The organism is Escherichia sp. E1130, from assembly GCF_005781065.1.
Classification (GTDB): domain Bacteria; phylum Pseudomonadota; class Gammaproteobacteria; order Enterobacterales; family Enterobacteriaceae; genus Escherichia.
The window spans coordinates 1-57,671 of sequence record NZ_VATL01000017.1; the positions used below are offsets into that span (position 1 = coordinate 1).

At 49.5% G+C, this 57,671-nt stretch carries 55 protein-coding genes, 1 other RNA gene, 1 pseudogene and 1 other annotated feature (1 of these 58 running past the window's edge); of the genes and pseudogenes, 37 read left to right on the forward strand and 20 right to left on the reverse strand.

The genetic code is table 11. The annotated features are described in order from the left end of the window. The first annotated feature begins 49 nt into the window (after positions 1-49). From FEK66_RS17000 to selO, 15 genes are all read left to right on the forward strand, one after another. Positions 50-343 carry a hypothetical protein gene (locus FEK66_RS17000; protein WP_135493955.1) on the forward strand — a complete coding sequence of 98 codons (294 nt, stop codon included), beginning with the start codon at positions 50-52 and terminating at the stop codon, positions 341-343. A gap of 585 nt (positions 344-928) precedes the next feature. Next, complete coding sequence (gene thrS / locus FEK66_RS17005; RefSeq protein ID WP_130208286.1) at positions 929-2,857, forward strand: threonine--tRNA ligase; 1,929 nt, start codon at positions 929-931, stop codon at positions 2,855-2,857. A 3-nt stretch (positions 2,858-2,860) separates the two neighbouring features. Beyond that, a complete protein-coding gene (infC, locus tag FEK66_RS17010) occupies positions 2,861-3,403 on the forward strand; it encodes a translation initiation factor IF-3 (RefSeq protein WP_001700733.1) in 543 nt (180 codons plus the stop codon). Between the two features lie 92 nt (positions 3,404-3,495). Beyond that, on the forward strand, positions 3,496-3,693 hold the full coding sequence (gene rpmI / locus FEK66_RS17015; protein WP_001124225.1) for a 50S ribosomal protein L35: 198 nt from the start codon (positions 3,496-3,498) through the stop codon (positions 3,691-3,693). 53 nt (positions 3,694-3,746) lie between these two features. Beyond that, on the forward strand, positions 3,747-4,103 hold the full coding sequence (rplT, locus tag FEK66_RS17020) for a 50S ribosomal protein L20 (RefSeq protein WP_000124850.1): 357 nt from the start codon (positions 3,747-3,749) through the stop codon (positions 4,101-4,103). 116 nt (positions 4,104-4,219) lie between these two features. Beyond that, positions 4,220-4,344, forward strand: a sequence feature (Phe leader region). Then, complete coding sequence (gene pheM / locus FEK66_RS25715) at positions 4,226-4,270, forward strand: pheST operon leader peptide PheM (RefSeq protein WP_001386830.1); 45 nt, start codon at positions 4,226-4,228, stop codon at positions 4,268-4,270. It overlaps the preceding feature by 45 nt. A 209-nt stretch (positions 4,345-4,553) precedes the next feature. Further along, complete coding sequence (gene pheS, locus FEK66_RS17030; RefSeq protein ID WP_000018588.1) at positions 4,554-5,537, forward strand: phenylalanine--tRNA ligase subunit alpha; 984 nt, start codon at positions 4,554-4,556, stop codon at positions 5,535-5,537. Positions 5,538-5,551: 14 nt separating this feature from the next. Beyond that, positions 5,552-7,939 (forward strand): phenylalanine--tRNA ligase subunit beta, encoded by a 2,388-nt coding sequence (gene pheT, locus FEK66_RS17035; protein ID WP_135493953.1) that lies wholly within the window; start codon positions 5,552-5,554, stop codon positions 7,937-7,939. Positions 7,940-7,943: 4 nt separating this feature from the next. Next, positions 7,944-8,243 carry an integration host factor subunit alpha gene (gene ihfA, locus FEK66_RS17040; RefSeq protein ID WP_002440155.1) on the forward strand — a complete coding sequence of 100 codons (300 nt, stop codon included), beginning with the start codon at positions 7,944-7,946 and terminating at the stop codon, positions 8,241-8,243. Between the two features lie 100 nt (positions 8,244-8,343). Next, a complete protein-coding gene (gene btuC / locus FEK66_RS17045) occupies positions 8,344-9,324 on the forward strand; it encodes a vitamin B12 ABC transporter permease BtuC (RefSeq protein WP_135493951.1) in 981 nt (326 codons plus the stop codon). Between the two features lie 63 nt (positions 9,325-9,387). Beyond that, positions 9,388-9,939, forward strand: coding sequence for a bifunctional thioredoxin/glutathione peroxidase (gene btuE / locus FEK66_RS17050; RefSeq protein ID WP_130208280.1), 552 nt, complete (start codon positions 9,388-9,390; stop codon positions 9,937-9,939). Then, a complete protein-coding gene (gene btuD / locus FEK66_RS17055) occupies positions 9,939-10,688 on the forward strand; it encodes a vitamin B12 ABC transporter ATP-binding protein BtuD (RefSeq protein WP_130208278.1) in 750 nt (249 codons plus the stop codon). Before btuE ends, btuD begins: the two co-directional genes overlap by 1 nt. Positions 10,689-10,765: 77 nt before the next feature. After that, complete coding sequence (locus tag FEK66_RS17060) at positions 10,766-11,230, forward strand: NlpC/P60 family protein (RefSeq protein ID WP_130208276.1); 465 nt, start codon at positions 10,766-10,768, stop codon at positions 11,228-11,230. Positions 11,231-11,476: 246 nt separating this feature from the next. Next, positions 11,477-12,190, forward strand: coding sequence for an EAL domain-containing protein (locus FEK66_RS17065; RefSeq protein ID WP_130224663.1), 714 nt, complete (start codon positions 11,477-11,479; stop codon positions 12,188-12,190). A 62-nt stretch (positions 12,191-12,252) separates the two neighbouring features. Beyond that, the gene (selO, locus tag FEK66_RS17070; RefSeq protein ID WP_135406845.1) at positions 12,253-13,689 is read left to right on the forward strand and encodes a protein adenylyltransferase SelO; all 1,437 of its coding nucleotides are present in this window, start codon (positions 12,253-12,255) and stop codon (positions 13,687-13,689) included. A 3-nt stretch (positions 13,690-13,692) separates the two neighbouring features. On the opposite strand, the gene hemP is transcribed toward selO, so the two are convergent. The 3 genes from hemP to ppsR all read right to left on the reverse strand — a co-directional run bounded on the left by hemP (position 13,693) and on the right by ppsR (position 16,051). Then, positions 13,693-13,884, reverse strand: coding sequence for a hemin uptake protein HemP (hemP, locus tag FEK66_RS17075; protein ID WP_130208717.1), 192 nt, complete (start codon positions 13,882-13,884; stop codon positions 13,693-13,695). 131 nt (positions 13,885-14,015) lie between these two features. Then, the gene (gene aroH, locus FEK66_RS17080; protein ID WP_138211507.1) at positions 14,016-15,062 is read right to left on the reverse strand and encodes a 3-deoxy-7-phosphoheptulonate synthase AroH; all 1,047 of its coding nucleotides are present in this window, start codon (positions 15,060-15,062) and stop codon (positions 14,016-14,018) included. Positions 15,063-15,217: 155 nt separating this feature from the next. Then, a complete protein-coding gene (gene ppsR, locus FEK66_RS17085) occupies positions 15,218-16,051 on the reverse strand; it encodes a posphoenolpyruvate synthetase regulatory kinase/phosphorylase PpsR (protein ID WP_000368046.1) in 834 nt (277 codons plus the stop codon). Between the two features lie 332 nt (positions 16,052-16,383). Here ppsR and ppsA point away from each other — a divergent pair, with 332 nt between their 5' ends. The 5 genes from ppsA (at position 16,384) to FEK66_RS17110 (ending at position 22,893) form a co-directional block, all read left to right on the forward strand. After that, the gene (gene ppsA, locus FEK66_RS17090) at positions 16,384-18,762 is read left to right on the forward strand and encodes a phosphoenolpyruvate synthase (protein WP_130208268.1); all 2,379 of its coding nucleotides are present in this window, start codon (positions 16,384-16,386) and stop codon (positions 18,760-18,762) included. Positions 18,763-19,251: 489 nt separating this feature from the next. Beyond that, positions 19,252-20,652, forward strand: coding sequence for an anion permease (locus tag FEK66_RS17095; RefSeq protein ID WP_138211508.1), 1,401 nt, complete (start codon positions 19,252-19,254; stop codon positions 20,650-20,652). Positions 20,653-20,687: 35 nt separating this feature from the next. Beyond that, complete coding sequence (locus FEK66_RS17100; protein ID WP_138211509.1) at positions 20,688-21,647, forward strand: 2-hydroxyacid dehydrogenase; 960 nt, start codon at positions 20,688-20,690, stop codon at positions 21,645-21,647. 10 nt (positions 21,648-21,657) lie between these two features. Further along, a complete protein-coding gene (locus FEK66_RS17105) occupies positions 21,658-22,137 on the forward strand; it encodes a YhcH/YjgK/YiaL family protein (RefSeq protein ID WP_130218911.1) in 480 nt (159 codons plus the stop codon). A 12-nt stretch (positions 22,138-22,149) separates the two neighbouring features. Further along, complete coding sequence (locus tag FEK66_RS17110) at positions 22,150-22,893, forward strand: SDR family oxidoreductase (protein ID WP_135493949.1); 744 nt, start codon at positions 22,150-22,152, stop codon at positions 22,891-22,893. A 50-nt stretch (positions 22,894-22,943) separates the two neighbouring features. On the opposite strand, the gene fadK is transcribed toward FEK66_RS17110, so the two are convergent. The 5 genes from fadK to FEK66_RS17135 are packed head-to-tail and all read right to left on the reverse strand — an operon-like array spanning position 22,944 to position 27,997. Beyond that, positions 22,944-24,584 (reverse strand): medium-chain fatty-acid--CoA ligase, encoded by a 1,641-nt coding sequence (gene fadK / locus FEK66_RS17115; RefSeq protein WP_138211510.1) that lies wholly within the window; start codon positions 24,582-24,584, stop codon positions 22,944-22,946. 56 nt (positions 24,585-24,640) lie between these two features. Then, positions 24,641-24,934, reverse strand: coding sequence for a ferredoxin family protein (locus tag FEK66_RS17120; protein ID WP_000081086.1), 294 nt, complete (start codon positions 24,932-24,934; stop codon positions 24,641-24,643). Then, positions 24,931-26,220 (reverse strand): FAD-dependent oxidoreductase, encoded by a 1,290-nt coding sequence (locus FEK66_RS17125; RefSeq protein WP_135491403.1) that lies wholly within the window; start codon positions 26,218-26,220, stop codon positions 24,931-24,933. Before FEK66_RS17125 ends, FEK66_RS17120 begins: the two co-directional genes overlap by 4 nt. A gap of 54 nt (positions 26,221-26,274) precedes the next feature. Then, on the reverse strand, positions 26,275-27,213 hold the full coding sequence (locus FEK66_RS17130; RefSeq protein WP_135493947.1) for an electron transfer flavoprotein subunit alpha: 939 nt from the start codon (positions 27,211-27,213) through the stop codon (positions 26,275-26,277). A gap of 19 nt (positions 27,214-27,232) precedes the next feature. Next, entirely contained in the window at positions 27,233-27,997 is a 765-nt protein-coding gene (locus FEK66_RS17135; protein WP_135493945.1) for an electron transfer flavoprotein, read from the reverse strand. A 315-nt stretch (positions 27,998-28,312) separates the two neighbouring features. On the opposite strand from FEK66_RS17135, the gene FEK66_RS17140 reads away from it, so the two are divergent. Continuing rightward, on the forward strand, positions 28,313-29,224 hold the full coding sequence (locus tag FEK66_RS17140; RefSeq protein WP_130208252.1) for an AraC family transcriptional regulator: 912 nt from the start codon (positions 28,313-28,315) through the stop codon (positions 29,222-29,224). Between the two features lie 43 nt (positions 29,225-29,267). Here FEK66_RS17140 and FEK66_RS17145 read toward each other — a convergent pair whose 3' ends face one another. The 9 genes and pseudogenes from FEK66_RS17145 to ydiK all read right to left on the reverse strand — a co-directional run bounded on the left by FEK66_RS17145 (position 29,268) and on the right by ydiK (position 38,542). Then, complete coding sequence (locus tag FEK66_RS17145; RefSeq protein WP_000347861.1) at positions 29,268-30,419, reverse strand: acyl-CoA dehydrogenase; 1,152 nt, start codon at positions 30,417-30,419, stop codon at positions 29,268-29,270. Between the two features lie 13 nt (positions 30,420-30,432). Continuing rightward, the gene (locus FEK66_RS17150) at positions 30,433-32,028 is read right to left on the reverse strand and encodes an acyl CoA:acetate/3-ketoacid CoA transferase (protein WP_135493943.1); all 1,596 of its coding nucleotides are present in this window, start codon (positions 32,026-32,028) and stop codon (positions 30,433-30,435) included. A 145-nt stretch (positions 32,029-32,173) separates the two neighbouring features. Further along, a complete protein-coding gene (gene aroD, locus FEK66_RS17155) occupies positions 32,174-32,932 on the reverse strand; it encodes a type I 3-dehydroquinate dehydratase (RefSeq protein ID WP_130218927.1) in 759 nt (252 codons plus the stop codon). A 30-nt stretch (positions 32,933-32,962) separates the two neighbouring features. Continuing rightward, complete coding sequence (ydiB, locus tag FEK66_RS17160; protein ID WP_130208246.1) at positions 32,963-33,829, reverse strand: quinate/shikimate dehydrogenase; 867 nt, start codon at positions 33,827-33,829, stop codon at positions 32,963-32,965. Positions 33,830-33,840: 11 nt separating this feature from the next. Continuing rightward, positions 33,841-35,107, reverse strand: a pseudogene (locus FEK66_RS17165) (MFS transporter). Between the two features lie 226 nt (positions 35,108-35,333). After that, on the reverse strand, positions 35,334-36,548 hold the full coding sequence (locus FEK66_RS17170) for an MFS transporter (protein ID WP_130208242.1): 1,215 nt from the start codon (positions 36,546-36,548) through the stop codon (positions 35,334-35,336). A 97-nt stretch (positions 36,549-36,645) separates the two neighbouring features. Further along, a complete protein-coding gene (locus tag FEK66_RS17175; protein ID WP_130208240.1) occupies positions 36,646-37,002 on the reverse strand; it encodes a YdiL family protein in 357 nt (118 codons plus the stop codon). Positions 37,003-37,135: 133 nt separating this feature from the next. Beyond that, positions 37,136-37,243, reverse strand: an RNA gene (rprA, locus tag FEK66_RS17180) — antisense sRNA RprA. A gap of 186 nt (positions 37,244-37,429) precedes the next feature. Continuing rightward, positions 37,430-38,542, reverse strand: a complete 1,113-nt coding sequence (gene ydiK, locus FEK66_RS17185; RefSeq protein WP_000248636.1) for an AI-2E family transporter YdiK — start codon at positions 38,540-38,542, stop codon at positions 37,430-37,432. A 388-nt stretch (positions 38,543-38,930) separates the two neighbouring features. Between ydiK and FEK66_RS17190 the strand changes: the two genes are divergently transcribed. The 10 genes from FEK66_RS17190 (at position 38,931) to ldtE (ending at position 49,900) form a co-directional block, all read left to right on the forward strand. Next, a complete protein-coding gene (locus FEK66_RS17190) occupies positions 38,931-41,987 on the forward strand; it encodes an FAD-binding and (Fe-S)-binding domain-containing protein (RefSeq protein WP_135493941.1) in 3,057 nt (1,018 codons plus the stop codon). Beyond that, on the forward strand, positions 41,984-42,394 hold the full coding sequence (gene menI / locus FEK66_RS17195) for a 1,4-dihydroxy-2-naphthoyl-CoA hydrolase (protein WP_130208236.1): 411 nt from the start codon (positions 41,984-41,986) through the stop codon (positions 42,392-42,394). Before FEK66_RS17190 ends, menI begins: the two co-directional genes overlap by 4 nt. 98 nt (positions 42,395-42,492) lie before the next feature. Further along, a complete protein-coding gene (locus FEK66_RS17200) occupies positions 42,493-42,681 on the forward strand; it encodes a YdiH family protein (protein ID WP_088376204.1) in 189 nt (62 codons plus the stop codon). Between the two features lie 553 nt (positions 42,682-43,234). After that, the gene (gene sufA / locus FEK66_RS17205) at positions 43,235-43,603 is read left to right on the forward strand and encodes a Fe-S cluster assembly scaffold SufA (RefSeq protein WP_135493938.1); all 369 of its coding nucleotides are present in this window, start codon (positions 43,235-43,237) and stop codon (positions 43,601-43,603) included. A gap of 8 nt (positions 43,604-43,611) precedes the next feature. Continuing rightward, entirely contained in the window at positions 43,612-45,099 is a 1,488-nt protein-coding gene (sufB, locus tag FEK66_RS17210; RefSeq protein ID WP_000089364.1) for a Fe-S cluster assembly protein SufB, read from the forward strand. A 9-nt stretch (positions 45,100-45,108) separates the two neighbouring features. Then, entirely contained in the window at positions 45,109-45,855 is a 747-nt protein-coding gene (sufC, locus tag FEK66_RS17215; protein ID WP_000948890.1) for a Fe-S cluster assembly ATPase SufC, read from the forward strand. Further along, positions 45,830-47,101: a Fe-S cluster assembly protein SufD gene (gene sufD, locus FEK66_RS17220; RefSeq protein WP_135493936.1), complete on the forward strand. Its 1,272-nt coding sequence runs from the start codon at positions 45,830-45,832 to the stop codon at positions 47,099-47,101. Before sufC ends, sufD begins: the two co-directional genes overlap by 26 nt. Continuing rightward, positions 47,098-48,318 carry a cysteine desulfurase SufS gene (gene sufS / locus FEK66_RS17225; RefSeq protein ID WP_135493934.1) on the forward strand — a complete coding sequence of 407 codons (1,221 nt, stop codon included), beginning with the start codon at positions 47,098-47,100 and terminating at the stop codon, positions 48,316-48,318. Before sufD ends, sufS begins: the two co-directional genes overlap by 4 nt. 12 nt (positions 48,319-48,330) lie before the next feature. Beyond that, entirely contained in the window at positions 48,331-48,747 is a 417-nt protein-coding gene (sufE, locus tag FEK66_RS17230) for a cysteine desulfuration protein SufE (RefSeq protein ID WP_130208228.1), read from the forward strand. A 148-nt stretch (positions 48,748-48,895) separates the two neighbouring features. Then, positions 48,896-49,900: a L,D-transpeptidase LdtE gene (gene ldtE, locus FEK66_RS17235; protein ID WP_130208226.1), complete on the forward strand. Its 1,005-nt coding sequence runs from the start codon at positions 48,896-48,898 to the stop codon at positions 49,898-49,900. Between the two features lie 63 nt (positions 49,901-49,963). Here ldtE and lpp read toward each other — a convergent pair whose 3' ends face one another. The 3 genes from lpp to FEK66_RS26245 all read right to left on the reverse strand — a co-directional run bounded on the left by lpp (position 49,964) and on the right by FEK66_RS26245 (position 52,125). After that, complete coding sequence (gene lpp, locus FEK66_RS17240) at positions 49,964-50,200, reverse strand: murein lipoprotein Lpp (protein ID WP_000648420.1); 237 nt, start codon at positions 50,198-50,200, stop codon at positions 49,964-49,966. Between the two features lie 310 nt (positions 50,201-50,510). Continuing rightward, positions 50,511-51,923 (reverse strand): pyruvate kinase PykF, encoded by a 1,413-nt coding sequence (gene pykF / locus FEK66_RS17245; RefSeq protein ID WP_064530058.1) that lies wholly within the window; start codon positions 51,921-51,923, stop codon positions 50,511-50,513. A gap of 7 nt (positions 51,924-51,930) precedes the next feature. After that, on the reverse strand, positions 51,931-52,125 hold the full coding sequence (locus FEK66_RS26245) for a hypothetical protein (RefSeq protein WP_242664678.1): 195 nt from the start codon (positions 52,123-52,125) through the stop codon (positions 51,931-51,933). Positions 52,126-52,475: 350 nt separating this feature from the next. Between FEK66_RS26245 and fumD the strand changes: the two genes are divergently transcribed. The 6 genes from fumD to phsC all read left to right on the forward strand — a co-directional run. Further along, the gene (fumD, locus tag FEK66_RS17250) at positions 52,476-52,685 is read left to right on the forward strand and encodes a fumarate hydratase FumD (protein ID WP_000528337.1); all 210 of its coding nucleotides are present in this window, start codon (positions 52,476-52,478) and stop codon (positions 52,683-52,685) included. Between the two features lie 459 nt (positions 52,686-53,144). Beyond that, the gene (locus tag FEK66_RS17255) at positions 53,145-53,771 is read left to right on the forward strand and encodes a ferredoxin-like protein (RefSeq protein WP_130208224.1); all 627 of its coding nucleotides are present in this window, start codon (positions 53,145-53,147) and stop codon (positions 53,769-53,771) included. A gap of 20 nt (positions 53,772-53,791) precedes the next feature. Beyond that, a complete protein-coding gene (locus FEK66_RS17260) occupies positions 53,792-55,894 on the forward strand; it encodes an aldehyde ferredoxin oxidoreductase (RefSeq protein WP_130224705.1) in 2,103 nt (700 codons plus the stop codon). A 12-nt stretch (positions 55,895-55,906) separates the two neighbouring features. Then, positions 55,907-56,557 (forward strand): YdhW family putative oxidoreductase system protein, encoded by a 651-nt coding sequence (locus FEK66_RS17265; RefSeq protein ID WP_131161190.1) that lies wholly within the window; start codon positions 55,907-55,909, stop codon positions 56,555-56,557. 63 nt (positions 56,558-56,620) lie between these two features. After that, on the forward strand, positions 56,621-57,289 hold the full coding sequence (locus FEK66_RS17270) for a 4Fe-4S dicluster domain-containing protein (RefSeq protein WP_131161191.1): 669 nt from the start codon (positions 56,621-56,623) through the stop codon (positions 57,287-57,289). After that, positions 57,286-57,671, forward strand: the beginning of a protein-coding gene (phsC, locus tag FEK66_RS17275; RefSeq protein WP_135493932.1) for a thiosulfate reductase cytochrome B subunit. 400 nt of this gene lie beyond the right edge of the window; 386 of the gene's 786 nt are visible here — the first part of the coding sequence; the start codon lies at positions 57,286-57,288; its stop codon lies off the right edge, out of view. The genes FEK66_RS17270 and phsC overlap by 4 nt, the downstream gene beginning before the upstream one ends.

The window sequence follows — 57,671 nt, forward strand, 5'->3', positions numbered from 1 at the left end:
TTAAAGTTGTTATCAACTTCCCGAAGCGATATCGGATAAAGGAGGAGTAATGGATATAACACCTTTCCTTCATGCGCTTTGTGCTGTGGCTGCGCAGTTACTGATTGGTCTTTTTACCGGAAACTGGGCTTACGGTGCTATAGCCGGTTGTACGTTCTTCATTGCGCGTGAACACACCCAGGCAGAATATCGCTGGATTGAAATGTTCGGGCATGGCAAGCGTATGAATATGCCGTGGTGGGGCGGTTTTGATCCGCGCGCTTGGGATGTGGCAAGCCTGATGGATTTTGCTGTGCCGGTGGTGGCATGTCTGCTGGTCTGGCGGTTAGTTAATTGTGGGTGAAAAAGCACGTTGCCGATATTGTATCATCGGCAACTATCACCTCAGCCTCTTTTCTCCATCATCTGACCTCATACCCTGGTGAGCTTTATATGCCGACAGTGCTAGTAGTCGCTAGTCGTGAGAATTAACTAGATCATTGTCAGGTGCTGGCGGCACTATCAGGAAACCTTCCGCTTATCTTTCTTTAGGTTCGGATGGTGTGCATCTGTATTAATTTGTGGTTACCATTAATTCGATGAATAAATAGTGTTATTTTTTGTCTCATTCCTTTTCCGTTTGTACCAACAATCAGCGATATAAAGTCACAATTATCAACTAAAACAGCCTGGTTAGACGATGTACTTCATTGAAGCGATGACAATGTTAGTCAATGTCAAACAGAGATAGTGCAATCACTACTTTTTTAGTGTTACCATGATTTTACTGGGTGAAAAACTTGCTGTGTCGATTTTTCATTTGTGTACCAAATTGTGTACCAATTTAGCGACTGTTGGCTAGATGGATGCGCAATGAATTGAAAACAAACAAATTTTCTCTTTGTATGTGATCTTTCGTGTGGGTCACCACTGCAAATAAGGATATAACATGCCTGTTATTACTCTTCCTGATGGCAGCCAACGCCATTACGACCACGCTGTAAGCCCCATGGATGTTGCGCTGGACATTGGTCCAGGTCTGGCGAAAGCCTGTATCGCAGGGCGCGTTAATGGCGAACTGGTAGATGCGTGCGATTTGATTGAAAACGACGCTAAACTGGCGATCATTACCGCTAAAGACGAAGAAGGTCTGGAGATCATTCGTCACTCCTGTGCGCACCTGTTAGGGCACGCAATTAAACAACTTTGGCCGCATACCAAAATGGCAATCGGCCCGGTTATTGACAACGGTTTCTATTACGACGTTGATCTTGACCGCACGTTAACCCAGGAAGATGTCGAAGCACTCGAGAAGCGGATGCATGAGCTTGCTGAGAAAAACTACGACGTCATTAAGAAGAAAGTCAGCTGGCACGAAGCGCGTGAAACGTTCGTTAAACGCGGCGAGAGCTATAAAGTCTCCATCCTGGACGAAAACATCGCCCATGATGACCAGCCTGGCCTCTATTTCCACGAAGAATATGTCGATATGTGCCGCGGTCCGCACGTACCGAATATGCGTTTCTGCCACCATTTCAAACTGATGAAAACGGCAGGGGCCTACTGGCGCGGCGACAGCAACAACAAAATGTTGCAACGTATTTATGGTACTGCGTGGGCAGATAAAAAAGCCCTCAACGCGTATCTGCAGCGTCTGGAAGAAGCCGCTAAACGCGACCACCGTAAAATCGGTAAACAGCTCGACCTGTACCATATGCAGGAAGAAGCGCCGGGTATGGTGTTCTGGCATAATGACGGCTGGACCATCTTCCGTGAACTGGAAGTGTTCGTTCGCTCTAAACTGAAAGAGTACCAGTATCAGGAAGTTAAAGGCCCGTTTATGATGGACCGCGTCCTGTGGGAAAAAACCGGTCACTGGGAAAACTATAAAGATGCAATGTTCACCACCTCTTCTGAGAACCGTGAATACTGCATTAAGCCGATGAACTGTCCGGGTCACGTACAAATCTTTAACCAGGGGCTGAAGTCGTATCGCGATCTGCCGCTGCGTATGGCCGAGTTCGGTAGCTGCCACCGTAACGAGCCGTCAGGATCCCTGCACGGCCTGATGCGCGTGCGTGGTTTTACCCAGGATGACGCGCATATCTTCTGTACTGAAGAACAAATTCGCGATGAAGTTAACGGATGTATCCGTTTAGTCTATGATATGTACAGCACTTTTGGCTTCGAGAAGATCGTGGTCAAGCTTTCCACTCGTCCTGAAAAACGTATTGGCAGTGACGAAATGTGGGATCGTGCTGAGGCGGACCTGGCAGTTGCGCTGGAAGAAAACAACATCCCGTTTGAGTATCAACTGGGTGAAGGCGCGTTCTACGGTCCGAAAATTGAATTTACCCTGTATGACTGCCTCGATCGTGCATGGCAGTGCGGTACAGTACAGCTGGACTTCTCCTTACCGTCTCGTCTGAGCGCTTCCTATGTAGGCGAAGACAACGAGCGTAAGGTTCCGGTAATGATTCACCGTGCAATTCTTGGGTCGATGGAACGTTTCATCGGTATCCTGACCGAAGAGTTCGCTGGTTTCTTCCCGACCTGGCTTGCGCCGGTTCAGGTTGTTATCATGAACATTACGGATTCACAGTCTGAATACGTTAACGAATTGACGCAAAAACTATCAAATGCGGGCATTCGTGTTAAAGCAGACTTGAGAAATGAGAAGATTGGCTTTAAAATCCGCGAGCACACTTTGCGTCGCGTCCCATATATGCTGGTCTGTGGTGATAAAGAGGTGGAATCTGGCAAAGTTGCCGTTCGCACCCGCCGTGGTAAAGACCTGGGAAGCATGGACGTAAATGAAGTGATCGAGAAGCTGCAACAAGAGATTCGCAGCCGCAGTCTTAAACAATTGGAGGAATAAGGTATTAAAGGCGGAAAACGAGTTCAAACGGCGCGTCCTAACCGTATCAATGGCGAAATTCGCGCCCAGGAAGTTCGCTTAACAGGTTTGGAAGGCGAGCAGCTTGGTATTGTGAGTCTGAGAGAAGCTCTGGAGAAAGCTGAAGAAGCCGGAGTAGACTTAGTCGAGATCAGCCCTAACGCCGAGCCGCCGGTTTGTCGTATAATGGATTACGGCAAATTCCTCTATGAAAAGAGCAAGTCTTCTAAGGAACAGAAGAAAAAGCAAAAAGTTATCCAGGTTAAGGAAATTAAATTCCGTCCTGGTACAGATGAAGGCGACTATCAGGTAAAACTCCGCAGCCTGATTCGCTTTCTCGAAGAGGGTGATAAAGCCAAAATCACGCTGCGTTTCCGCGGTCGTGAGATGGCGCACCAGCAAATCGGTATGGAAGTGCTTAATCGCGTGAAAGACGATTTGCAAGAACTGGCAGTGGTCGAATCCTTCCCAACGAAGATCGAAGGCCGCCAGATGATCATGGTGCTCGCTCCTAAGAAGAAACAGTAAGGCCATCAAGTAATCATTCCTGTGGGCCTCGGCTCACAGGGTGATTCGCCTTTGTTTCTGTTTATCAACAATGCGAAGTGGAAGTTATTAAAATGCCAAAAATTAAGACCGTACGCGGTGCTGCTAAGCGCTTCAAAAAAACCGGTAAAGGTGGTTTTAAGCACAAGCACGCTAACCTGCGTCACATTCTGACCAAAAAAGCGACCAAACGTAAACGTCACCTGCGTCCGAAAGCCATGGTTTCCAAAGGCGATCTGGGCCTGGTAATCGCGTGCCTGCCGTACGCATAAGCCGTTAACGTTTTTTAACTTTTTAATTAGAATATAGATACAGGAGAGCACATATGGCTCGCGTAAAACGTGGTGTTATTGCACGCGCACGTCACAAGAAAATTTTGAAACAAGCTAAAGGCTACTACGGTGCGCGTTCTCGCGTATACCGCGTTGCCTTCCAGGCTGTTATCAAAGCTGGTCAGTATGCTTACCGTGACCGTCGTCAACGTAAGCGTCAGTTCCGTCAACTGTGGATTGCGCGTATCAACGCAGCAGCACGTCAGAACGGTATTTCTTACAGCAAATTCATCAATGGCCTGAAAAAAGCCTCTGTTGAAATCGACCGTAAGATCCTGGCTGATATCGCAGTATTCGACAAAGTAGCGTTCACCGCTCTGGTTGAAAAAGCGAAAGCAGCTCTGGCATAAGCCAGTTGAAAGAGGGAGCTAGTCTCCCTCTTTTCGTTTCAACACCATCAAAACATTGACTTTTATCGCCGTAGCCTTTTCAATAAAGGTCTTTTGAAAAGTACCAAAAGGTAACGCAAGCAATGAATGCTGCTATTTTCCGCTTCTTTTTTTACTTTAGCACCTGACTCCAGGAGGCTAGCGCGTGAGAAGAGAAACGGAAAACAGCGCCTGAAAGCCTCCCAGTGGAGGCTTTTTTTGTATGCGCGTTTTGAAAAATAAAAAGCCTGTCTCATCAGGCGTAATTGTCGCAGCCAGTCTGGACACGGCCAGCGCGGAGAAACCGGAGCGTACTTAAGTACGTGAGGATTTCGAGCACTGCCCGGGACCAAAATGGCAAGTAAAATAGCCTGATGGGATAGGCTCTAAGTCCAACGAACCAGTGTCACCACTGACACAATGAGGAAAACCATGTCACATCTCGCAGAACTGGTTGCCAGTGCGAAGGCGGCCATTAGCCAGGCGTCAGATGTTGCCGCGTTAGACAATGTGCGCGTCGAATATTTGGGTAAAAAAGGGCACTTAACCCTTCAGATGACGACCCTGCGTGAGCTGCCGCCAGAAGAGCGTCCGGCAGCTGGTGCGGTTATCAACGAAGCGAAAGAGCAAGTTCAGCAGGCGCTGAATGCGCGTAAAGCTGAACTGGAAAGCGCAGCGCTGAATGCGCGTCTGGCTGCGGAAACTATCGATGTTTCCCTCCCTGGTCGTCGTATCGAAAACGGTGGCCTGCACCCGGTTACCCGCACTATCGACCGTATCGAAAGTTTCTTCGGTGAGCTTGGCTTTACCGTGGCAACCGGGCCGGAAATCGAAGACGATTATCATAACTTCGATGCTCTGAACATTCCTGGTCACCACCCGGCGCGCGCTGACCACGACACTTTCTGGTTTGACGCTACCCGCCTGCTGCGTACCCAGACCTCTGGCGTACAGATCCGCACCATGAAAGCCCAGCAGCCGCCGATTCGTATTATCGCGCCTGGCCGCGTTTACCGTAACGACTACGACCAGACTCACACGCCGATGTTCCATCAGATGGAAGGTCTGATTGTTGATACCAACATCAGCTTTACCAACCTGAAAGGCACGCTGCACGACTTCCTGCGTAACTTCTTTGAAGAAGATTTGCAGATTCGCTTCCGTCCTTCCTACTTCCCGTTCACCGAACCTTCTGCAGAAGTGGACGTCATGGGTAAAAACGGTAAATGGCTGGAAGTACTGGGCTGCGGGATGGTGCATCCGAACGTGCTGCGTAATGTTGGCATCGATCCGGAAGTTTACTCCGGTTTCGCCTTCGGTATGGGGATGGAGCGTCTGACTATGTTGCGTTACGGCGTCACCGACCTGCGTTCATTCTTCGAAAACGATCTGCGTTTCCTCAAACAGTTTAAATAAGGCAGGAATAGATTATGAAATTCAGTGAACTGTGGTTACGCGAATGGGTGAACCCGGCGATCGATAGTGATGCGCTGGCGAATCAAATCACGATGGCGGGCCTGGAAGTTGACGGTGTAGAACCGGTTGCCGGTAGCTTCCACGGCGTGGTTGTTGGTGAAGTGGTTGAATGTGCGCAGCATCCGAATGCTGACAAACTGCGAGTGACCAAAGTCAATGTCGGTGGCGATCGCCTGCTGGACATCGTCTGCGGCGCGCCAAACTGTCGTCAGGGCCTGCGTGTGGCGGTAGCAACTATTGGTGCTGTACTGCCGGGCGATTTCAAAATTAAAGCCGCGAAACTGCGCGGTGAACCGTCTGAAGGGATGCTGTGCTCCTTCTCTGAGCTGGGTATTTCTGACGATCATAACGGTATTATCGAACTGCCTGCGGATGCGCCAATTGGCACCGACATCCGTGAATACCTGAAACTTGATGACAACACCATCGAAATCAGTGTGACGCCAAACCGTGCAGACTGCTTAGGCATTATCGGCGTAGCGCGTGATGTTGCCGTGCTGAACCAGCTTCCGCTGGTTGAACCGGAAATTGTCCCGGTCGGTGCAACCATCGATGACACGCTGCCGATTGCGGTAGAAGCGCCGGAAGCCTGCCCGCGTTATCTTGGCCGCGTAGTAAAAGGCATTAACGTTAAAGCGCCAACTCCGCTGTGGATGAAAGAAAAATTGCGTCGTTGCGGGATTCGTTCTATCGATGCAGTGGTTGACGTCACCAACTACGTGCTGCTCGAACTGGGTCAGCCGATGCACGCTTTCGACAAAGATCGCATTGAAGGCGGCATTGTGGTGCGGATGGCGAAAGAGGGCGAAACGCTGGTACTGCTCGACGGTACCGAAGCGAAGCTGAACGCTGACACCCTGGTCATCGCCGACCACAACAAGGCGCTGGCGATGGGCGGTATCTTCGGTGGCGAACACTCTGGAGTGAATGACGAAACGCAAAACGTCCTGCTGGAATGCGCGTTCTTCAGCCCGCTGTCTATCACCGGTCGTGCTCGTCGTCATGGCCTGCATACTGATGCTTCTCACCGTTATGAGCGTGGTGTTGATCCGGCACTGCAGCACAAAGCAATGGAACGTGCGACCCGTCTGCTGATCGATATCTGCGGCGGTGAAGCTGGCCCGGTTATCGATATCACTAACGAAGCAACGCTGCCGAAGCGTGCGACCATCACTCTGCGTCGTAGCAAACTGGATCGTCTGATCGGCCATCATATTGCCGATGAGCAGGTCACTGACATTCTGCGTCGTCTCGGCTGTGAAGTTACCGAAGGCAAGGACGAGTGGCAGGCTGTTGCACCGAGCTGGCGTTTCGACATGGAGATTGAAGAAGATCTGGTCGAAGAAGTCGCGCGTATTTACGGCTACAACAACATCCCGGATGAGCCGGTACAGGCAAGCCTGATTATGGGCACTCACCGTGAAGCTGACCTGTCTCTCAAGCGCGTGAAAACGCTGCTCAACGACAAAGGCTATCAGGAAGTGATCACCTATAGCTTCGTTGATCCGAAAGTGCAGCAGATGATCCACCCGGGCGTTGAAGCCTTACTGCTGCCAAGCCCGATTTCCGTTGAAATGTCGGCAATGCGTCTTTCTCTGTGGACCGGTCTGCTGGCAACTGTAGTGTACAACCAGAACCGTCAGCAAAACCGTGTGCGCATTTTTGAAAGCGGTCTGCGCTTCGTGCCAGATACGCAGGCGCCATTGGGCATTCGTCAGGATCTGATGTTAGCCGGTGTGATTTGCGGTAACCGTTACGAAGAGCACTGGAACCTGGCAAAAGAGACTGTTGATTTCTATGATTTGAAAGGCGATCTTGAATCCGTTCTCGACCTGACCGGTAAACTGGCTGATGTTGAGTTCCGTGCAGAAGCGAATCCGGCACTGCATCCGGGACAATCCGCAGCGATTTATCTGAAAGGTGAACGTATTGGTTTTGTTGGGGTTGTTCATCCTGAACTGGAACGTAAACTGGATCTTAACGGTCGCACTCTGGTGTTTGAACTGGAGTGGAACAAGCTCGCAGACCGCGTGGTGCCTCAAGCGCGCGAGATTTCGCGCTTCCCGGCGAACCGTCGTGACATCGCGGTTGTGGTTGCAGAAAACGTTCCCGCAGCGGATATTTTATCCGAATGTAAGAAAGTTGGCGTAAATCAGGTAGTTGGCGTAAACTTGTTTGACGTGTACCGCGGTAAGGGTGTTGCGGAGGGGTATAAGAGCCTCGCCATAAGCCTGATCCTGCAAGATACCAGCCGTACACTCGAAGAAGAGGAGATTGCCGCTACCGTCGCCAAATGTGTAGAGGCATTAAAAGAGCGATTCCAGGCATCATTGAGGGATTGAACCTATGGCGCTTACAAAAGCTGAAATGTCAGAATATCTGTTTGATAAGCTTGGGCTTAGCAAGCGGGATGCCAAAGAACTGGTTGAACTGTTTTTCGAAGAGATCCGTCGCGCTCTGGAAAACGGCGAGCAGGTGAAACTCTCTGGTTTTGGTAACTTCGATCTGCGTGATAAGAATCAACGCCCGGGACGTAACCCGAAAACGGGCGAGGATATTCCCATTACAGCACGGCGCGTGGTGACCTTCAGACCCGGGCAGAAGTTAAAAAGCCGGGTCGAAAACGCCACACCCAAAGACGAGTAATCTGATCTAACTAAAAAGGCCGCTCTGCGGCCTTTTTTCTTTTCACTGTCGAAGAGTCACCGTAAAATCAACGGAATGACACTTCAGCAGAACGGATACCATGCTGACACTTGCCCGCCAACAACAGCGACAAAATATTCGCTGGTTATTATGCCTGTCAGTTTTGATGCTGCTGGCGCTTCTCTTAAGCCTTTGCGCTGGTGAACAATGGATTTCACCTGCCGGCTGGTTCACTCCTCGTGGCGAACTGTTCGTCTGGCAAATTCGCCTGCCACGTACCCTGGCTGTATTGCTGGTTGGCGCGGCGCTGGCGTTATCAGGCGCGGTCATGCAGGCGCTGTTTGAAAACCCTCTTGCGGAGCCGGGGCTGCTTGGCGTCTCTAACGGCGCTGGAGTGGGGCTTATCGCCGCTGTATTGCTTGGGCAAGGGCAGTTACCGAACTGGGCGCTGGGGCTGTGTGCGATTGCTGGCGCGCTTATTATCACCTTAATTCTCTTGCGTTTTGCCCGCCGTCATCTTTCAACCAGCCGATTGCTGCTGGCTGGTGTTGCGCTGGGTATCATCTGTAGCGCGTTAATGACGTGGGCCATCTACTTTTCCACGTCTGTTGATTTACGCCAACTGATGTACTGGATGATGGGCGGCTTTGGCGGTGTGGACTGGCGGCAAAGTTGGCTGATGGTGGCCTTGATTCCGGTGTTGCTGTGGATTTGCTGTCAGTCCCGACCAATGAATATGTTAGCGCTGGGTGAAATCTCGGCGCGACAACTGGGGTTACCACTGTGGCTCTGGCGCAATGTGCTGGTCGCGGCTACCGGTTGGATGGTCGGTGTCAGTGTGGCGTTGGCTGGCGCTATTGGGTTTATTGGCCTGGTTATCCCGCATATTCTGCGGCTGTGCGGATTAACCGATCACCGGGTATTACTTCCCGGCTGCGCGCTGGCAGGTGCTACTGCGTTGCTGCTTGCCGATATTGTTGCTCGACTGGCGCTGGCTTCCGCAGAGTTACCGATTGGTGTGGTCACCGCCACCCTGGGTGCGCCGGTGTTTATCTGGTTATTGTTAAAAGCAGGACGTTAGCCGCATAAAGACGGTCTATGATTAAAAGCTAAGATTTTTTACTGACCTTTTCCAGGAGACACGATGCAAGATCCCATTCTGACCACCGTAGTGAAGACGATTGACGGGGAAGTGACCACGCTGGAGAAATATGCCGGTAATGTGCTGCTGATTGTCAATGTCGCTTCAAAGTGTGGCTTAACGCCGCAATATGAACAGTTGGAGAACATCCAGAAAGCCTGGGCCGATCGTGGTTTCGTCGTGCTGGGATTTCCGTGCAACCAGTTCCTTGAACAAGAACCTGGTAGTGATGAAGAAATTAAAACTTATTGCACCACCACCTGGGGCGTGACGTTCCCAATGTTCAGTAAAATTGAGGTCAATGGCGAAGGGCGTCATCCGCTATATCAAAAATTGATTGCCGCAGCGCCCACGGCGGTGGCACCGGAAGAGAGCGGTTTCTACGCGCGAATGGCCAGTAAAGGTCGTGCGCCACTGTACCCTGATGATATTTTGTGGAATTTTGAAAAGTTTCTGGTGGGTAGAGACGGAAAGGTCATCCAGCGTTTTTCCCCGGATATGACGCCGGAAGATCCTATTGTAATGGAAAGCATTAAACTGGCGTTGGCAAAATAATGTCTATTGTGATGCAGTTACAGGATGTAGCGGAATCAACCCGCCTGGGGCCGCTTTCTGGCGAGGTCCGGGCAGGGGAGATCCTGCATCTGGTGGGTCCGAACGGCGCGGGCAAGAGCACCTTGCTGGCGCGAATGGCGGGGATGACCAGTGGTCAGGGAAGCATTCAGTTTGCAGGTAAACCACTGGATACCTGGCCCGCAACAAAACTCGCCCTGCATCGCGCCTATCTTGCACAACAACAGACGCCGCCGTTTGCTATGCCAGTCTGGCATTACCTGACCATGCACCAGCACGATAAAACGCGAACCGATCTGCTAAATGATGTCGCAGGGGCGTTGGCCCTTGATGACAAACTCGGTCGAAGCACCAATCAACTATCCGGTGGTGAATGGCAACGTGTCCGTCTTGCTGCTGTGGTGCTACAAATCACGCCGCAAGCGAATCCGGCAGGTCAATTACTTCTCCTTGATGAACCCATGAACAGCCTTGATGTTGCCCAGCAAAGCGCGTTAGATAAAATTTTGAGCGCGCTCTGTCAGCAAGGCGTGGCGATTGTGATGAGCAGTCACGATCTTAACCACACATTGCGTCACGCGCATCGGGCGTGGTTACTTAAACAAGGAAAACTGCTTGCCAGTGGGCGGAGAGATGAAGTACTAACGCCGCCGAATCTGGCCCAGGCTTATGGCATGAGCTTCCGTCGTCTGGACATTGAAGGTCACCGAATGCTGATTTCGACCACCTGATTTCATTAGCATCTTGAAAAACGGGTAATTTCGACGCTAAATTAATGCAAGAATAAAAAACAGAGGATTCGTACGGAATGCGTTTCTGCCTAATTTTAATTACAGCACTGTTTCTGGCCGGGTGTAGCCATCATAAAGCGCCGCCGCCAAACGCCAGGCTTTCTGACTCCATTACTGTCATTGCCGGTTTGAACGATCAACTACAGAGCTGGCATGGTACGCCGTATCGTTATGGCGGCATGACTCGACGTGGAGTGGACTGTTCGGGTTTCGTGGTTGTGACGATGCGTGACCGTTTCGACTTACAGTTGCCACGCGAAACAAAACAACAGGCCGCTATCGGTACCCAAATTGATAAAGAAGAATTGCTGCCAGGCGATCTGGTCTTTTTCAAAACAGGTTCCGGGCAAAATGGTTTACACGTGGGTATTTACGATACCAACAATCAATTCATTCACGCCTCTACCAGCAAGGGGGTGATGCGTTCTTCCCTCGATAATGTCTACTGGCAGAAAAATTTCTGGCAGGCGAGACGAATCTAGTATCTCAATAAATGGACGGTGCTGATACCGCACCGTCTGTTAACTCCTGAATACAGTAGTATTTTGCAGACAAAAATACCGCAAATGGAATATTCGTTTATACTCAGGATAATCTAAAAAAAGGACCCCTGAAAAAGTGGTTAACATGGAACAAATGAAAGTTATTCCCTCTGTATTTGTTATGCCTTATGGCCTCAAACTTTTTATCTGGATGTTGAAAAAAATCCGAAGAGAGGGGCTGTTACCATGAAGGTCTTACTGGAGAATCTTTATCATTCTGATTACTATTTTCTACCGATAAGAGACAGCCAACAAAATCTTGTTGGGGTTGAGTTAATAACCCATTTCTCCAGTGACGACGGTACGGTGCGCATCCCGACGACACGGGTTATTGCACAACTTTCAGAGGAGCAGCATTGGCAATTATTTGCCGAAAAGTTGGAATTACTAAAATCATGCCAACATTTTTTTATTCAACATAAACTCTTTGCCTGGATTAATTTAACGCCACAAGTAGCAAAGTTATTATTAGATAGGGATAATTACGCAAGCAAACTATTAAAAATTCCCTTTGCTGAATTGATGATTAATGAAAATTATCCTCATCTTAATGAGGGAAAAGATAATTATGAACTTTTGCACTTATCGCAAATTTTTCCATTGGTTTTGGGAAATTTGGGGGCGGGCAACAGTACAATGAAGGCTGTTTTTGATGGGCTTTTCACTCGCGTCATGCTGGATAAAGGTTTTATTCAGCAACAAATAGTCCATAAATCTTTCGCGCCTTTTATTCGTGCGCTCCATGCGCAAATTTCACCTTGTTGCAATTGTATTATTGCTGCTGGTATTAATACACCGGAGATGTTGGCGCAGATGGTGCCGTTTGGTTTCCATGCTTTTCAGGGATGCTTGTGGCCCGCAGTTCCCGTAAGCCAGATAACAACGCTGGTCCAGCGATAACCCTCTTGTTTGCTGGTGTTTAAGACGAGAGTAACCGTCTACACTATCAAACAGGAGGATCTATGACCCTGTCTTTTATTACCCGCTGGCGTGATGAATTGCCGGCAACATATACATCGCTTTCCCCTACGCCTTTAAATAATGCCCGGTTGATTTGGTATAACGCCGAACTGGCTAATACGCTGGGTGTTCCATCGTCGCTGTTTGAAAGTGGCGCGGGTGTCTGGGGCGGCGAAACTTTACTGCCTGGCATGTCGCCACTGGCCCAGGTCTACAGTGGCCACCAGTTTGGTGTCTGGGCGGGGCAGCTTGGCGACGGGCGCGGTATTTTACTCGGCGAGCAACAGTTTGCCGACGGCACCACCATGGACTGGCATCTGAAAGGTGCGGGGCTGACGCCTTATTCGCGGATGGGCGACGGACGTGCGGTCTTACGTTCAACAATTCGCGAAAGTCTTGCCAGTGAGGCAATGCATCACCTTGGCATTCCGACGACACGCGCCTTAAGCATTGTTACCAGCGATACGCCGGTTTACCGGGAGACGGTCGAATCAGGAGCGATGTTGATGCGCGTAGCGCAGAGTCATTTGCGATTTGGCCACTTTGAACACTTTTACTATCGTCGGGAACCGGAAAAAGTTCGCCAGCTGGCTGACTTCGCCATTCGCTATTACTGGCCGCATCTTCAGGATGAAGAGGATAAATACCGCCTCTGGTTTACCGATATTGTCGCACGTACGGCTTCGTTAATCGCCAGCTGGCAGACAGTCGGTTTTGCTCACGGGGTGATGAACACGGATAACATGTCAATTCTCGGGCTGACGCTGGATTATGGTCCATTTGCTTTCCTCGATGATTATGAACCGGGCTTTATTTGTAATCACTCTGATCATCAGGGACGTTACAGCTTTGATAATCAACCTGCCGTTGCGTTGTGGAATTTACAGCGTCTGGCGCAGACATTGTCGCCGTTTATCACTGTCGACGCGTTAAACGAGGCACTGGAAAGCTATCAACAGGTTTTGTTGACGCATTATGGAAAACGTATGCGGCAGAAGCTGGGCTTTATGACGGAGCAAAAAGAGGATAATGCGCTACTGAATGAATTGTTCAGTCTGATGGCGCAAGAGCGCAGTGATTATACTCGCACATTCCGCATGTTAAGCCTGACCGAGCAGCACAGTGCGGCTTCACCGCTGCGCGATGAGTTTATTGACCGCGCGGCGTTTGATGACTGGTTTACGCGTTATCGGGCGCGCTTGCAACAAGACGGAGTTGCCGATAGTGAACGTCAGCAACTGATGCAGAGCGTCAATCCTGCGCTGGTATTGCGAAACTGGCTGGCACAACGCGCTATTGAGGCGGCAGAAAAGGGCGATATGACAGAATTACAACGTCTGCATGAAGCGTTGCGAAATCCTTTCAGCGACAGGGATGATGACTATGTCAGTCGTCCACCTGACTGGGGTAAACGGCTTGAAGTCAGCTGCTCGAGTTAAAGGCTACTTGGTCAACAGCAGCTTGCCAGCCTGAGTTTTACGGAGCAGATATTCTTGCCCGTCATGATCGATAATCAGTTTGCCATTAGGACCTAACAGTGTCTGGCTGGTAATTCGCCGAATGGGCTGCGGGGAAGCGGTCTTGTGATTGGCATCCGTTTCAGGCGTGAGTTTTCTGCTATCCGTATAACGCATAAAAATTAATAATAATTGATATAACAATGATTCTTATTATCAATATTATGGCAAACCAGAGCAAGCAGTAATTTGTTGAGAAGACAACAAGTTGCGCAGAAATGCCCATTCCGTCAGGAATGGGCACGCATTCAGAAGCGGGAATCTACCGCAGAGGCGAGTTTTTCGACCAGGCGTTCAGTATCTTCCCAACCTAAACAAGGATCGGTAATCGACTGACCGTAGGTGAGCGGCTGACCGCTGACGATTTTTTGTGTACCTTCGTGCAGGAAACTTTCTGCCATAATTCCGGCAATTGCCGTGGAGCCATTGCGGATTTGCTGGCAAACATCTTCACAGACTTCTAACTGACGGCGGTGCTGCTTCTGGCAGTTACCGTGGCTGAAATCAACCACCAGATGTTCAGGTAAATCAAACTCGTGAAGCGTATCGCAGGCTGCGGCGATATCATCGGCATGGTAGTTCGGTTTTTTGCCGCCACGCATAATAATATGGCCGTATGGGTTGCCGCTGGTCTGATAGATGGTCATCTGACCGTTTTTGTCTGGCGAGAGGAACATATGGCTGGCACGGGCTGCGCGGATAGCATCCACGGCAATCCGCGTGTTGCCATCGGTACCATTTTTAAAACCTACCGGACAGGAGAGCGCTGACGCCATTTCACGGTGGATTTGGCTCTCGGTGGTACGTGCGCCAATTGCGCCCCAGCTAATTAAGTCAGCAATAAACTGACCGGTCACCATATCGAGGAACTCGGTCGCGGTGGGAACGCCCAGTTCATTTACCTGCAACAGCAACTTACGTGCCATTTCAAGGCCGTGATTAACGCGATAGCTGCCGTTTAAATCCGGATCGGAGATGAGTCCTTTCCAGCCAACAACGGTACGCGGTTTTTCAAAATAGGTGCGCATTACAATTTCCAGTCGCGACTGGTACTGGTTGCGCAACGCCTGCAGACGGGTGGCATACTCCATGGCAGCGGTCAGATCGTGGATCGAGCAGGGTCCAATAATGACCAATAGCCGCTTGTCTTCACCGTTCAGTATTTTTTCAATTCTGCGGCGGGAATCAATGACATGGTTGGCGACGCCAGGCGTTACGGGATACCGTAGCGCGAGTTCGGCGGGCGTTACCAGGCTCTCGATACGCGCAGTACGGAGTTCGTCAGTTCTGTTCATTACAAGTCTCAGAAATTTGTTGCTTCAACGGCAGGACTACCGGGAAGTGATGCGCATCACGATAAACCAATCGCAGCTGATTTCAAGTGCGAGGTGTGTCACACCTCGCCGGGTGGTTAGCATGATAACAAAAAATAGGCTAATGCACTAGTTCTCTAGTACATTCGACGGCTTAGGCCCATGATATCGAGGATCTTGGTGGCAATCTCTTCTACCGAATAATTGGTACTGTTAATCCACGGGATCTGATTTTTACGGTACAACGCTTCCACTTCCGCAACCTCCATACGGCACTGGCGAAGCGAGGCATAGCGACTGTTCTCCCGACGCTCTTCGCGAATCGCCGCCAGACGCTCAGGGTCGATAGTCAGTCCGAACAATTTATGCTGAAGCGGTTTGAGCGACGCGGGCAGCACCAGATTATCCATGTCATCGGCAATAAAGGGATAGTTTGCCGCGCGGATACCAAACTGCATCGCCAGATACAGGCTGGTGGGGGTTTTACCACAACGAGAAACGCCGAGCAGGATCACCTGAGCCTGGTCCAGATTGCGCAACGAAATGCCGTCGTCATGGGCGAGGGTGTAATCAATCGCCGCAATGCGCGCATCATATTTATTGAGATTATTAGGGTTAAGGCCATGGGTACGATGAGCAATCGGCGTTGGATCCAGTTTCATCTCTTGTTGTAGCGGGGCAACCAGCGCCTGAACGATATCCTGGCAAAAACCTTCGCTTTGCAAAATGATGGCGCGGATTTCCGGTAGCACAATGGAGTAAAAAACCAGCGGGCGCACACCTGTCTGGTGATAAATTGCGTCAATCTGATCCTTCACCGCCCGAGCACGGCTCTCATTTTCGACAAACGGCAGCGTAATGCTGCTGATAGTAACGGGAAATTGTGACATCACTGCGTGTCCTAATACCTCCGCAGTTATAGCCGTACCATCAGAAATATAAAAAACGTGGCGATCAACAGCATTATCCATTTTGTTCTTCCCGTGATGCAGACATAATTCTATGAAAGCATAAATTAAAAACGTACAGAAGCGTAGAAGGTTATGCCTGGTTTATAAAATGAACCTTCAATTTTATATTTTATGAAAACAGTATTTCATTTTTACGCTTTCGTTTATACCGATGGTTTATGTGGAAATTACTGAAGATAGCGGATTTGCGCAACGCTGGGATCAGTCTTAAAAAGTAAAAAAATATATTTGCTTGAACGATTCACCGTTTTTTTCATCCGGTTAAATATGCAAAGATAAATACGCAGAAATGTGTTTCTCAAACCGTTCATTTATCACAAAAGGATTGTTCGATGTCCAACAATGGCTCGTCACCGCTGGTGCTTTGGTATAACCAACTCGGCATGAATGATGTAGACAGGGTTGGGGGCAAAAATGCCTCCCTGGGTGAAATGATTACTAACCTTTCCGGAATGGGCGTTTCCGTTCCGAATGGTTTCGCCACAACCGCCGACGCGTTTAACCAGTTTCTGGACCAAAGCGGCGTAAACCAGCGCATCTATGAACTGCTGGATAAAACGGATATTGACGATGTTACCCAGCTTGCGAAAGCGGGCGCGCAAATCCGCCAGTGGATTATCGACACTCCCTTTCAGCCTGAGCTGGAAAACGCCATCCGCGAAGCCTATGCACAGCTTTCCGCCGATGACGAAAATGCCTCTTTTGCGGTGCGTTCCTCCGCCACCGCAGAAGATATGCCGGACGCCTCTTTTGCCGGTCAGCAGGAAACCTTCCTCAACGTTCAGGGTTTTGACGCCGTTCTCGTGGCAGTGAAACATGTCTTTGCTTCTCTGTTTAACGATCGCGCCATCTCTTATCGTGTGCATCAGGGTTACGATCACCGTGGCGTGGCACTCTCCGCCGGTGTTCAGCGGATGGTGCGCTCCGACCTCGCATCTTCTGGGGTGATGTTCTCCATTGATACCGAATCCGGCTTTGACCAGGTGGTGTTTATCACTTCCGCATGGGGCCTGGGTGAAATGGTCGTGCAGGGCGCGGTTAACCCGGATGAGTTTTACGTGCATAAACCGACACTGGCAGCGAATCGCCCGGCTATCGTGCGCCGCACCATGGGGTCGAAAAAAATCCGCATGGTCTACGCGCCGACCCAGGAGCACGGCAAGCAGGTTAAAATCGAAGACGTACCGCAGGAACAGCGTGACATCTTCTCGCTGACCAACGAAGAAGTGCAGGAACTGGCAAAACAGGCCGTACAAATTGAGAAACACTACGGTCGCCCGATGGATATTGAGTGGGCGAAAGATGGCCACACTGGCAAATTGTTTATCGTGCAGGCGCGTCCAGAAACTGTACGTTCTCGCGGTCAGGTGATGGAACGTTATACGTTGCATTCACAGGGCAAGATTATCGCCGAAGGCCGCGCTATCGGTCATCGTATCGGCGCGGGTCCGGTGAAAGTCATTCATGACATCAGCGAAATGAACCGCATCGAACCTGGCGACGTGCTGGTTACTGACATGACCGACCCGGACTGGGAACCGATCATGAAGAAAGCGTCTGCCATCGTCACCAACCGTGGCGGTCGTACCTGTCACGCGGCAATTATCGCTCGTGAACTGGGTATTCCGGCGGTAGTGGGCTGCGGTGATGCGACCGAACGGATGAAAGACGGTGAGAACGTCACCGTTTCTTGTGCCGAAGGCGATACTGGTTACGTCTATGCTGAGTTGCTTGAATTCAGCGTGAAAAGCTCCAGCGTGGAAACCATGCCGGACCTGCCACTGAAAGTGATGATGAACGTTGGTAACCCGGATCGTGCGTTTGACTTTGCCTGCCTGCCGAACGAAGGCGTGGGCCTTGCGCGTCTGGAATTTATCATCAACCGCATGATTGGCGTTCACCCCCGCGCACTGCTTGAGTTTGATGACCAGGAACCACAGTTACAAAATGAAATTCGCGAGATGATGAAAGGCTTCGATTCTCCGCGCGAATTTTACGTTGGCCGTCTGACCGAAGGGATCGCGACGCTGGGCGCCGCGTTTTATCCGAAACGCGTGATTGTCCGTCTTTCTGATTTTAAATCCAATGAATACGCCAATCTGGTGGGTGGTGAGCGTTACGAGCCGCATGAAGAAAACCCGATGCTGGGCTTCCGTGGCGCGGGCCGCTACGTTTCTGACAGCTTCCGCGACTGCTTCGCACTGGAGTGTGAAGCGGTGAAACGTGTGCGCAACGACATGGGACTGACCAACGTAGAGATCATGATCCCGTTCGTGCGTACCGTAGACCAGGCGAAAGCAGTGGTTGAAGAGCTGGCACGTCAGGGGCTGAAACGTGGTGAGAACGGGCTAAAAATCATCATGATGTGCGAAATTCCGTCCAATGCCTTGCTGGCTGAACAGTTCCTCGAATATTTCGACGGTTTCTCTATCGGCTCAAACGACATGACACAGTTGGCGCTCGGTCTGGACCGCGACTCCGGCGTGGTGTCTGAACTGTTCGATGAGCGCAACGACGCCGTGAAAGCACTGCTGTCGATGGCGATCCGTGCTGCGAAGAAACAGGGCAAATATGTCGGCATTTGCGGTCAGGGACCGTCTGACCACGAAGACTTTGCTGCATGGCTGATGGAAGAGGGGATCGATAGCCTGTCTCTGAACCCGGACACCGTGGTGCAAACCTGGTTAAGCCTGGCTGAACTGAAGAAATAAAATAAATACCCGGCGGCGTTTTGTCGCCGGGTCCATTTCTATATCCCCACCTTTTATCAACCTACTTCGGGCAAACGCGCTCGTGCAATATAAAAAACTTCCGGGCATCATCTGAATAATTGGCTGGTGTTCTTTCTGATTTTAATTCGTTTGCGATCCTCTCCACAGAATAATTCTCGATACTGTTTTTTCTCAAAGCCGAATGTGACCACTCGTCAATTTCCTTAAGCATATGCGTAATTTTTTCGTCCAGAGTTCGTTGGATTGCACGAAGTCACTGGCGAGTCCCGTTTTTATACTGTCTTCAGCCACAGCATAAAAAGGAATATAGCCATGAAACAATACCGTACCGTTATTCAGACATAAGCGCAGATTATGTAATTCAGAGAATTTATTCGAACTAAAACCGATTTTCTGATTTGTCTGGCTGTACAGAAAACAGGATAAATTCCCTCCGCGAGCGGAGGGAAACAGCTACAGGGATTGCATATGAGTTGCTATTTGAAAGTCCTGATTTGTGCGATTGTCGCACTCGCTATATGGTTTTCACCCGTCCCTGAGGGATTAACACCCTTAACCTGGCACATTCTGGCCATATTCATCACCACTGTGGTGGCGTTTATTCTGCAACCGTTGCCGGTAGGCGCTATCGCGTTAATAGCCATCAGTTTTATTATGCTGACCGGCATGATGAAAACCAGCGAAGCCTTAAAAGGTTTCAGCAGCACCACGGTATGGCTTATTGTCGCCGCATTCCTGTACGCGAAAGGATTCATCAAAACGGGGTTGGGGCGGCGTATCGCCTATTTGCTGATTCGCGGATTTGGCGGCAGCTCGTTACGTCTGGGTTATACATTGGCGCTAAGCGATATGATTATCGCGCCCGCAACGCCATCAAACACAGCGCGAGCAGGGGGAATTTTGTTCCCGATTGTTCGCAGTGTCTCTAACAGCTTTGGATCTGAACCGGATCAAGGGCCGCGTAAAATTGGCGCTTATCTGATGCAGACGGTGTTCCATTCCAACTGTCTCTCATCCTCGATGTTTATGACGGCCAGCGCGCCAAATGCACTCATTGTATCTCTGGCGGCCAGCACCTTATTTGTCGATATCTCATGGGGGATGTGGACGCTAAGCGCACTGGTGCCGGGCATTATCGCTTTTATCACTATGCCGTTGGTCATTTACAAACTCTACCCGCCAGAGATCAAAAAGACGCCAGAAGCCAAAGCGTTGGCACAGGAAGAACTTATCAAAATGGGGCCGGTAACCCGAGATGAGCGCGTGACGATTGGCATTTTCCTGCTTTCATTATTGGCCTGGAGTACATCGAAATGGACTGGTCTGGATGCGACCGCTGTCGCGCTTTCCGGCGTCTGTTTAATGTTGATGACCCGGATTATCACCTGGCAGGATGTGCAGTCAGAGAAGGGGGCCTGGGACATTCTGGTCTGGCTGGGCGTCATGATTTGTATGGCAGATAAGCTCAATCAGCTTGGCCTGTTCAAATGGTTCGCCGTCACAACCTCGGCTCTGTTCACCGGCATTCCCTGGGAAATAACACTGACGGTTTTGCTGATAGTTTACTGCTATTCCCACTATTTCTTTGCCGGAAGTACGCCGCATGTAGTGGCGATGTATGCCGCTTTTGGCAGCGTCTCGGTTGCTGCAGGCGCGCCGCCGATGATGGCTGCTCTGTCACTGGCGTTCGTCACTAACCTGATGAGCGGCATTTCGCATTATGGCAACGGACCCGCAGTCATCTATTACGGCGCTGGCTATGTCTCGCAACGAGAATGGTGGCGGCTGGGCTTTATCGTCATGTTGTTGAACATTGTCATCTGGTTCGGACTGGGGGCGGTGTGGTGGAAAATTCTTGGCCTATGGTAAGTGGCCTGCGGCAAACATCAATCAAGGAATAGTGTATGAACTTAAAAGATATTCAGGTGGCGATCGTCGGCAAATTAAGCGACCGCTTAATGGCTAAAGTTGAATCTACCTTCACCGCATATCGCCTGTGGGAACTGACCGACGCAGACGCTTTTTACACGCAGATCGCGCCGGATATTAAGGCGCTGGTGACCAGTGGTAATCCGGTAATGGGAGCTTCTCGGGCGCTAATTGAAAAATTTCCGAATCTGAAGATTATTGCCAGCAATGGTGTGGGCTATGACCCTATTGATATCGTGGCAGCCAGGGAGCATGGCGTTATCGTCACCAACACCCCTGGCGTGCTTAATGACTGTGTTGCAGACATTGGCATGGCGTTGTTACTCAATGTTGCCCGACGTATTAACATTGCCGATCGTTATGTTCGTGACGGTCGTTGGCCAAACGAAGGGCGTTTCCCGATGGCGACGAAAGTGAGTGGTAAACGTTGCGGAATTGTTGGTCTGGGGAACATTGGTAATGCTGTAGCCCGCCGTGCAGCAGCATTTGAAATGGAAATTCACTATTTCGACCCAAAACCGCATAACAAACCTGAATGGACGGCGCATGATTCGCTGGTTTCTCTGGCGCAAGCGGTGGACTTCCTCGTTCTGACGCTGCCAGGCGGGGTAAGTACACGCGGCGTTATCGACAAAACTGTGCTGCAGGCTCTGGGGAAAACCGGACATTTGATCAGTATTTCCCGGGGATCAGTGGTGAACGAAACCGATCTGATTGATGCTCTGCAAAATAACATCATTGCTGGTGCGGCACTGGACGTTTATGCCAACGAACCACATGTGCCAGAACAATTAATGTCGCTGGATAACGTTGTCCTGACGCCACATATCGCCAGTGGTACGAGCGAAACGTTTAATGCAATGGCAGATTTGGTTTTTGATAACTTACAGGCTTTCTTTAGCGAACAGCCAGTTATTACCCCTGTTACTCAATAAGGCGGGAAATATGATTTATGGTGATATCGCGTATCTTAGTGAACAACAAAAGCGGACATTTCATCCTGTCATTGCTCGTGTCATTGAGTATCTTTCACAGCATGAGCTGAATAGTGTTCCTGTGGGGGAAAAGGTTTTTATTCAGGATGACTCAATATTTTATACCGTGGTTGAACCGATGACTAAACCACTACATGAATGCCGACCAGAAGTTCATCGTAAATATCTTGATGTCCATTTCTTAATTGCCGGAGAAGAGCGGATTTGTGTGGATTTTGATGATGGAGAAAACTCGGTTGTAGAAAGCCACCTGGGCGACCGTGACGTTATTTTTTATGCTGATGAACGTATTAATGATCGGATAATCACGTTGACACCAGGACAGTTTGTGGTGGTCTTCCCGGAAGAGGTACATCGGGCATGTTATAAAGTCGATAACGTGGAGAAAATCAAAAAAACAGTCGTGAAAATCGACATGAGTTTATTATAGGCGGAGCTGGCTATGACAAAAATTGCCCTGGTGACAGGGGGAAGTAAAGGTATCGGCTACGCGGCAGCAAAGGCACTCTATGACATTGGATATACTGTTATTGTTGCCGCGCGTAACGAAGAAACCTTACAGCAATGTGCACAAGGATTAGCCAAGGGACGCTTTATTCCTCTGGTTGCTGATGTCACGGATGAGTCCGCTGTCGTTGCACTATTTGCCGAGATTAAGGCTCGTTTTGGTCGACTGGATCTTTTGTTCAATAATGCGGGCAATAATAGTCCGGCAAAAAGTATTGAAGAGGTTGAGTTTACTGAGTGGACACGCGTGTTTAACGCCAATATTCACTCGACATTTTTGTGTTCGAAAGAAGCGATTAAAATCATGAAGGCGCAGCAGCCAATGGGAGGACGCATTATTAACAATGCGTCGATTTCCGCACTGACACCGCGCCTTTATACTGCGGCATACACTGCGTCGAAACATGCTGTTACCGGGTTGACCAAGGCCATTTCCCTTGATTGTCGCAAATTTAATATCGCTTGCGGGCAAATTAATATCGGCAATGCGGAAACGACATTATCGAATCGGATGCGTAAGGGCGTTTATCAGGCAGATGGCGCTATTAAAGCGGAAGATATGATGAATGTTGCTGATGTTGCAGCAGCCATTCAGATGATGGCCCAGTTGCCAGTAACCACGAACGTGCTGGAAATAACGATTATGGCAAATAATATGCCATATGTCGGACGTGGTTAATCGGGATTGAATAAAGCACCTTGCGTATAAGGTGCTTTATTATTTATGAATTATGCCTCAACGCATGTTTGTTCCAGCCGTTGAAGAATATCTTTGCGTAACAAAAATTTTTGTATTTTACCGGAGGCCGTGCGCGGCAGTTTTTCGATCACCACGATATGTTCAGGGTATTTATATTTCGCGACCCGTTTACGGCTAAAAAATGCCACTACATCTTCCAGCGATAATGAATGATGCGGCGCTTTCAGCACGACATAAGCGCATGAACGTTCACCTAAACGTTCATCGGGCATCGCAACCACACAGGCATCGTGAATTTTAGGATGCTGCAATAAAATATCTTCCACTTCACGGCTGCTAATATTTTCGCCGCCGCGAACAATAATATCTTTCTTGCGTCCGGTAATTTTTATATAGCCAGCCTCATCCATGCGGCAGAGATCGCCACTGTAATACCAGCCCTCTTCATCCAGCGCACGGGCGGTTAATTCAGGTTCATCAAAATAACCCATAAACACATTAGGGCCACGCGAAGCCTCTTCACCTTCGCAACCTGGCGGTAAGGTCTTGCGTGCATCATCGACCACTTTAATTTCCACCCCAGCGGCAGCGTAACCATCGGTGTGCATAAAGCGCGACAAAGGATCGTCGAGATTCACCACTGCATGTGGCGAGCTTTCCGTGGAACCATAAACGCTTAATAATTTAATGCCGCGTTGCTGGCATTCACGCGCCACTTTTTTGGGGATCGTGGTGCCGCCGCAAAGAAAGAAACGCAGCGCAGAAAGGTCGGCAGGCTGTTTCTCAAGTAGATTCAAAAGGTCATAAACAAACGGCGTTGCGCCGAGCATACAGGTACAACGTTGTTGCTCAAGCAGCGAGAGACAGGCTTCCGGGGTAAAAATATCTAATAACACGCTGCGGGCGCCAATCAAAAACGGCGCTGTTACACCATGCAGAAACCCCGTCGCGTGACCGAGTGGTGCAGGCATCATAAAGACATCCAGCCAGGTCAGATTCAGCCGCGCGCAATAAGCCCGCTCGCTGGCGAGAATATTATTATGCGTTAGCATCACGCCCTTTGGCATGCCCTCAGTTCCGGAGGTAAATAGCACCGCCGCTAATTCATCGCCGTGGACCGATGTTGCGACGGCCAGCGGGGGATTGTCGGCAATAATCTGACTTAACGAGAGAGACGAGGTGGCGGGGGCCAGCTTATCCACGCCGACGATCTGTTGTAGTTGTGGAAGCTGATTTTGCAGTGGCAGGATTAAATCTACCGGACGCGTTTGTTTAAACAATGTCGGTGCAAAAAATATTTTTGCCTGACACTTATTGAGCACCCACACCAGTTCAGCTTCTCGCCAGGAAGGCAACAACGGCACGGAAACCGCACCGGTTTTCAGGCAGGCAAGATAGATAACAGTAAATTCACACCAGCCAGGCAATTGAAAAGCGATACGATCGCCCGATTCAATACCGTTATCCAGTAACCAGCTTGCCAGACAGTTCGCAGCGTGATCGAGTGCGCTATAGGTGTACGATTCGCCATGATTATCGACAACGGCTATTTTGTCTGGCATCGCGCATGCAGTCTGCCGCCAGTAGTCGGCCAGCGAAGCATCGCCCCACAATCCTTGTTGTCGATAGGCTGCACGACGCTGCGCGTTAAACGTTAATGTCACTTTCATTTTGAACTCTCGAAACAGAACGTCAGGCCCGATGTGCGGGCCTGTGGGAAGCGTAATTAGCCGTAACGGAAATCAATACCGAAGGTGCCTGCGGGGTATTGCCATTGTTCGAGAATAGTGTTGCCGCACAGCACCCGACAGGTGCCGCACTCCAGACAACCGGCGGAATCAAAATGAATGTTTCCCGCGTCATCCTGCTTATACAGTCCGGCAGGGCAGGCTTTCATTAATTTTTGAAATTCATTGATGTCGGGATTTGCCGCCAGAATGATATGTGGGTGGCCCTCATCAACATGGAATTTGTTGACGCCTAATTTGACGTCAACGTTGACCGTAGCGTTCTGGCTCATAGCGCGGTTGCCCCCTTAATGCCATCTTTCAGCAGATTAATCAGCCCGATTTTCTTCGCATGTCCGAGAATCATTTTTCGTACCGGCTGGTTTGGTTTGCCGTCAATAGTGAACATATCGTTCATGATATCGGCGACCATGCGCGGATACTGACTAAACAGGCGCGGGTTTTCCATCAGCGCTGGGATCTTGCGAAAATGCTGCATATCACGCATAACACAGCTTTGTTCCAGCTCGCGTTTGTATTGCGCCAGACTAGTGGCAGAAAAATCCGCGCGTTCTTTGGCGGCAATCACCGTTGTGGCAGCCGCCTGGGCCGATGCGATGGCTAAATCCATTCCGCGAACCGTAAAGCCCAGATTGAGGCAGAAGCCGGCGGCGTCACCGACGATCATCACACCATCGTTAACCAGTTGCGGCACCATTGCCAGACCGCCTTCCGGCACCATATGCGCGGAATATTCAAGCAGTTTGCCACCGCTAATCAGTGGGCGAATGGCGGGGTGCTGTTTAAAATCCTCCAGCATTTGCGGCACGCTTTTTTGCGCATGGGCGATATCACCCAATCCACAAACCAGACCCAACGATACGGAATCGTGATTGGTGTAGATGAATCCGCCGCCCATCAGACCGTCAGACGGGGAACCGGCAAACAGCCAGGCGGCACCTTCATCGTCAGTGACGTTAAAGCGATCGTTGATTTGCTCCGGCGTGAGGCCAATGACTTCTTTAACGCCAACAGCGTAATGATGCGGATCGGAGGCGGGAACCATTCCCAGCGAACGGCCAAGCATTGAATTAACGCCATCAGCCAGAATCACCACATTGGCTTCGAGAATATCATCCCCGGCCTGGACGCCAGTGACCTTGTTACCTTCACGAACCAGCGCATCGACGCGAACGCCCGGGATAAACTGCGCACCCGCCTGTTCGGCTTGTTCCATCAACCACGGGTCGAGACGATTGCGCAATACGGTATAAGAAGCGTGTTGCGGAACATCTGGCTGCTCGCGGTGAAAATCGAGGGTAACCGCGCTCTCTTCGGTTAAGAAGGAGATTTTCTCGCGTGTGACTTTGCGTTCTACCGGCGCTGATGCAGCAAAGCCGGGAATGATCGCTTCAAGCGTGTGGGCATAAAGACGCCCGCCGGTCATATTTTTACATCCGGCACTGTCGCCGCGTTCGATCACCAGGACATCCAGTCCGGCTCGCGCCATGACCAATGCGGCAACGCTACCGGCAACGCCCGCACCGACCACAATGGCATCAAATTTGTCATCCGACATGCGTTATGCTCCCTTCCCGCTGTCTTCACAGCGGGAGATGTAGTTGAAAGGGAATTAGCGACTCAACTGGCTAATCAGGGCAGGGACGACTTTGTAGATATCGCCCACCAGACCGTAGTCGGCATAGTTGAAGATTGGCGCATTTTTATCTTTATTGATGGCGACAATCACTTTTGCGCCATTGCCGCCAACCATATGTTGGATCTGCCCGGAGATCCCCAGCGTCAGGTAGAGGTCGGATTTCAGCAACACGCCGGAGACACCGATATAACGTTCACGCTCCATCCAGTTCTCGCCTTCGGCAATCGGGCGTGAACAACCGACGTCAGCATTGAGTGCCGCTGCCAGTTCGTGGACCATTTTCAGGTCATCCTGTGCTGCCAGACCACGACCGACGCCGACCACGCGTTTTGCTTTGCTCAGGTCCACGCTGCTTGCCGCTTTCGCACGGCGTTCGCGACTAAGAATTTCATGACGCGGAGCAACGTAAGGCACAGTTTCAATCGGACACTGATGCGAGGCGTCACTGGTGCAAGGTTCCTGAACACCGGGCGCAAGGGTAATGATCGCCAGCGGGCTATTGATCTTTTCCTGGGCGAACGCGAGCCCGCCATACATACGGTGCTCGGCGCAAACGTGACCATCGACCACATCAACCGCAGTGGCATCGTTCACCAGCGCCGCATTCAGTTGCACACTTAACCGTGCTGCCAGCGCTTTACCGCGTTTCGTTGCGGCCAACAGCAACATAGAGGGGTGTTTATCTTTCAGCAGGGCAGCAATGCTTTCAGCGTAATTTTCAGTGCGTTGCAGAGCATCGTTTTGCTCAAGAACATAAATACATTTTGGACCATAAGGCATAACGGCCTGTGCCTGGTCGGTATTTTGTACAATGGCATACACCTGTTGGCCCCATTGCTGCGCGCCGCCAAACAGTTCGGCATAACGTTCAGGATTATCGCTAAAGACCCAGACGTTGTTTAATTGACTCATCGTTTCTTCTCCGTAGGCTTTAGTTCAGGGCTTTCTTCAGATGTTCCGCCAGCTCGGCAATGGCTTCCGGCGAATCGTTATCGAGAATGATGTGTTTGCGTTCTGTTTGCGGCGGTACGCGAACGCCGATCAGTTCAGCAAGCGGCGTGGCCTGGCTCCAGCCGATATCACTCGCCTGCCACTGATGTACCGTTTTTTTGCCCGCGCCGAGAATGGCTTTCATCGATGGAATGCGTGGCACGTTAATATCTGACGTGACGCACAGCACGGCTGGAACAGAGAGTTCGATCACTTCAACTTCATCTTCAAGCGTGCGTTCAATCCCCAGTGTATTGCCCTGACGCTGAATAGCACTCACAGCATTAATCACCGGAAGTTGCAGAATTTCTCCGACCAGCAAGCCAACCTGCTGGGCATAAAGATCGCCGGAACCTTCACCAAAGATCAGTAAATCGAAGCCGATTTTTTCAACTGCTGCCGCCAGCGCCTTTGCGGTATCGAGAGGCAGTGCATGCTCAAGCTGGGCATCCTGCACCATGTACAGACAGTGCGGTCCGCGGGATAACACGTCTTTACGCACTTTTGAGTTCTGCAACAATGAACCGCCAACGGTCAGCGCGGCTATCTCATCATCATCCGTTGCAAGCTGGCTTGCGGCTTCAATGGCATTGAAATCGAACTGGCTAATTTTGGCGTCGGCATTGTCGAAATTGAGGGTGTACTCGGGAGTGACAACAATGTCCTGTTCTTCAGGCACCAGCTTAAAGCAGGTTATTATTTTCATGATTTCTCCTGTGGGTCGCATACGGAACCATCTCCGATGGAAGGTAAAAATGGTCTGAAAATAGTGTGCGATAGCAGGGCGGGGTTTTCGACGGAGCAATCTGTTTTCCTTGCAAACAATCTTGCAAAAAAAATGAGATCGTTAAAACAAAAGCACAATAAGTGGCAATATTATGCCATCGTTTACGTACTATCTTGCATTCAATGTAAATAATCTTGTTTAGCTCTCGCTAAATGCGGTTGTATAACCGCAATACACGCCGTATTTTATCCGGCATATATTGTTTTTGCTTGCTCATGGAATAGGGAGGTTGTCATGTATCAACGCTGTTTTGATAATGCCAGCGAAACGCTGTTTGTCGCCGGTAAAACGCCACGACTTTCGCGCTTTGCGTTTAGTGACGATCCTAAATGGGAGTCGGGACATCACGTTCATGATAATGAAACCGAGCTGATTTATGTTAAGAAAGGGGTGGCAAGGTTTACCATTGATTCTTCGTTATATGTGGCACATGCCGATGACATTGTGGTGATAGAGCGTGGCAGACTGCACGCGGTGGCCTCAGATGCTAACGACCCGGCAACGACTTGTACCTGTGCGCTTTACGGTTTTCAGTTTCAGGGCGCAGAAGAAAATCAGTTACTGCAACCGCATTCTTGTCCGGTAATTGCCGCAGGGCAGGGAAAAGAGGTTATCAAAACGCTTTTTAATGAATTAAGTGTGATTTTACCGCAAAGTAAAAATGGCAACACATCTTCAGTGTGGGATGCATTTTCCTATACGTTAGCGATTCTCTATTACGAAAACTTTAAAAATGCCTATCGTTCGGAGCAGGGATATATTAAAAAAGATGTCCTGATAAAAGATATTCTCTTTTATCTTAATAATAATTACCGCGAAAAAATCACTTTAGAACAGTTATCGAAAAAATTTCGTGCCAGCGTCAGTTATATTTGTCATGAATTTACTAAAGAGTATCGAATTTCTCCCATTAACTACGTCATTCAACGGCGTATGACGGAAGCGAAATGGTTGCTGACCAATACCGATTTGTCGCAGGCAGAAATCTCCTGGCGCGTGGGTTATGAAAATGTCGATCATTTTGCCAAACTGTTTTTGCGCCATGTTGGCTGTTCTCCCAGTGATTACCGCAAACAATTTAAAAATTGTTTTGCTGAACAAGAAATCTTATCTGAATTTTCTGAACCTGTAAGTCTTGCCGGATAAATCTGACGGCGCAGTTTTTGTCAGAAGCTGCGCCGCCTGAAGATTATTTATTCTGGTAATCTTTCAGGATCTGCCGACCTGCAACGTAAATCATAATCTCGTCAGTACCACCGCCAATCCGTTCACAGCGGACATCACGCCAGAAGCGGGAGACGCGTGCCTCATCGGTGTAGCCCAACCCGCCCATGATTTGAATTGCATCATCAATGACTTCCATTGCAGTGCGTGCGCAGTACAGTTTTGCCAGCGCCGCGCTGGTGCGCAGTGACTGATGCTGATCGGCTTGCCATGCCACTTTCAACACCATGTTGCGCATGTTGTCGATCTTAATCGCCATCAGCGCCAGTTTTTCCTGGATCATCTGGTTATGACCAATTGGCTTACCAAAAGCGATACGCTGGTTGGCATAGCGGGCGGCATCTTCGAATGCGCATTCGGCAAAGCCAGTGCTGCGCGCGGCGTTGATCAGGCGCTCCATCTCAAAGTTGTACATCACATTGAGGAAACCCATTCCTTCTTCGCCTACCATGTCGCTCTCTTCAACTTCCACGTTGTCGAGATAAACTTCGCAGGTGCTAAGCATATGCCAGCCGATTTTATGCAGCGGATTGATCTTAATGCCGGGCTTACTGGACTCAACCCACCACAGGGTGAAGGCTTTTTTCGGATCTTTCGGTTCTGGATCGCGCGCCAACACCAGCATATACGGGTACTCTTTCGCACCGGTGATGAAGGTTTTCTGTCCGTTGATGTAAACCTTGCCATTTTTACGCGTGTAAGTGGTGGTGGCGCTGTTGTTATCTGAGCCAGCGCCTGGTTCCGTCAACGCCAGGGCATAGGCAGGGTCGCCGGTTTCCAGGGTACTTTCTGCCGTTTTACGTAGCTGCTCCTCAGAACCAAAACGGCGCATGCTGTGAATACACTGACCGTTGGTAATCAAAAACGCCGGAGCACCGCATTTTGACACTTCCATCAGCGCCAGCATCTGGGTGACGTAATCCGCAGGGATGCCGCCGAACTCTTCCGGCACGCCAAGCATAGAAATGCCGTTATCTGCCAGCGCCCGCATAAACTCACGCGGATATGTACCGTTTTGATCGCAGGTGCGGAAATACTCTTCCGGAAAGTTAGTTGTAATCAGTTCGCGAATACTGGCCAGCAGCAGTTCTTGTTCTTCAGTTAAAGAAAAATCCATCGTGATACTCCTGTTAATGAGCCGCTTCAGGCAGGACAAAACCCATCGCCGCATCGATAAATAATCTTTCGTCCATCATTCTCAGTTCTGGTGAAATAACTGGGGTGAAATCCATTTTGTCGAGAATATCTTTTTGCAAATCGACGCCAGGGGCAATTTCGATTAAATGCAGGCCGTCTTCTTTCAGGGTGAATACAGCGCGTTCGGTGATGTAACGAACATCCAGTCCCCGTTCGAGCGCGATTTTTCCGCTAAAAGTAATTTCCGGAAGTTCACGGATAAATTTATTTACCCGTCCTTCCTGGACGATATTTAATTTACCATCGGCAATTTCTGTTTTTAAACTGCCCGCAGTTAACGTGCCGCAGAAAATGATTTTCTTCGAGGTGGCACTGATATCAATAAATCCACCTGTACCCATGATTTTGCCATTGAATTTATGCACCCCGACGTTACCGTGCTGGTCGACTTCGGCAAAACTCAAATAACAGACATCCAGACCACCGCCGTGGTAAAAATCGAACTGGGAAGTCATATCCAGAATGGCGCGGGTATTCACGTTCGCGCCAAAGGCGATACCTTGCGAAGTAATACCGCCAATTGGGCCTGTTTCCACCGTCAGAATAAAGTCATCAGCACAACCTTCTTCCCGGGCGACCAGACCAATACCGTCGGCAATACCGACACCGACATTACCCACTGCACCTTTGCGCATTTCAAACAATGCGCGCCGCGCGACTAATTTACGCTGATTAAGAGGCAAGCTAAGTTGGGTACTGTCATCCAGTGTGAAGTCACCAGAAATAAAACGATTAACTGGCGCACCGCCATACAGTTGGGTTTGGTCCGGATCGACCACCACAATATCGATAAGATAACCTGGAATACGGACAGCTTTAGGATGCAGCGTGGCTTTCTTAACCATCTTCTGCACCTGCATCATCACGATACCGCCGTTATTGTGCACCGCTTGGGCAATAACCAATGCGTCGAGATACATCACTTCATCTTCAAAGGTTGCGTAGCCTTCGCTGTCGCAGGTGGTGGCGCGAATAAAGGCAATATCTGGCGCGATCGCTTTGTAATAGAGATATTCTTTATTATCAAACTCGACCAGTTTAATCAGATCTTCTTTAGTCACTTCATTCAGTTTGCCGCCTTGTTGGCGAGGGTCGACAAACGTTCCGATACCAATATCGCTAATAATTCCTGGCTGGTGGGCAGCAGCAGCGCGCAATGTTTGAGTGAGCACACCTTGTGGATAGTTATAGGCAACAATTTTATTTTGTTCTGCGAGTTCAGAAATACGCGGTGATTGTCCCCAATGGCCGCATAAGGCCCATTTCACCAGACCTTCTTGCGCCAGCGGACTAATACCACGATCGGCGCGATCGCCAAGCCCTGTTGGACTAATAATCGCTAAATTACGCGGTGTCTGGGTTTGTTTATATTTGTCAGCAAGAGCGGTAATTAATGTGGTGGCTTCCAGAATACCGCCACCTGCACCTAATACACAAAGTGTTGCTTCGTCGGGAATATAACTTACCGCTTCCTGTGCCGACAGGACTGGCACTCGTCCATTAATACGAGGTGGTTTTACAGGTTTCATTATTTTTTCCTGATTCAGGTGTGGATTTCTCTGCGCAAGCATTAAAAATAGCGCACAGATACCCACAGAATATTTTTATCAAATACTCTTTAAAAATATTTTTTTGATACGGCGGGGAAGGTTACTCCCGCCGGTACGTTATTTATTACGCCTGGTGCAAAATAGTTAATACTGTGCGCAAATCATTCACCGATATTTGCCCAGGCGCAGAGGCTTTTTTTACTGCACCAAACGTTGCGGCTGAACCAAATACTTCACCAGCCAAACGGGAAATTACGCCAGTTTTTGCCATCGACATCGTGATGATTGGACGATCGGCATACTGCTCCTGCATCTCCAGGGTAGCGGCAAGCAACGTCAGGACATCACTGGTGCTTTGCGGCATCAACGCAATTTTAGGAATATCAGCGTCGAAGGACTGCATTTTACGCAAACGGGCAATAATCTCTTCGGCTTCCGGCGTTTTGTGGAAGTCATGGTTGGACATGACAACCTTCACATCATGCGCATGTGCATAGGCGACGGTTTCTTTAACCTGATCGTCGCCGGTAAATAACTCCAGATCGATCATATCGACCAGACCGCTGTCGATGGCTGCGCGATTGAGTGCAATATAAGCCTCAGTAGAAATCGCCTGCTCGCCGCCTTCTTTAGCGCTACGGAAGGTAAACAGCAGCGGTTTTTCTGGCATTACCTCACGGAGGATTTTTGCCGCGGCCATGACAGACTCCACGCTGGAGAGGTCGGCAAAGTGGTCCACACGCCATTCCAGAATATCAAAGTCCGCTTCACGATAGGCGAGAGCTTCGGATTTCACGCTGGCGATATCTTTCGCCATCAGCGAGACGATGATTTTTGGTGCGCCCGTACCAATGACGAGATCTTTTACAGTTACGGTTTTCATTTTTTACCCTTTCTGCACGCGGTCAGCCTGTCAGGCGCCGAACCCCATGACCTGTTTAACGTATTCCAGAGGGAAATCTTTGCCAGTCCATAACGTGAACTGTTCAGCCCCTTGCCACAACAACATGCCGTATCCATCAATCGTTTTGCAACCTGCTTGTTGCGCCTGCTGCAATAACTTCGTCATATGCGGGTTATACACGCATTCAGTGACCAGCAGTCCTGGATGTAACAAACTGATATCGTTAACTAATGATTCATTTTCAAGAGGCTTCATACCCACTTTTGTGCCGTTGGTTAAAATGTCGGCGGAAGCCAGGGCTTCAGCAAAGGCTTGCTGATCGGCGAGATCGGTCACGGTGACGACACAATCGGTGTTTTCGTTGACCCGTTGTGCGAAGGCGAGGGCTTTGTCGAAGAATTCATCCCGACGGTTGAAGATTTTAATCTCTTTTAAACCTTCAATCGCGCCTTGCGCGCCAATCGCCGTTGAGGCACCACCGGCACCTAGCAGCACCATCGTTTTGCCTTTGATATCAAAACCGCTCTCTTTAATGGCGCGAATATGGCCCGTGCCGTCGGTGTTATAGCCGCGCAGGTAGCCGTCATCATTGACGATGGTATTGATAGCGCCAACCAGTTTGGCCGCTGGTGTTAATTCATCAACATATTCACACGCCAGTTGTTTGTTAGGCATCGACACACCGGTTCCGCGCATTTTTAAGGCTTTTAAGCCTTCAATTGCTCCGGCAAAGCTATCGTTATCCACTTCAAAGGCCATATAGGTAAATGGCAATCCCGCTTTTTCTAAGGCTTTGTTTTGCATTTCAGGCGATAAACTGTGGCGGATAGGATAGGCCATCAGGCCAATCAATTCGTATTTAGCGGTAACATCCATAATTAACTCCTCTAATTTCTTTGCTTAATTGTGTTTAACCGGGGTGCTAAGATTGCGTTCGCCAAACCGGACATCATTTTCAGGAATAATGAAAACGCGGTAATAGCGGATGAAAACAATAATTGCGGTAATCAGGGCCAGAAGCGCGAAAGTAAAATCGAGAACGATGATGTATTGCAGGCCGATATTCGACAGATAACCGGTAATCAACGGAATAACAAAGTTGGCCAGACCACCCATCATCATATAAATACTGGTGACTTTGGCTTTGCTTTTTGGAAAAAACTCGGACATGACTGAAACGCCAAGCTGTAAAATACCGCCAGCAGCAGAGAAACCGATGACAAAAGCCCCGGCATTACAGACTAGTGGAGAAGGGTACAGGTAAATGATAGCGGCGGTTACCGTTGCCAGTGCTGAGTTAAACACGTTAGCCCAGATGGGACGCACCATTTTTTTCAATAGTGCGGCAAAAATAAAGACACAGACCAGCGAACCCATACTGTAATAAGAGATGGTTTTTAATGCCTCAGCTTCCGACATACCGGCAAACGCCATCGCATATTTGGGCATCCACACGACAATTACATAAAAGGTCGAGAATGCGGCAACACCGAACAACACCGATGAAACACCTTCCAGCCAGACTAACGGCTTACTGTTCATTTGCGGTAGTTCACCAGCTACGCTGGCATCCACCAACTGGCCTGGGAATTTACTTTTCAATAGCATCAGCGTGATCAGCACAAATACGATGCCTGGGATAATCAGCCCATAACCGTACCAGATGTTATTCAACAGCATATAACTCACCAGCATCGGATAGAGCATTTGCCCGAACGATATCATCGCCTTAACCAATATTACGGCTGAACCCGAGGCTTTCGGGAAGCATTCCATCAACGCCGGATATCCACCGGTATCCAGGGCTGAGTTGGCGATACCAACGCACACTGCCAGACCGTAAGCGAGAGCTAAACTTGGGCAGGCCGGAATACCAAAGAAAAACAGCATATACATGGCAACGGCCATGAATATTACTGCTCGTCGACCAAATTTATCGGAGATTACACCGAAGAATAAAATACTTATCAGACGGCCCAGACCGATACCAGAAATTAAATAGGCGATACCGGCGTTATCGGTAGAAAACTTTTCTGCCAGAGATGACATGTTTTGTGCAAGCGTAATAACACTAATGCCATGTAGGAAATAGCTGAAGTATACACAAAGGACAGCCAGGATAAATGGCGTGCTGAAAGCCTTATTTTGAGACATTTTCACAGCTCCTTGCTGAAAGATAATTTTGTTACCGTCCGTGTTGTATTTCGACGGTTTTCATAATCACTATACTGAAGATGATTTTCTCTGGGTACATGGCATAAAGTTTATGTTTCCAGGAATATTGCATGTAATAGTTTGTTTTTGATCGCGATTTTCCTTAATTAGCGCAGGAAGAATAATTTATCCGTAATATCTTGCATGACCTTATAAGAATATTGCATTACGCACCAGTAGCGACATTTTCCGTTAATGATGGATGTTGTGCTTCTTTTCGACTGCGTACGCCAATAAACAGCGCCAGTAAAAAGCCGATAGCAGCGATGGCGGTATCGAACCACATAATATCGGCAATACTTCTTTGCGAAAGATGAGCCGTAATCAACGGAATGGTAAATGTTGCAATGCTGCCCGCACTGTAATAGATCCCCGTTGCTTTTCCTTTGGCATGGGGAAAACGTTCCGCCATTAACGTCAGGCCAATTTGTACAACACCACCTGCGGAGGTAAAACCGATGACAAAAGCAAATATTATCACCACATAAAATGTGGGATGCAGGCAGACGGTGAGCAGGGCGATAAATGAGATAAAAGTGTACAGCATCAACAATGTTGTTGAACGAACCGCTTTGCTAATGAGTGGCGCGGTAATAAATACACAAAGTAGCGACCCTACGGTATAGATACTGAGTAATTTGATCGACATGGTGTAAGACATACCGGCGACAAATTGTCCGTATTGTGCCAGCCACTGACTTACCAGATAAAAGGTTGCCATTGAGATATAGCCGTATAAGGTATAGCTGGCTAAATCGATAATTGAGCAACGATGCTTCGCGGCGGTGGTGGGTTTCTTTACTTCAGGTAAGCGACGTCCCGGATGTGGTGGAAAGGTACAGCGATATAAAAACAGACCGTTAACGATCATAATTGCTGCGGCAATCATAAAAGACCAACCGAACCACAGTTCAGCCCACACTAACAGGCTGATAATTAGCGGCAATAAAAATTGTCCGCTGGAGACAAAGGCTTTAATTAAAATATTGGCTGTGCCAGGCGAGCGAGGAAAAGCTTCCATCAGGCTGGGGTAGGTGCCTGCATCAAGAAAACTATTTGCCATACCGGCGAGAAAACCAAATACATACGCGATGATAATGTTATTTGCATGCAGAATGCCGAAAAAGAACATCAGATAGCAGCATATCCCCATGATGATAAAAGGACGTCGGCCAAAACGATCGGATAGTAATCCTGCAAAAAATAAGACACTTAATCGACCAATGCCTAATGATGAGATGACAATTGAGACGCCCGCAGCATTGGTCTGCCAGAGCGTCTCCAGCGAGGCCATATTTAAAGTCATCAAAATGACACCCATACCATGCACCAGGTAATTGAGATACAACCCAAGCGCGGTAGGGAGGTAGGGATTTTTCATAAGATCTACTTAGCAATATTGCTTAAAAAGTTGCTGTTGTTATGTCAGCATCCGTTTATTATTTTTGTCATGACGTCCGTTGTATCCCGTTAAAATATCAACACAGGCGTTCCAGATCGTGCGCATATAATTCAGCTGCGACAGACTGGTAAATCTTCCAGTCAATAAAATTACCTTCAGGGTAGATATGTTGAAATGCGATTAAATTGGGGAAAAAACGCATGGTGTTGTTGCCGATGCGGTTGTTTATTTTTTCTATGATGGCGTGAAGATGCCTTTTTCTTTGCTGGCGCATTGCCAGAAGTTTTTCAACTATCTCGTCAGGAATATCCGTTTTGCCTTTCTCCCATTGTTGCCAGCTTTCACTGTCGCCCGTCAGGGCAATCCAGGTCGCGCATTCATCAATGGTCATAGCAAAAATATGGCGTAGTGCCTGGAGTTCATAAGCGTTCATCGTGTAACGGCTGCATGAAAAAAAGAATAAAATATAAATAACATTATCAGCCTGCTTACGGCTTGAAGAGAGTCACAGTATCTTGTGCAACATTATTGGAAAGAACGAGAGGCGGGGTAATGAAGCAAAAAATGTTAAAAAAAGCCCATCGTGGGAGATGGGCAAAGACTACACACAGCAATTCGTTGTTTCACTCAGGGGATTTCCATGCTTATAAATCAATATGTTGATTTATAACCGTGTGCTAATAGTAGGCATACGGACTTTTTGCGTCGATCAGATTCGTCTCATTAGTTTAAAAACTGTAAAGGATTTGCGACAGGAACTACCAGCTGAATGGCGGTGAGCAGGAAAATACGGACTGGAGGAATGAAATATTAATTAGCAGTGATTAACAATCAGGCGGCAAAGCCGCCTGATAAGTGATTTACTTATTCGGTTTCTCGATTTCGCCCAGCTCTTCGAGAATTTCCTCCGGCTGGTCAGTCGGCGGCGGAACTTCTTCAACCCACGCGGCAAACAGACGCCAGGAAACAGCCAGTAGTACCGGACCAATAAACAGACCGATCATACCGAAAGCAATCAAACCACCAATAACCCCGGAGAGGATCAGAATCAGCGGTAAATCTGCGCCCATGCGAATTAGCATTGGGCGGATGACGTTATCCAGAGTGCCAACCACACCACTCCACACTAACAATACCGTTCCCCAGGTGGTATCGCCGGTCCAGTAGAGCCAGATAATCGCCGGAATCAACACTGGCAGCGGGCCTAGCTGAACAAGGCAGGAGAGGATCATTAATACCGTTAGCAGCGTTGCGTAAGGCACACCAGAAACGGCCAGACCGATACCGCCAAGCACTGCCTGCACTAACGCAGTCACCACAACGCCCAGCGCCACTGCGCGGATAGCTTGCGCCGCCAGCAGTACAGCAGCATCACCGCGAACGCCCGCCAGACGGGTCGCAAAATGGCGGATGCCTTGCGCCACCTGTTCACCGCGCCAGTACAACAGGGCACTGAAGAGCAGCATCAAGGCACAATGCACCATAAAGCGCCCGATATGCGCGGCTTGCCCGACGAACCAGGTGGTAGTGGTGCCAATATAAGGACGGACTTTCGCCATAATTGCCGTGCCGCCCATATCCAGCAAATTGTGCCAGCCTGCGTACAGCTTCGCGCCAATCACCGGAATGGTATTAAGCCACGCTAAATCCGGTAATGTCATATCGCCACTGGAGATGGCCTTAATTAACGGGCCGCTGCCGTCGACGATACTGTTAACCAGCAAAGCAATAGGGATGATAAACACCATCACTAAGAGCAACGTCATCACCAGAACGGCGAGAGAGCGGCGGCCAAACATGATCTTTTGCAAACGTAGCAATACCGGCCAGGTGGCGATAACCACCGTACCGGCCCATGCGAAGCCGAGAATAAAGGGTTGAACGATCCACAGACATGCCACAATCATGATGGCTAAAAACAGCACCGAAAGCAGAATTTGTGCGACATCCCTGGGCTGACGAACATTTACCATAACTACTTTTCACCTTTTTTGTGCGTCAAATCGTCGACGCGACGTGAACACGCGAAACTCACCTGCATAATGATGAGCAATTTCAGCGGTTTTTAACAGGCCGATTCTGCCCTTAATTCTAATGGGCGTGTTAGAAAAAAATGTGGTACAACAACTCAGGCAACACGCAAACGATTTACTCGTCGTATTTCAAGTTGCATGTGCTGCGGCTACGTTCGTTCACCCCAGTCACTTACTTTTGTAAGCTCCTGGAGTTCACTCGCTTGCCGCCTTCCTGCAACTCGAAATCCATAGAGTAAACAAACATCACCTTTCAGTGCGCTATTGCAGCAGCCTGAAAGAACAGTGTATCGACCTACATCACAGACCGCAGGAAAGGGTCAATATAATGATTCCACAGATTTCCCAGGCACCCGGCGTCGTTCAACTGGTGCTTAATTTTTTGCAAGAGCTGGAGCAACAGGGTTTTACTGGCGATACGGCGACAAGTTATGCCGATCGTCTGACAATGTCGACCGACAACAGTATTTACCAACTTCTCCCCGATGCGGTGGTATTTCCGCGTTCAACCGCAGATGTGGCGTTAATTGCCCGTCTGGCCGCGCAGGAACGCTATTCATCGCTGATCTTCACCCCGCGTGGCGGCGGTACTGGCACTAACGGTCAGGCGCTCAACCAGGGGATTATTGTTGATATGTCCCGCCATATGAACCGCATCATCGAAATTAACCCTGAAGAGGGTTGGGTGCGCGTTGAAGCTGGGGTGATTAAAGATCAACTGAATCAGTACCTGAAACCATTTGGCTACTTTTTTGCGCCAGAACTTTCGACCAGTAACCGGGCAACGCTCGGCGGGATGATTAATACTGATGCTTCCGGCCAGGGATCGCTGGTCTATGGGAAAACGTCAGATCACGTGCTGGGCGTGCGGGCGGTGTTGTTGGGGGGCGATATTCTCGATACGCAACCTTTACCCGTCGAACTTGCTGAAACGTTGGGTAAAACCAATACCGCTATCGGGCGGATCTACAACACTGTCTATCAACGTTGCCGCCAGCAACGCCAGTTAATCATCGACAAATTCCCCAAACTTAACCGTTTTCTTACCGGTTACGATCTGCGCCATGTCTTTAACGATGAAATGACCGAGTTTGACCTGACGCGCATTCTGACCGGATCAGAAGGGACGCTGGCCTTTATTACCGAAGCGCGGCTGGATATTACGCGCTTGCCTAAAGTGCGCCGTCTGGTGAATGTCAAATATGACTCTTTTGACTCCGCGCTGCGTAATGCGCCGTTTATGGTTGAGGCGCGTGCGCTTTCGGTAGAGACGGTAGACTCAAAAGTGCTGAATCTGGCGCGGGAAGATATTGTCTGGCATTCCGTCAGCGAACTGATTACCAATGTGCCTGACAAAGAGATGCTCGGGCTGAACATTGTTGAATTTGCCGGAGATGATGAGGCGCTGATTGACGAGCGGGTAAATTCACTCTGTGCGCGGCTAGATGAACTGACTGCCAGCCAGCAGGCAGGGGTGATCGGCTGGCAGGTGTGCAGTGAGCTGGCAGGTGTTGAACGTATTTATGCAATGCGCAAAAAAGCCGTCGGCCTGCTCGGCAATGCCAAAGGTGCAGCCAAACCGATTCCATTTGCCGAAGATACCTGCGTGCCGCCGGAACATCTGGCAGATTATATTGCTGAATTTCGCGCACTGCTCGACAGCCACGGTTTAAGTTATGGCATGTTTGGCCACGTCGACGCTGGTGTTTTGCACGTCCGTCCGGCACTGGATATGTGCGATCCGCAACAAGAGATGTTGATGAAGCAAATCTCTGATGACGTGGTGGCGCTGACTGCAAAATACGGTGGCTTGTTGTGGGGCGAGCACGGTAAAGGTTTTCGTGCCGAATACAGTCCGGCGTTTTTCGGTGAAGAGCTTTTCGCAGAGCTACGCAAGGTTAAAGCGGCGTTTGATCCGCATAACCGACTAAACCCTGGGAAAATCTGCCCGCCAGAAGGTATTGACGCGCCAATGATGAAAGTGGACGCGGTAAAGCGTGGCACGTATGACCGACAAATCCCCATCGCGGTACGCCAGCAGTGGCGCGGCGCTATGGAATGTAATGGCAACGGTTTGTGCTTCAACTTTGATGCCCGCAGCCCGATGTGTCCGTCAATGAAGATTACTCAGAACCGGATTCATTCACCGAAAGGGCGTGCAACGCTGGTGCGTGAATGGTTACGTTTGCTGGCGGATCGCGGCGTTGATCCTCTAAAACTGGAGCAAGAGCTACCAGAGTCTGGCGTCAGCTTGCGCACGTTAATTGCCCGTATGCGCAATAGCTGGCATGCAAATAAAGGCGAATATGACTTCTCGCACGAAGTCAAAGAGGCAATGTCGGGCTGCCTGGCCTGTAAAGCGTGTTCGACTCAGTGTCCGATCAAAATTGACGTACCGGAGTTTCGCTCTCGTTTCTTGCAACTCTATCACACGCGTTATCTACGCCCATTGCGCGATCATCTGGTGGCAACGGTCGAAAGTTACGCACCGCTGATGGCGCGTGCGCCAAAGACTTTTAACTTCTTCATTAACCAGCCGCTGGTGCGAAAACTCTCGGAAAAACACATCGGTATGGTCGATTTGCCGCTGCTTTCAGTGCCGTCGCTGCAACAACAAATGGTGGGGCATCGCTCGGCAAACATGACGCTGGAACAGCTTGAAGTGCTCAGTTCAGAGCAGAAAGCACGCACGGTTCTGGTAGTGCAGGATCCTTTCACCAGTTATTACGATGCGCACGTGGTGGCGGATTTTGTTCGTCTGGTCGAAAAATTAGGTTTCCAGCCGGTGCTGTTGCCATTCTCACCGAATGGTAAAGCGCAGCATATCAAAGGCTTTCTTAATCGGTTTGCGAAGACGGCGAAAAAGACGGCGGATTTCCTTAACCGCATGGCGAAACTGGGGATGCCAATGGTGGGTGTCGATCCGGCTCTGGTGCTCTGTTATCGCGATGAATATAAACTGGTTCTGGGCGAGGCGCGTGGCGAGTTTAACGTCTTACTGGCGAATGAATGGCTGGCAAGCGCGCTTCAGTCACAGCCAGTGACAGCAGTCAGCGGTGAATCATGGTATTTCTTTGGTCACTGTACTGAGGTCACTGCTCTGCCGGGCGCGCCAGCACAATGGGCCGCGATATTTGCCCGTTTTGGCGCGAAACTGGAAAATGTCAGCGTGGGTTGCTGCGGCATGGCAGGAACTTACGGACATGAGGCGAAAAACCATAAACACTCGCTCGGGATCTATGAGTTATCCTGGCATCAGGCAATGCAGCGTCTGCCGCGTAATCGCTGTCTGGCGACCGGGTATTCTTGCCGCAGCCAGGTTAAACGGGTTGAAGGGACGGGGGTACGCCATCCCGTGCAGGCATTACTGGAGATTATTAAATGATATGGAAACGTAAAATCACCCTTGAAGCACTGAATGCCATGGGTGAAGGAAACATGGTGGGGCTGCTGGATATTCGTTTTGAACATATTGGTGATGAAACGCTGGAAGCAACAATGCCGGTAGACTCGCGGACAAAGCAGCCTTTTGGGCTGCTACATGGCGGGGCGTCCGTAGTATTGGCCGAGAGTATCGGCTCCGTTGCCGGTTATTTATGTACCGAAGGCGAGCAAAAAGTGGTTGGCCTGGAAGTCAATGCTAACCATGTTCGCTCAGCACGAGAAGGGCGGGTACGCGGCGTTTGTAAACCGCTGCATCTCGGTTCACGGCATCAGGTCTGGCAGATCGAAATCTTCGATGAGAAAGGGCGTTTGTGTTGTTCATCACGATTGACGACCGCCATTTTGTGACGTTGTCACCAGAAAAGTGTGATGCATATTGCTTTTGGTTATTATCTGCACAGTAAACGGTGGTATACTGTGCAGGTCTTGTCTAAAGCGAGGATGCTATGTCTACTCAACTTAATCCCACCCAGCTGGCCATCGAATTTTTACGCCGTGACCAAAGCAATCTTTCACCCGCTCAATATCTCAAGCGTCTGAAACAACTCGAACTTGAATTTGCTGACCTGCTTACCCTCTCTTCTACGGAGCTGAAAGAAGAAATCTACTTCGCCTGGCGTCTGGGCGTGCATTAATCTCTACTGAACATAGTCTGAACGCCCATCGACCTGGATTAACATCTGTCCAGGTCTGGCGATTATTTTCTGACCGTCCTCCTGTTGTTACCTGCCTGATTTTGCTCAAAAATAATACAAATCGCAGTTTGTGTTAAAACGTCGATGCAGTCTTATGAGATTATTCTTATCGCCCCTTCAAGAGCTAAGCCACTTTGAGTGCCGGAGATAAGCGCCGGATGGGGTAGAAACCCTTAAGCCTGTGATGCACAGACTTAAGGGTTTTCTTATTTCAGAACTCGCCACTTTTTTACCTATCTCTTAAATAGTCATTTTCGATACAACTTTTTCTTTTCCATCACAGCCTTAACACCCACTCGATAATAATCATTATCTAACAATGAGATACCTAATTCTTAGCATGCCTGTTAACCCTCTCATCAGGGTCTATGCTTATTAAATACAGGCAAAAAGCATGTTTTACGCTAAAGCCCCTGCGTTTGCTGGGTTGAACTGATAATCATTATCACTAACATGCTGTTATCCGCTGAAAGCGATGAAGTGAGGTAAGTCGATGGACATGCATTCAGGAACGTTTAATCCACAGGATTTCGCCTGGCAAGGCTTAAGGTTAACACCCGCAGCCGCGGCGCATATACGTGAGTTAGTCGCGAAGCAGTCGGGCATGGTTGGCGTGCGTTTAGGCGTCAAACAAACAGGCTGCGCGGGCTTTGGCTATGTGCTCGACAGCGTCAGCGAGCCAGAGAAAGATGATCTGCAGTTTGAACTCGACGGCGCGAAGCTGTTCGTCCCGCTGCAAGCGATGCCGTTTATTGATGGCACGGAAGTCGATTTCGTTCGCGAAGGACTCAATCAGATATTCAAATTTCACAACCCGAAAGCCCAGAATGAATGTGGCTGTGGCGAAAGCTTTGGGGTATAGGCGGTACTATGTCTCGTAATACTGAAGCAACTGACGATGTCAAAACATGGACCGGCGGCCCGCTGAATTATAAAGAAGGATTCTTCACCCAGTTAGCCACCGATGAGCTGGCAAAGGGGATAAACGAAGAGGTGGTGCGCGCAATTTCGGCGAAGCGTAATGAGCCGGAGTGGATGCTGGAGTTTCGTCTTAACGCCTATCGCGCATGGCTGGAGATGGAAGAACCACACTGGCTGAAAGCGCACTACGACAAGCTGAATTATCAGGATTACAGCTATTATTCGGCACCGTCGTGCGGTAATTGTGACGATACCTGTGCGTCTGAACCCGGCGCGGTGCAGCAAACTGGCGCGAACGCCTTTTTAAGTAAAGAGGTGGAGGCGGCGTTTGAGCAGTTGGGCGTTCCCGTGCGGGAAGGCAAAGAGGTGGCGGTGGATGCCATTTTCGACTCTGTTTCGGTTGCCACCACTTATCGCGAAAAGCTGGCGGAGCAGGGAATTATCTTCTGTTCCTTTGGCGAGGCGATTCACGATCACCCGGAACTGGTGCGTAAATATCTCGGCACCGTGGTGCCGGGGAATGACAACTTCTTTGCCGCGCTTAATGCGGCAGTGGCCTCTGACGGTACGTTTATTTATGTGCCTAAAGGCGTGCGCTGCCCGATGGAACTCTCCACCTATTTCCGCATTAACGCGGAAAAAACCGGGCAGTTTGAGCGCACCATTCTGGTGGCCGATGAAGACAGCTACGTCAGCTACATTGAAGGCTGCTCCGCTCCGGTGCGTGACAGCTATCAGCTACACGCTGCGGTGGTGGAAGTCATCATCCATAAGAACGCCGAGGTGAAATATTCCACGGTACAAAACTGGTTCCCTGGCGATAACAACACCGGCGGTATTCTCAATTTCGTCACCAAGCGTGCTTTGTGCGAAGGCGAAAACAGCAAAATGTCATGGACGCAATCAGAAACCGGTTCAGCCATTACGTGGAAATATCCCAGCTGCATTCTGCGCGGCGATAACTCCATTGGTGAGTTTTACTCCGTGGCGCTGACCAGCGGTCATCAGCAAGCGGATACCGGCACGAAGATGATCCACATCGGTAAAAACACCAAATCAACCATTATCTCGAAAGGGATCTCTGCCGGACATAGTCAGAACAGTTATCGCGGCTTAGTGAAAATCATGCCGACGGCAACCAATGCGCGCAATTTCACTCAGTGCGACTCAATGCTGATTGGCGCTAATTGTGGGGCGCATACCTTCCCGTATGTCGAATGTCGCAATAACAGCGCACAACTGGAGCACGAGGCAACGACATCACGTATTGGTGAAGATCAACTGTTTTACTGCCTGCAACGCGGGATCAGCGAAGAAGACGCCATCTCGATGATTGTTAACGGTTTCTGCAAAGACGTGTTCTCAGAACTGCCGCTGGAATTTGCCGTTGAAGCACAAAAACTCCTCGCCATCAGCCTTGAACACAGCGTCGGATAAGGAATAAACATGTTAAGTATTAAAGATTTACACGTCAGCGTGGAAGATAAAACTATCCTGCGTGGATTAAGCCTCGACGTTCGTCCCGGCGAAGTTCACGCCATTATGGGGCCAAACGGTTCTGGCAAAAGCACCTTATCGGCAACGCTTGCCGGGCGCGAAGATTATGAAGTGACGGGCGGCACGGTTGAGTTTAAAGGCAAAGATTTACTTGCGCTGTCGCCGGAAGATCGTGCAGGCGAAGGCATTTTTATGGCCTTCCAGTATCCGGTGGAAATTCCCGGCGTCAGTAACCAGTTTTTCCTGCAAACGGCACTTAATGCGGTGCGCAGCTATCGCGGCCAGGAAACGCTCGACCGCTTTGATTTTCAGGATTTGATGGAAGAAAAAATTGCTCTTCTGAAGATGCCGGAAGATTTACTAACCCGTTCGGTAAACGTTGGTTTTTCTGGTGGTGAGAAAAAGCGCAACGATATTTTGCAAATGGCGGTGCTGGAACCGGAGTTATGCATTCTTGATGAGTCGGACTCCGGGCTGGATATTGACGCATTAAAAGTGGTCGCCGATGGCGTGAACTCGCTGCGTGACGGCAAGCGTTCATTCATCATTGTTACGCACTACCAACGCATTCTTGACTACATCAAGCCTGATTACGTCCATGTTCTGTATCAGGGGCGAATTGTGAAATCCGGTGATTTCACGTTGGTCAAACAACTGGAGGAGCAGGGTTATGGCTGGCTTACCGAACAGCAGTAACGCGCTGCAACAGTGGCATCACTTGTTTGAAGCTGAAGGGGCGAAACGTTCTCCAGAAGCACAGCAGCATTTACAACAATTGCTGCGTACCGGCCTGCCGACACGTAAACATGAGCACTGGAAATATACGCCGCTGGAAGGGCTGACCAATAGCCAGTTCGTCAGCATTGCGGGTGAGATATCCCCGCAACAACGCGATGCCTTAGCGTTAACGTTAGACGCCGTGCGGCTGGTGTTTGTCGATGGACGTTACATGCCAGCGCTTAGCGATGCAACTGAAGGCAGCGGGTATGATGTAAGCGTTAACGACAACCGTCAGGGATTGCCCGATGCCATTCAGGCAGAAGTCTTTTTACATTTGACGGAAAGTCTGGCGCAAAGCGTTACGCATATTGCCGTCAAGCGCGGTCAACGGCCTGCAAAGCCATTGCTGTTAATGCATATTACCCAGGGCGTGACAGGTGAAGAGGTGAACACTGCCCATTACCGGCATCATCTGGATCTGGCTGAAGGTGCCGAAGCAACGGTGATTGAACATTTTGTCAGCCTTAATGATGCTCGCCATTTTACCGGCGCACGGTTCACTATCAACGTCGCAGCGAACGCCCACTTGCAGCATATCAAGCTGGCGTTTGAAAACCCGGTCAGTCACCACTTTGCCCATAACGATTTGTTGCTGGCTGACGATGCCACCGCATTTAGCCACAGTTTCCTGCTGGGTGGCGCCGTGTTACGCCACAACACCAGTACGCAACTCAATGGCGAAAACAGCACGCTGCGGATCAATAGCCTGGCGATGCCGGTGAAAAACGAAGTGTGTGATACCCGCACCTGGCTGGAACACAATAAAGGTTTTTGTAATAGCCGCCAGTTGCACAAAACTATCGTCAGCGACAAAGGTCGCGCGGTGTTTAACGGTTTGATCAACGTCGCGCAGCACGCCATCAAGACTGACGGCCAGATGACCAATAATAATCTGCTGATGGGTAAACTGGCGGAAGTGGATACCAAACCACAGCTGGAAATCTATGCTGATGATGTGAAATGCAGCCACGGCGCGACAGTGGGGCGTATTGATAACGAACAGATGTTCTATCTGCGCTCGCGCGGGATCAATCAACAGGATGCCCAGCAGATGATTATCTACGCCTTTGCCGCCGAACTGACGGAAGCATTGTGTGATGATGGGCTCAAACAGCAGGTGCTGGCCCGAATCGGTCAACGGCTGCCGGGAGGTGCAAGATGACTTTTTCCGTCGACAAAGTGCGGGCCGACTTTCCGGTGCTTTCTCGTGAGGTAAACGGTTTGCCACTGGCTTATCTCGACAGCGCCGCCAGTGCGCAGAAACCGAGCCAGGTGATTGACGCCGAGGCTGAGTTTTATCGTCACGGCTACGCGGCGGTGCATCGCGGTATTCATACCTTAAGCGCCCAGGCGACCGAGAAAATGGAGAACGTGCGCAAGCGGGCGTCGCTGTTTATTAATGCCCGTTCGGCGGAAGAGCTGGTGTTCGTCCGCGGCACGACGGAAGGGATCAATCTGGTCGCCAATAGCTGGGGCAACAGCAATGTGAGATCAGGCGACAATATCATCATTAGTCAAATGGAACATCATGCCAATATTGTTCCCTGGCAAATGCTTTGCGCGCGTGTTGGCGCAGAGTTGCGTGTGATCCCGCTTAACCCGGACGGCACACTGCAACTGGATACACTGCCCAATCTGTTCGACGAGAAAACTCGCCTGCTGACAATTACCCATGTCTCCAACGTGCTGGGGACGGAAAATCCGCTGGCGGAGATGATCACGCTTGCGCACCAGCATGGCGCAAAAGTGCTGGTGGATGGCGCTCAGGCAGTGATGCATCATCCGGTGGATGTTCAGGCACTGGATTGCGATTTCTACGTTTTCTCCGGGCATAAACTGTATGGTCCCACCGGCATTGGCGTGCTTTATGTCAAAGAAGCCTTGTTGCAGGAGATGCCGCCGTGGGAAGGCGGCGGTTCAATGATCGCCACCGTCAGCCTGAGTGAAGGCACTACCTGGACTAAAGCGCCGTGGCGGTTTGAAGCCGGTACGCCCAATACGGGCGGTATTATTGGCCTTGGCGCGGCGCTGGAGTATGTTTCGGCGCTTGGGCTTAACAACATTGCCGAGTATGAACAAAATCTGATGCATTACGCATTGTCGCAGTTGGCTGCGGTGCCGGATCTTACGCTCTATGGTCCGCCGGACAGACTTGGCGTTATTGCCTTTAATCTCGGTAAACACCACGCCTATGACGTCGGCAGTTTTCTTGATAACTACGGTATTGCTGTGCGTACCGGACATCACTGCGCAATGCCATTAATGGCCTATTACAACGTCCCCGCGATGTGTCGGGCGTCGCTGGCAATGTACAACACCCATGAAGAAGTGGATCGTCTGGTAACTGGATTGCAACGTATTCATCGTCTACTGGGGTAAAAGGGAGGCTCTATGGCTGTATTGCCGGATAAAGAAAAATTGCTGCGTAACTTTTTACGCTGTACCAACTGGGAAGAGAAATATCTCTACATTATTGAACTGGGACAGCGTCTGCCGGAATTAGGCGATGAAGAAAGAAGTCCGCAAAATAGCATTCAGGGCTGTCAGAGTCAGGTGTGGATTGTGATGCGTCAGAATGCGCAGGGAATTATTGAATTGCAGGGCGACAGCGATGCGGCCATTGTGAAAGGGCTTATTGCGGTCGTTTTTATTCTCTACGATCAAATGACGCCGCAGGATATTGTCAATTTCGATGTGCGTCCGTGGTTTGAAAAAATGGCGCTCACCCAACATCTCACCCCATCTCGTTCACAAGGTCTGGAAGCGATGATTCGCGCAATTCGCGCCAAAGCCGCTGCACTTAGCTAAACTAAAGGAACAGCTTTCATCCGGTAGGCTCACTTTGCCGGGTGGTCGATGTTTACACTGGCCTGCACAGGAGTGTTTCGGTTTCAGGTAAACATAAGCGCCATCCGTCGTTTCAGCGTGAGCCACCGGCAAATACAGGAGGTTTACAATGAAACGCGCGTCTTTACTAACACTGACTCTTATCGGCGCTTTCAGCGCCATTCAGGCAGCCTGGGCGGTAGATTACCCGCTCCCACCAACCGGAAGCCGACTGGTTGGGCAAAATCAAACCTATACGGTGCAAGAGGGGGATAAAAACCTTCAGGCTATTGCCCGTCGTTTTGATACTGCGGCAATGTTGATCCTTGAAGCCAATAACACAATTGCTCCGGTGCCAAAACCAGGCACGACAATAACCATTCCTTCGCAACTGTTATTACCTGATGCACCGCGCCAGGGGATAATTGTGAACCTTGCGGAACTGCGTCTTTATTATTATCCGCCGGGAGAAAATATCGTGCAGGTCTACCCGATAGGTATTGGCTTGCAGGGGCTGGAAACGCCAGTGATGGAAACACGGGTAGGGCAGAAAATCCCCAATCCTACCTGGACGCCCACGGCGGGTATTCGTCAGCGTTCACTGGAGCGAGGCATCAAATTACCGCCAGTTGTTCCAGCCGGGCCGAATAACCCTCTGGGACGCTACGCACTGCGCCTGGCGCACGGCAACGGCGAATACCTCATTCATGGCACCAGTGCGCCGGACAGCGTCGGTTTGCGCGTCAGTTCAGGCTGTATGCGTATGAACGCGCCGGACATTAAAGCACTGTTCTCCAGTGTGAGAACGGGAACGCCGGTAAGAGTGATCAACGAACCGGTAAAATACTCTGTAGAACCGAACGGGATGCGTTATGTTGAAGTGCATCGACCGCTATCGGCAGAAGAACAGCAGAACGTTCAGACAATGCCGTACGCACTGCCTGCAGGCTTCACGCAATTTAAAGACAATAAGGCTGTAGATCAGAAGTTAGTCGATAAAGCATTGTATCGTCGGGCAGGGTATCCGGTTGCGGTAAGCAGTGGAGCAACTCCAGTAGCCAGCAATGCGTCTGCAGTAGAGTCAGCGCAGAATGGTGAACCAGAGCAAGGAAATATGTTACGCGCGACGCAATAGGCGTAATGAGCAGGCAAAAAAAATGGCGCACAATGTGCGCCATTTTTCACTTCACAGGTACTATTACTTGCGGTATTTAGTAGCCATGTTGTCCAGACGCTGGTTAGCACGAGCTGCGTCATCTTTAGCAGCCTGAACGTCGGAACGCATTGCGTTCACGTCGTTGCTCAGCTGGTCAACTTTAGCGTTCAGAGTCTGAACGTCAGAAGACAGCTGATCGATTTTAGCGTTGCTGGAGCAACCTGCCAGCAGAGTAGAACCCAGGATTACCGCGCCCAGTACCAGTTTAGTAGCTTTCATTATTAATACCCTCTAGATTGAGTTAATCTCCATGTAGCGTTACAAGTATTACACAAAGTTTTTTATGTTGAGAATATTTTTTTGATGGGAAGGCACTTATTTTTGATCGTTCGCTCAAAGAAACATCGAACGCTTGGTTTTAGATAAAAAAAATGAGAGAAAACAGGATGGTTCCATCGGATTCATCTTAGATAAAGTGAGATTATATAGTGAAATCCGATTTGATTTTTTATTGCTTCTGGTTATCGATTAAATAAAAAAAGCGCCCATCAGGGCGCTTCGATATACAAATTAATTCACAAAAGCAATATTACAGGACGTGAACAGATGCGGTGTTAGTCGTGCCGCTCGGTACCAGCGCGCCAGAAACCATGACTACGACGTCGCCTTTGTGCGCCAGACCGCTCTGCAGCGCCAGTTCTTTACCCAGACGATAGAAATCATCAGTAGAGGTAATTTCTTTAACCAGCTGCGGTACAACGCCTTTGCTCAGTACCAGCTGATGAGCCGTTTTTTCGTTGGTGGTCAGCGCCAGAATGGTTGCATCCGGGAAGTATTTACGTACTGCACGAGCAGATTTACCGCCCTGGGTCGCTACGACGATCAGCGGAGCATCCAGTTTTTCAGCAGTTTCAACTGCGCCACGGCAAACCGCTTCGGTGATACGCAGTTTACGGTTGTCGTTGTTGAACTCGAGACGGCTGTTCATCACGCGGTCGGTACGTTCACAGATGGTCGCCATGATAGAAACAGCTTCCAGCGGATATTTACCTTTTGCGGATTCACCAGACAGCATTACTGCGTCGGTGCCGTCGAGGATGGCGTTGGCTACGTCACCGGCTTCTGCGCGAGTCGGACGTGGGTTTTTGATCATAGAATCCAGCATCTGGGTCGCAGTGATAACGACTTTACGTGCACGGATACATTTTTCGATCATCATCTTCTGGGCGAAGATAACTTCTTCAACCGGAATTTCTACACCCAGGTCGCCACGTGCAACCATGATGCCGTCAGATGCTTCGAGGATTTCGTCGAAGTTATTGAGGCCTTCCTGGTTTTCGATTTTGGAGATGATTTGGATGTTTTCGCCGCCGTGCGCTTTCAGGTGCTCACGGATTTCGACAACGTCAGAACGTTTACGGATAAAGGAAGCAGCAACAAAGTCTACACCTTGTTCGCAACCGAAGATCAGGTCCTGTTTGTCTTTTTCTGCCAGTGCCGGCAGGGCGATGGAAACGCCTGGCAGGTTCACACCTTTGTTCTCGCCCAGGTCACCGTTGTTCAGTACTTTACAGATAACTTTGTTACCTTCGATAGCGGTAACTTCCATACCGATCAGACCATCGTCAACCAGTACGGTGTTGCCGACGGACAGGTCGGTAGTGAAACCTTCATAAGTTACCGCAACCATTTCGCTGTTGCCGATAACAGATTTGTCAGTGGTGAAAGTAAAGGTCTGGCCTGCTTTCAGAGAAACGTCGTTACCGCCTTCCAGTTTCATGGTGCGGATTTCCGGACCTTTGGTATCGAGCAGGATAGCGGCAGTTTTACCGGTTTTGCTCATCACGTTGCGCAGGTTCTGAATGCGCTGACCGTGTTCTGCATAGTCACCATGAGAGAAGTTCAGACGCATGACGTTCATGCCCGCGTCCAGCATTTTAGCTAACATCTCTTCAGATTCGGTTTTTGGGCCGATGGTGCAAACAATTTTGGTCTTTTTCATGACAGTCTTAGTCTTTAAGTTGAGAAGGATAGGAGAAACTTGCTTTCTGGGCGCACTGCCGGAAAGCGAATCCGGTATTACGAAAGTGATGGTGCCTCGCTCTAAGGATAGGTGACATCGAAAAAGCGTGCAGAGGAATGTGTGCTTGTGTCTCAGCCCAACGTGAGTGCCTGTTTTTGAGTCGTTGAGTTCTACAGTCCAAAGTGCTGAAACCATTCAAGAGTCAATTGGCGCGGATTATACGCTGAATTTAATCAAAAAGGAAAACAAAAACAGCGTTTCAAAAACATTCATGCATATACACAATAAACTGTTATCAAAGATTTAACGTCCTCGATAGCAGATTACGCAAAATCATCGCTGCTTGCGCAACGGGAAGGCGATGGCTGGTATGTGGAGGATGACTGGAGTAAAAACAGAGTGCATACCCTCGTTACACAACAGATGCAAATATAATAATTTATCGAGTTATTTGTTTGATTTTGTTTGTTTTTTGTTTAAGTAATGAGATTGATATATGCTGATAACTGGCATGATAAATGGGTGTGAATAATGGGCAACCGGACAAAAGATGATGAGCTGTACCGCGAAATGTGCAGAGTGGTAGGGAAAGTGGTGTTGGAGATGCGTGACCTGGGCCAGGAGCCAAAACACATCGTCATCGCTGGTGTGCTGCGTACAGCATTAGCAAATAAACGTATCCAACGCAGCGAATTAGAAAAGCAGGCGATGGAAACAGTCATTAATGCACTGGTGAAATAATTGTTCGGGGATAGCGCGTAACGCCTTATCCCCTCTGTTTTATTATATCGTCACATGTAAGTTTATTTTTATAAATGGATGTAAGGCAACTATATTAATTGCGATATGTATTTAATTTTATAGCGAATTAACTATTTCTATATTCTGGAATGTATATCACAAATTATTGTAGAGTAAATGAAATTCATTTCAAATGATAACAAATATCACTCCGCTTTTAATCTTCTGCTTTCCATTTTTAATTGATAACGATCAATGTTAAGGGCTAAGAATAATCACATTATTTTTTCTCCTAACCATAAAGGATTAGTTTGCTTGCGTTAAATCATGTCTCATACGCTATCGGGTTAGGACAAAAATATCTGGTGTTGGAGGCATAGTCAGCAGCGTATTAGTTGAATGCTTAATATCAGGCTGCTGAATTGTCAGCACTGTGTTTGCGAAGAGGATGCGAAATAAATGAACCCGGTTGAACGTCCACTATTAGATATTGGCTTAACGCGATTAGAGTTCTTGCGTATATCAGGAAAAGGTCTTGCTGGTTTAACAATAGCCCCTGCGTTATTGTCACTTTTGGGCTGTAAACAGGAAGATGTCGATAGCGGCACGGTGGGGCTGATAAACACGCCCAAAGGAGTGTTAGTTACCCAGCGTGCGCGTTGCACCGGCTGCCACCGCTGTGAAATCTCCTGTACCAACTATAACGATGGCGCCGTTGGTACTTTTTTTTCCCGCATCAAAATCCATCGTAATTATTTCTTTGGCGACAAGGGCGTAGGTTCCGGTGGCGGCTTATACGGCGATCTGAATTATACCGCCGACACCTGCCGCCAGTGTAAAGATCCTCAATGCCTGAAGGTCTGCCCGATTGGCGCGATTACCTGGCAGCAGGAAGAGGGATGTATAACCGTCGATCATAAACGTTGCATTGGTTGTAGCGCCTGTACCACTGCGTGTCCGTGGATGATGGCCACCGTAAATACTGAAACTAAAAAATCCTCGAAATGTGTGTTGTGCGGTGAATGCGCAAACGCCTGCCCGACAGGGGCGTTAAAAATTATCGAGTGGAAAGATATTACTGTGTGAATCTTGCAAAGGAAAAAATCATGGCTAACGGTTGGACTGGTAATATATTAAGAGTCAATCTTACGACAGGAAATATTACCCTCGAAGATTCCAGTAAGTTTAAAGATTTTGTCGGTGGTATGGGCTTTGGCTACAAAATTATGTATGACGAAGTACCTCCAGGCACCAAACCTTTCGATGAAGCAAATAAATTAGTTTTTGCTACGGGGCCGTTGACAGGGTCTGGTGCACCCTGTAGTTCTCGCGTAAATATCACATCACTTTCCACATTTACCAAAGGAAATTTAGTCGTCGACGCCCATATGGGCGGTTTTTTTGCTGCACAAATGAAATTCGCCGGATACGACGTCATTATTATCGAGGGTAAAGCGAAATCACCGGTCTGGCTAAATATAAAAGATGACAAAGTTAGCCTGGAGAAAGCCGATTTCTTGTGGGGAAAAGGGACGCGTGCAACCACGGAAGAAATTTGCCGTTTAACCAGCCCTGAAACCTGTGTAGCGGCTATTGGTCAGGCGGGTGAAAATCTTGTGCCTCTCTCTGGCATGCTGAATAGTCGTAACCACAGTGGCGGCGCGGGAACTGGCGCAATAATGGGCTCCAAAAACCTGAAAGCGATTGCGGTTGAAGGGACAAAAGGAGTCAACATTGCCGATCGCCAGGAGATGAAACGGCTCAATGACTATATGATGACCGAACTTATTGGCGCTAATAACAATCATGTCGTGCCAAGTACGCCGCAATCGTGGGCAGAGTACTCTGATCCCAAGTCGCGCTGGACAGCTCGTAAAGGGCTGTTTTGGGGCGCAGCGGAAGGCGGCCCGATTGAAACAGGAGAAATCCCGCCTGGCAATCAAAACACGGTCGGTTTCCGCACCTATAAATCTGTCTTTGATTTAGGTCCGGCAGCAGAGAAATACACCGTCAAAATGAGTGGCTGCCACTCATGTCCAATTCGTTGTATGACCCAGATGAACATTCCTCGGGTTAAAGAGTTTGGTGTACCCAGTACAGGTGGCAACACCTGTGTCGCTAACTTTGTCCACACCACCATCTTCCCGAACGGGCCGAAAGATTTTGAAGATAAAGATGATGGCCGGGTAATTGGTAATCTGGTTGGTCTGAATCTGTTCGATGACTACGGGCTGTGGTGTAACTACGGGCAGTTGCATCGCGACTTTACCTATTGTTACAGCAAAGGCGTGTTTAAGCGCGTTCTGCCTGCTGAAGAGTATGCGGAAATTCGTTGGGATCAACTGGAAGCTGGTGACGTTAATTTCATTAAAGATTTTTACTACCGTCTGGCGCACCGCGTGGGTGAGTTGAGTCATCTGGCTGATGGCTCGTATGCCATTGCTGAACGCTGGAATTTGGGTGAAGAGTACTGGGGCTACGCAAAAAATAAACTCTGGTCGCCGTTTGGTTATCCGGTTCACCATGCCAATGAAGCATCGGCGCAGGTCGGTTCTATTGTTAACTGCATGTTCAACCGTGACTGTATGACGCATACGCACATCAACTTTATCGGCTCCGGTTTGCCGTTGAAACTGCAGCGTGAAGTGGCAAAAGAGCTTTTTGGCTCTGAAGATGCTTACGATGAAACCAAAAACTACACGCCGATCAATGACGCAAAAATTAAATATGCCAAATGGTCGCTGTTGCGGGTTTGTTTGCATAACGCCGTCACCCTGTGCAACTGGGTCTGGCCAATGACCGTTTCGCCACTGAAAAGCCGCAATTATCGTGGCGACCTTGCGCTAGAAGCCAAATTCTTTAAAGCAATCACTGGCGAAGATATGACGCAGGAAAAATTAGATTTAGCTGCTGAGCGTATCTTTACGTTACATCGTGCCTACACGGTAAAACTGATGCAAACCAAAGATATGCGCAATGAGCATGACCTGATCTGCTCTTGGGTATTTGATAAAGATCCGCAGATTCCGGTCTTCAGTGAAGGTACTGACAAAATGGATCGCGATGATATGCACCAGTCACTCACGCTTTTCTACAAGGAAATGGGCTGGGACCCACAGCTTGGTTGTCCAACGCGAGAAACGCTTCATCGACTCGGGCTGGAAGATATTGCCGCCGATCTGGCGACACATAACCTGCTACCAGCATAAGGAACCGGCGTAATGAGCCAGCAGGAGGAAATGACACAACTGGAAGCGCCTGATATTGACGTGACTAAGCGTCACTGGTTGCACAGTATGCGTCAGCCCGATGACACTGCGAACGATGCGGTTACAGGGCCTGAACCGGCTGAAATTCTGGCGGAGTTTATCCGCCAGCATTCGACGGCGGGTCAACTGGTTGCACGCGCCGTGTTCCTGTCGCCGCCATATACGGTTGCTGAAGAGGATCTTTCTGCATTGCTGGAAAGCATACGGCAGAGTTCAGACTTCGCAGATATCGCCTGTATGACGGGCAGTAAAGATGATTATTACTACTCAACGCAAACCATGAGCGAAAACTATGCCGCTATGTCTTTGCAGGTTGTTGAGCAGGACATCTGTCGGGCCATTGCACATGCCGTTCGCTTCGAATGCCAGACGTATCCCCGACCTTATAAGGTCGCCATGCTGACGCAAGCGCCATATTACTACCAGGAAGCGCAGATTGAAGCCGCGCTCGCCGCGATGGATATCGCTCCTGAGTATGCCGATATACGCCAGGTGACGTCATCGACGGCTGTGTTGTACCTGTTTAGCGAGCGTTTTATGAGCTATGGCAAAGCTTATGGCTTATGTGAATGGTTCGAGGTTGAGCAGTTTCAGAATCCCTGAAGTTTCAGGGAGATATCATGGATAGGGTGGACAGTCGCAGCCACAGCATTAGAGGATAATAAGATGTCCTTCACTCGACGCAAATTTGTTCTGGGGATGGGAACGGTACTCTTTTTTACCGGTTCAGCACCTTCTTTGTTAGCGAACACCAGACAAGGAAAGGAAGTTCGATATGCCATGATTCACGATGAATCACGGTGCAATGGCTGTAATATTTGCGCCAGAGCATGCCGTAAAACTAACCATGTACCGGCACAGGGAAGTCGTTTGTCTATCGCGCATATCCCGGTCACCGATAACAATAACGAAACGCTGTATCACTTTTTTCGCCAGTCATGCCAGCACTGTGAAGATGCTCCTTGCATCGACGTTTGCCCCACAGGGGCATCGTGGCGTGATGAACAGGGGATCGTGCGGGTAGAAAAATCACAATGCATTGGCTGTAGCTACTGCATCGGCGCATGCCCGTATCAGGTTCGTTACCTTAATCCACTGACCAAAGTGGCGGATAAATGTGATTTCTGTGCTGAGTCACGGCTGGCAAAAGGTTTTCCGCCCATCTGCGTTAGCGCCTGTCCGGAACATGCGTTGATCTTTGGTCGCGAAGATAGCCCAGAAATTCAGGCATGGTTACAGGAAAATAAATACTATCAATATCAGCTGCCTGGTGCCGGGAAACCGCATCTGTATCGCCGGTTCGGTCAACATTTGATTAAAAAGGAAAATGTATGAACCCGTCGCAAAATGCTGAACAATTTCATAACCAGTTGGCGAACTATGTACCGCAGTTTTCTCCCGAATTTTGGCCTGTGTGGTTGGTCATTGCCGGGCTGTTGCTGGTCGGGATGTGGTTAGTGTTGGGGCTTCACGCCTTGCTTCGCGCTCGTGGTATAAAGAAATCCACCACTGGTCATGGCGAGAAGGTTTATCTCTACAGCAAGGCGGTGAGATTATGGCACTGGTCGAATGCGTTACTCTTTGTTTTGTTGCTGGCTAGTGGGCTAATCAATCACTTTGCGCTGGTGGGCGTTGGTGCAGTCAAAAGTCTGGTTGCCGTACATGAAGTTTGTGGATTCCTGCTACTGGCATGCTGGCTTGGCTTTGTTCTCATTAA

Coding starts and splice junctions, on each gene's coding strand:
- sufD (WP_135493936.1), top strand. CDS start 45,830: ATGGCTGGCTTACCGAACAGCAGTAACGCGCTGCAACAGTGGCATCAC.
- FEK66_RS17065 (WP_130224663.1), top strand. CDS start 11,477: ATGAAGGTCTTACTGGAGAATCTTTATCATTCTGATTACTATTTTCTA.
- pykF (WP_064530058.1), bottom strand. CDS start 51,923: ATGAAAAAGACCAAAATTGTTTGCACCATCGGCCCAAAAACCGAATCT.
- FEK66_RS17265 (WP_131161190.1), top strand. CDS start 55,907: ATGAGCCAGCAGGAGGAAATGACACAACTGGAAGCGCCTGATATTGAC.
- sufA (WP_135493938.1), top strand. CDS start 43,235: ATGGACATGCATTCAGGAACGTTTAATCCACAGGATTTCGCCTGGCAA.
- ppsA (WP_130208268.1), top strand. CDS start 16,384: ATGTCCAACAATGGCTCGTCACCGCTGGTGCTTTGGTATAACCAACTC.
- ldtE (WP_130208226.1), top strand. CDS start 48,896: ATGAAACGCGCGTCTTTACTAACACTGACTCTTATCGGCGCTTTCAGC.
- sufC (WP_000948890.1), top strand. CDS start 45,109: ATGTTAAGTATTAAAGATTTACACGTCAGCGTGGAAGATAAAACTATC.
- rpmI (WP_001124225.1), top strand. CDS start 3,496: ATGCCAAAAATTAAGACCGTACGCGGTGCTGCTAAGCGCTTCAAAAAA.
- ydiB (WP_130208246.1), bottom strand. CDS start 33,829: ATGGATGTTACCGCTAAATACGAATTGATTGGCCTGATGGCCTATCCT.
- btuE (WP_130208280.1), top strand. CDS start 9,388: ATGCAAGATCCCATTCTGACCACCGTAGTGAAGACGATTGACGGGGAA.
- ppsR (WP_000368046.1), bottom strand. CDS start 16,051: ATGGATAATGCTGTTGATCGCCACGTTTTTTATATTTCTGATGGTACG.
- FEK66_RS17260 (WP_130224705.1), top strand. CDS start 53,792: ATGGCTAACGGTTGGACTGGTAATATATTAAGAGTCAATCTTACGACA.
- FEK66_RS17200 (WP_088376204.1), top strand. CDS start 42,493: ATGTCTACTCAACTTAATCCCACCCAGCTGGCCATCGAATTTTTACGC.
- FEK66_RS17060 (WP_130208276.1), top strand. CDS start 10,766: ATGCGTTTCTGCCTAATTTTAATTACAGCACTGTTTCTGGCCGGGTGT.
- lpp (WP_000648420.1), bottom strand. CDS start 50,200: ATGAAAGCTACTAAACTGGTACTGGGCGCGGTAATCCTGGGTTCTACT.
- ihfA (WP_002440155.1), top strand. CDS start 7,944: ATGGCGCTTACAAAAGCTGAAATGTCAGAATATCTGTTTGATAAGCTT.
- sufE (WP_130208228.1), top strand. CDS start 48,331: ATGGCTGTATTGCCGGATAAAGAAAAATTGCTGCGTAACTTTTTACGC.
- FEK66_RS17145 (WP_000347861.1), bottom strand. CDS start 30,419: ATGGATTTTTCTTTAACTGAAGAACAAGAACTGCTGCTGGCCAGTATT.
- hemP (WP_130208717.1), bottom strand. CDS start 13,884: ATGCGTTATACGGATAGCAGAAAACTCACGCCTGAAACGGATGCCAAT.
- FEK66_RS17270 (WP_131161191.1), top strand. CDS start 56,621: ATGTCCTTCACTCGACGCAAATTTGTTCTGGGGATGGGAACGGTACTC.
- FEK66_RS17140 (WP_130208252.1), top strand. CDS start 28,313: ATGTATCAACGCTGTTTTGATAATGCCAGCGAAACGCTGTTTGTCGCC.
- FEK66_RS17105 (WP_130218911.1), top strand. CDS start 21,658: ATGATTTATGGTGATATCGCGTATCTTAGTGAACAACAAAAGCGGACA.
- FEK66_RS17120 (WP_000081086.1), bottom strand. CDS start 24,934: ATGAGCCAGAACGCTACGGTCAACGTTGACGTCAAATTAGGCGTCAAC.
- aroH (WP_138211507.1), bottom strand. CDS start 15,062: ATGAACAGAACTGACGAACTCCGTACTGCGCGTATCGAGAGCCTGGTA.
- FEK66_RS17110 (WP_135493949.1), top strand. CDS start 22,150: ATGACAAAAATTGCCCTGGTGACAGGGGGAAGTAAAGGTATCGGCTAC.
- btuC (WP_135493951.1), top strand. CDS start 8,344: ATGCTGACACTTGCCCGCCAACAACAGCGACAAAATATTCGCTGGTTA.
- FEK66_RS17000 (WP_135493955.1), top strand. CDS start 50: ATGGATATAACACCTTTCCTTCATGCGCTTTGTGCTGTGGCTGCGCAG.
- pheT (WP_135493953.1), top strand. CDS start 5,552: ATGAAATTCAGTGAACTGTGGTTACGCGAATGGGTGAACCCGGCGATC.
- pheS (WP_000018588.1), top strand. CDS start 4,554: ATGTCACATCTCGCAGAACTGGTTGCCAGTGCGAAGGCGGCCATTAGC.
- fadK (WP_138211510.1), bottom strand. CDS start 24,584: ATGAAAGTGACATTAACGTTTAACGCGCAGCGTCGTGCAGCCTATCGA.
- fumD (WP_000528337.1), top strand. CDS start 52,476: ATGGGCAACCGGACAAAAGATGATGAGCTGTACCGCGAAATGTGCAGA.
- aroD (WP_130218927.1), bottom strand. CDS start 32,932: ATGAAAACCGTAACTGTAAAAGATCTCGTCATTGGTACGGGCGCACCA.
- btuD (WP_130208278.1), top strand. CDS start 9,939: ATGTCTATTGTGATGCAGTTACAGGATGTAGCGGAATCAACCCGCCTG.
- FEK66_RS17100 (WP_138211509.1), top strand. CDS start 20,688: ATGAACTTAAAAGATATTCAGGTGGCGATCGTCGGCAAATTAAGCGAC.
- FEK66_RS17255 (WP_130208224.1), top strand. CDS start 53,145: ATGAACCCGGTTGAACGTCCACTATTAGATATTGGCTTAACGCGATTA.
- FEK66_RS17170 (WP_130208242.1), bottom strand. CDS start 36,548: ATGAAAAATCCCTACCTCCCTACCGCGCTTGGGTTGTATCTCAATTAC.
- sufB (WP_000089364.1), top strand. CDS start 43,612: ATGTCTCGTAATACTGAAGCAACTGACGATGTCAAAACATGGACCGGC.
- FEK66_RS17125 (WP_135491403.1), bottom strand. CDS start 26,220: ATGTCGGATGACAAATTTGATGCCATTGTGGTCGGTGCGGGCGTTGCC.
- FEK66_RS17150 (WP_135493943.1), bottom strand. CDS start 32,028: ATGAAACCTGTAAAACCACCTCGTATTAATGGACGAGTGCCAGTCCTG.
- menI (WP_130208236.1), top strand. CDS start 41,984: ATGATATGGAAACGTAAAATCACCCTTGAAGCACTGAATGCCATGGGT.
- FEK66_RS17175 (WP_130208240.1), bottom strand. CDS start 37,002: ATGAACGCTTATGAACTCCAGGCACTACGCCATATTTTTGCTATGACC.
- thrS (WP_130208286.1), top strand. CDS start 929: ATGCCTGTTATTACTCTTCCTGATGGCAGCCAACGCCATTACGACCAC.
- sufS (WP_135493934.1), top strand. CDS start 47,098: ATGACTTTTTCCGTCGACAAAGTGCGGGCCGACTTTCCGGTGCTTTCT.
- FEK66_RS17135 (WP_135493945.1), bottom strand. CDS start 27,997: ATGAAAATAATAACCTGCTTTAAGCTGGTGCCTGAAGAACAGGACATT.
- rplT (WP_000124850.1), top strand. CDS start 3,747: ATGGCTCGCGTAAAACGTGGTGTTATTGCACGCGCACGTCACAAGAAA.
- selO (WP_135406845.1), top strand. CDS start 12,253: ATGACCCTGTCTTTTATTACCCGCTGGCGTGATGAATTGCCGGCAACA.
- FEK66_RS17130 (WP_135493947.1), bottom strand. CDS start 27,213: ATGAGTCAATTAAACAACGTCTGGGTCTTTAGCGATAATCCTGAACGT.
- FEK66_RS17095 (WP_138211508.1), top strand. CDS start 19,252: ATGAGTTGCTATTTGAAAGTCCTGATTTGTGCGATTGTCGCACTCGCT.
- ydiK (WP_000248636.1), bottom strand. CDS start 38,542: ATGGTAAATGTTCGTCAGCCCAGGGATGTCGCACAAATTCTGCTTTCG.
- FEK66_RS17190 (WP_135493941.1), top strand. CDS start 38,931: ATGATTCCACAGATTTCCCAGGCACCCGGCGTCGTTCAACTGGTGCTT.